Source organism: Flavobacterium humi (assembly GCF_004745595.1).
Taxonomy (GTDB): Bacteria; Bacteroidota; Bacteroidia; order Flavobacteriales; family Flavobacteriaceae; genus Flavobacterium; species Flavobacterium humi.
Genome location: NZ_SRLH01000007.1, coordinates 4769 through 62439 on the forward strand (window position 1 = coordinate 4769; position 57671 = coordinate 62439).

Sequence of the window (57671 nt, forward strand, 5' to 3'; positions counted from 1 at the left end):
CGCTCCGGTTATTGTTGACAAACCGGATTACACTTTAGAAGGTTGTAACCCGGATTGGCCAGCGGTTGTTTCCACCACTTACACCGACAATTGTGATGCTTCAGGCAGTATCGATGGTGTAGCGGGAGATGTTCAAACCAGCCAGGACGGTTGTACGCAATTCCGTGATTACACGTTCAATAAAACAGATAGTTGTTTGAACAATGCGGCACCACAAGTGACTAGAGTAAGCAGACATTACGATGTTACCGCTCCGGTTATTGTTGACAAACCGGATTACACCTTAGAAGGTTGTAACCCGGATTGGCCGGCGGTTGTTTCTACCACTTACACCGACAATTGTGATGCTTCAGGTATTATCGATGGTGTAGCGGGAGATGTTCAAACCAGCCAGGACGGTTGTACGCAATATCGTGATTACACGTTCAATAAAACGGATAGTTGTTTGAACAATGCGGCACCACAAGTGACTAGAGTAAGCAGACATTACGATGTTACCGCACCGGTTATTGTTGACAAACCTGATTACACCTTAGAAGGTTGTAATCCAGATTGGCCAGCGGTTGTTTCTACCACGTACACTGACAATTGTGATGCTTCAGGCAGCATTGATGGTGTGGCAGGAGATGTTCAAACCAGCCAAGACGGTTGTACGCAATACCGTGATTACACGTTCAATAAAACCGATAGTTGTTTGAATAATGCAGCACCACAGGTAACTAGGGTGAGCAGACATTACGATGTAACGGCTCCGGTTATTGTTGACAAACCTGATTACACCTTGGAAGGCTGTAATCCGGATTGGCCAGCGGTTGTTTCTACCACTTACACTGACAATTGTGATGCTTCAGGCAGCATCGATGGTGTAGCGGGAGATGTTCAAACCAGCCAAGACGGTTGTACTCAATACCGCGATTACACGTTCAATAAAACGGATAGTTGTTTGAACAATGCGGCACCACAGGTGACCCGAGTAAGCAGACATTACGATGTTACCGCTCCGGTTATTGTTGACAAACCGGATTATACTTTAGAAGGTTGTAACCCAGATTGGCCAGCGGTTGTTTCTACCACCTACACTGACAATTGTGATGCTTCAGGCAGTATCGATGGTGTAGCGGGAGATGTTCAAACCAGCCAGGACGGTTGTACACAATTCCGTGATTACACGTTCAATAAAACCGATAGTTGTTTGAACAATGCGGCACCACAGGTGACTAGAGTGAGCAGACATTACGATGTTACCGCTCCGGTTATTGTTGACAAACCTGATTACACTTTAGAAGGTTGTAACCCGGATTGGCCAGCGGTTGTTTCCACCACTTACACCGACAATTGTGATGCCTCAGGCAGTATTGATGGTGTAGCGGGAGATGTTCAAACCAGCCAAGACGGCTGTACACAATTCCGTGATTACACGTTCAATAAAACGGATAGTTGTTTGAACAATGCGGCACCACAGGTAACCCGAGTAAGCAGACATTACGATGTTACCGCTCCGGTTATTGTTGACAAACCGGATTATACTTTAGAAGGATGTAACCCTGATTGGCCAGCGGTTGTTTCCACCACTTACACCGACAATTGTGATGCTTCAGGCAGTATCGATGGTGTAGCGGGAGATGTTCAAACCAGTCAAGATGGCTGTACACAATACCGTGATTACACGTTCAATAAAACAGATAGTTGTTTGAACAATGCGGCACCACAAGTGACTAGAGTAAGCAGACATTATGATGTAACGGCTCCGGTTATTGTTGACAAACCGGATTACACTTTAGAAGGTTGTAACCCGGATTGGCCAGCGGTTGTTTCCACCACTTACACCGACAATTGTGATGCTTCAGGCAGTATCGATGGTGTAGCGGGAGATGTTCAAACCAGCCAGGACGGTTGTACACAATTCCGGGATTATACGTTCAATAAAACCGATAGTTGTTTGAACAACGCGGCACCACAAGTGACTAGAGTAAGCAGACATTGGGATAAAACAGCACCGATTATCGCTTGTCCTTCCAATGTTGATACTACAAATTGTGAACCATTACCACCATTTGTAATTCCAACTGCCACTGACAATTGTGAAGGAAATGTAACGGTCGTAGCTGTTCGTTCCGATGATCAGCCGCTCAACGCGCCATTCCCTGTTGGTCAAGTGATAACTGTTACGTATACAGCCACCGATGCTTGTAATAATAATGCCTCTTGTAGTTTTACAGTATTGGTAAGAGACTGTGTAAGAGGTCATATTTACCCAACACAAACGACTTGTTGTAACTATAACACAGGAACTGCCAGTCAATTGCAACAAGTATGTACCAAAGTTGTTGCGAAAAGCAAATTGGTGACCAATGCGATACCAGGTGTGTTCTTCTACTATTCTTATGTAACTGCTCCTGCGGCTAATTTCACACTTGAAGTGAGACAAACGAATGACGGCGACTTAAACAAACTGTTTACAGTTCAAAATGTTCAGAATATCCGTTTCTTCACTAAAGATTGTGACAATAACATTCCATTTGTAGCCAGTACATTTGGTAGTGGAACCCAGGCAAGATATGTCATAAGCGGAGCTATTCCGGGAGTAACTTATATTGTGTCTGTTAAATACGATGTGAAAGCCTTGCGAGACGCTGTTTACTCAGGTGCCGATTTGGTTAGTACCTATACTTTTGCCAGTTATACCAAAGTTGGCGCCGGGCAATTCGTCCTTGCTGACGGTACGACAGGTACTATAGATGCTGTTTCAGGATGTAAAGACGATACGCCTCTACCAGGAGATTGTCAACTTCCTTCTACTCAGCATCCGGTAGCGGAAACCTCAGATACACCATCTGTTTTTGATCCGGCGGCATTTACTGTATTCCCTGTTCCTTTTAAAGATGTCATCAATATCAGATATCAATTTGATTACAAAACAAATGTAACAATCCAGATTTTTGACATTAGAGGTTCATTGTTGCAAACAGTAGATGATAATAATGCTTACCTTGACAAAGAAGTTTCCATCACCCCGAGATTCAATATGGGTGAAGGACAGTTGTTCTTTGTTAAAATAATTACGAATAAAGGAGTTTCTACTCAAAAAATTGTTTCTCAAAACTGATAGGATAGCCTGTCAATAATGGAAAGGCCGATGCAATTGTATCGGCCTTTTTTAGTTTACAGTATTTTTGAAATAGTCACAACAATAATTTACAGGGCATTCGTTGCACTTCGGATTTGTAGGCCTGCAGATTTCCCTTCCCAAGAAAGAAATGGCCATTCCGATTTCTCCCCAAATAGTTTGGGGTAATGCCTGCATAAGTTGTTTTTCGACTTTATTGCCGTCTTTGGATTCCGTAACGATCCCAATTCTTGGAGCAACCCTGATAACATGTAAATCAGCAATGATGCCTTGGGCAGGAGAGCCCGCTTCCCGCATGATGACATTTGCAGATTTTCTTCCGATGCCTTTTAAAGCGGTTAACTCTTCCATGGTGACCGGTATATTGCTGTCTTTTTTTAAGGTTTGGGCAATTTCGATGAGCCATGATGCTTTAGTCCCGAAATTCCTGACTTTGCTGATATGGGAAATCAAGGCTTCGGTATTGGATACGGAAAGGCTTTCCATGGTAGGATATACTTCAAATAACGAAGGGGCAATTTTATTGATGTTTGCATCGGAATCCTGAGCCGATAAAACGACCATTACCAATAACTGATATAAGTTATGGTACTCCAGGGGATGCTTTTTTCCTTTATATTTCGACAAAAGAGGCTTCAGGTCCTCACTCCAGTGATTTGTTGATACCATAAGAATTGTATTTGTATAAAGTTATAAAAAAATCCAGCGAAAAGCCGGATTTGAATATTAAATGATGTCCAAAGTTCTTTCTAAGGCCATGCCTCGTGAACCTTTAATCAGGATTGCTTTATTTTGGGGTTTTGTGTTTTTGAAAACTTCCGCAAATTCTTCAAAGGTTTTGTAGAAATGGATATGGTCGCTGCTGATTTTATTGGCATAAAAATCCTTCCCGACAAAAATAGTTTTGATGCCGATTTCATTGCGTAACAATTCGACTATTTTCTGATGCTCTGCTATGCTTTCCGTTCCAAGTTCAAACATATCTCCTAAAATCGCAATCTTGCCTTCTGCGTCAATTTGGATGAAATTCGCAATAGCGGCCGACATGCTGCTCGGATTGGCATTATAAGCATCCAAAATGATGTCATTGGAGTTTTTCTTCATTAACTGCGAACGGTTGTTGGAAGGAATGTAATTTTCAATTGCGTTTTTGATCTCCGCATCGCTAACATTGAAATACTTGCCGATAGCAATGGCTGCATTGATGTTGTTGGCATTGTAAATTCCTATCAGGTGCGATTGTATTGTTTGATTATTGAATTGGATCTTGACCATCGGATTGGCAGAAGCCGATTCAATGCGTACATTTCCTCCTTCGCTTAATGTGAAAGAAAAATGGTTGATACCTTTGCTTTTTTCTAGCTGTATGGGATCGTCCAGATTGATAAAGGCAGTTTTCGCGTTTTCCCTCAAATAGGCATACAACTCACTTTTGCCTTTTATGACTCCTTCTATACCGCCAAAACCTTCCAGGTGGGCTTTTCCGAAATTAGTTACATAACCGAAATCCGGTTCGGCAATAGAACATAATAATTCTATTTCTTTCTGATGGTTGGCGCCCATTTCAACAATCCCGATATCTGTATCTTCATTGAAAGAGAGCAATGTTAAAGGGACCCCGATATGATTATTTAAGTTGCCGATGGTAGCTTTTGTGTTGTATTTTTCCGAAAGGACCGTATTGATAAGTTCTTTTGTTGTGGTTTTTCCGTTACTGCCGGTCAGGGCAATGATCGGTAATCCCAATTGTTGCCTGTGATGCCTGGCCAGTTCCTGCAGTGCTGTTAGGCTGTCCGGAACCAGGATCATCTTATCCTCATCGGTAAAGTATTGTTTGTTGTCTATGATTACAAACGCGGCGCCTTTGTTTAAAGCTTCCTGGGCAAATGTATTGGCATCAAAATTATCGCCTTTGAGTGCTACAAAAAGGGAGTTGGGTTCGATTTTACGAGTGTCTGTCGATACGGAATCACATTGTAAAAAACATTGGTATAGCTCTTCGATTTTCATCATACGAAAGTAATAAAAAAATAAAAGCCCTAAAAATAGGGCTTTTATATATTTTTCAAAAAAGATTAGTTTCTTGCTTTTTTCTTGAAGTCAGCTTTAGGACCAACTCTTGACATGGCACATCTGAATCCGATGTAGTCAGTTGCGATATCTTGCTGGCAGTATCTTCTTTGAGCAGGATCCAACCAGTAAGCTCTGTCTCTCCAAGAACCTCCTTTGTATACTCTTACGTCATCACCAATAAGTGTTGTTCTTTTTGGAGACTTATCGAATTTTCTATCCAAAGAACCTAAAGTATCTTTTGAAACTTTGTGGATAGGAGAGTCGTACATTCTTTTCTTGTCGCTTAATTTTGCGTCACCTTCTTCAGATCCTCCGAAATCATAGAAACGTGTAGATTGTTTTTCACCATCTCTGTAGTTGATCTCATTACTCTTGTCGAAGTTTTGTCTTAAGTATGTTTCGTTTTCGTCTACAGGAACCTGAGCAATTTGTCCAGGAACGTCTCTAGCGATGATTTTACCATTACTTAAAGTATCGTATTTGATGTTTTCAGAAGTTACGAATTCAATTTTACCTTCTTTGTCGATTTTGTTTTTTGTATAAACGTTACCACGGAAGTAGTTGAAATCATTTGCTTCATCATCTACGATAGGTCTGTAAACGTCTTGAACCCATTCGGCAACGTTACCTGCCATATCATATAATCCGAAATCATTTGGTTGGTATGATTTTACAGCTGCAGTAATATCTGCGTTATCATCAGACCATCCTGCAATTCCGCCGTAATCACCTTTTCCTTGTTTGAAGTTAGCCAATTGATCTCCTCTTGAAGTTCTTTTTCCTGAACGGGTATAAGGGCCTTTCCAAGGGTATTTTTTCTGACCTCTGTAAATGTTGTATTCTCTGTTTCCTACATCAGCAGCTGATGCATATTCCCATTCTGCTTCGGTTGGAAGTCTGTATTCAGGAAGAAGGATTCCAGATGTTTTTTGTGCGTATACGTTTTTAGGACCGTCAGTTCCTGCGTCTGCAGTTGCTGCTGCGTCATCGCCTTCAGCTTTTTTAGCTTTTTTGGCTTTACCTTTAGAACGGCCGGATTTTTGAAGGATGATTTCCTCGTTTCCACCAAATGAAGTAGAAGGAGAAGCTAAATAAGCTTCCGTATCGAAAGTATTTTGAGCATCAACGTCAACAACTTTCGCGCCTTTTTTCATATAACCTTGTCTTTCAAGGATAGATTCGTTCACACGGTTTGTTCTCCATTTTGCAAATTCAGTAGCCTGGATCCAGTTAACACCTACTACAGGATATTGTGAGTAAGCAGGGTGTCTCAAATAGTTGTTGGTCATAGTTTCGTTATAACCTAATCTATTTCTCCATACTAATGTATCAGGAAGAGCCCCTTCATATATATGTTTGTAGTTTTCGTCAGAAGGAGGGAAAACTCTTTTTAACCAATCCAGGTACTCCATGTACATGATGTTAGTTACTTCCGTTTCATCCATATAAAAGGATTGAACGTGTTGTTGGGTTGGCGTGTTGTTCCAATCGTGCATTGGATCATCCTGTACTTTACCCATTGTAAACGTACCACCTTCAACTAATACTAAACCAGGAGCAGTTTCTTGTTTTGTAAAATTTGAGTTGTACTGGAAACCTCCATTAGGGTCGTTGATCTTCCATCCGGTGGCAGATGAAGTGTTTCTTGAACTTGACTTTTTACTACAACTAGTAAAACCGAATAGTACTATTAATGAAAAGAGCACTCTTACAGTCATAATTTTGTTTACTTTCATACTTTCAGTAGGTAATTATTTTGTGGCGCAATATAATAATTAACCATTAAACTGCAACACCTTTTTTACAAATATTTAAAAAAATCTTAAAATTTAGTTTTTTGTTGATATTACTTAACGTATTATGCGTTTTTATATTGTATAAAATATTTATTTTTACTCGCTAAAATAAAACGATGCCTAGGGGCGTTATCTTCTTATATGAGAAAAACTGTCATAATACTATTACTATTTGTCATACAGGTTTCATTCGCTCAGGAAAATAATCAAGTGGTTATTAATTGGTCTGATGATGGATATAGTATAACTGAAAACGTTAAGGTCAACGTGCCGTATTTCAAATCGGATACCTATATATATAATGAAGAAAAAAAGACGGTTCTTTTCACCAAAAAAATAAAAGTCAATTCGTTTGTTGATGGTGAAACGCTCAAGATCTCAAATGTCGTGTTTGAAACCATCGGCAGGGAAAAATTAGGCAACCTCGATGTTTCCTCCATCCCTGCAAGCCTCAAGGCAACATTGGAAAACTCGCAGGCCAGGGATGTCAATTACGGAGTGCTGGCTTTTTCTCCTATTATAAAGGAAGGCGGCCTTTTCAAAAGAGTGAAATCCTTAAGTTATTCTTTTGCCCTGAGCAACACCGATAAAAACATCAGGATAGCCTATACTGTAAATGCTATAGAAAATTCCGTACTGAAAACCGGCAACTGGCGCAGGTTCTATGTTGAAAAATCAGGAGTATATAAAATTACAAAATCGTTCCTTTCGGAGTTGGGCATTGATGTGAATGCTGATCCGAGGACCATAAAGGTTTACGGGAACGGAGGAAGGATGATTCCCCTTACGAATTCAGTCCCGTATCCGAATGACCTGGCTGAAAATGCCATTTATTTCAATGGTGAGCAAGACGGTGTTTTCAATGACGCAGATTACATCCTGTTTTATGCCGAAGGAGTGGACAATTGGAACAAGGATAGTGAGACCCATTTAAATTTGTATGCCGACAGGTCTTATTATTATGTCACGGCTTCGGGTGCAAATGGTAAAAGGATAACGCCAATTGCAGAATCCCCGCAAGCACCGGATATTGTATTTACCGATTATGACGAATACCAGTTCCATGAAGTTGATAAAATCAATATTGTCCGTTTGGGCCGCAAATGGTTCGGCGAGCAATTTAACATAGAAAGCGATCAGAGTTTTTCATTTTCATTCCCTAATATGGACGTTTCAAAACCGGTTACGGTAAGAGTCCAGGCTGCTGCAGCTGCAGTTGTGGCTACATCGTTTAGGGTGAAAGTGAATACGCAAAATTTAGGGGATATCAATTTTCCGGCCATCAATAGCGACGGTCCTGTGTATGCTTTCGAAAATACCCTGGTGGCTCCGCTTACAACTGCCAGTACTACTATTCCGGTTTCCTTGAGTTATAATGATAATGGTGTTCCGAGTGCTATGGGATACTTAGATTATATCAGTTTGCAAGCCAAAAGTTTTTTAAAAGGATACGGGAAGCAATTCCGTTTTGCGGAAGATGCCGTAGCGAATTCAATAGGAACATGTGAATATAGTTTTTCGAATGCGACAGCAATCAGCCAGGTTTGGGACATTACCGATATTTACAACGTAACGGGGAAAGCAAACAATGGGCAGGCTCAATTTTCATTCAAGGCACTCATGGGAGAAGCCAGGAAATATATTGCAATTGATAATGCGGATATTTACACGCCTCAAAAAGATTCCAACGCATTTGTGGGCAACCAGGATTTGAAAGGGACTATTTTTCAGAACAGCCAAGGAGTATTCCAGAATGTGGATTATATTATTGTAACACCCGCGAACTTAAAATCACAAGCAGACAGACTGGCCGATTTCCATAGGTCTTATTCCGCACTGAATGTAAAAGTCGTGACGCTCGAGAATCTATATGTGGAATTTTCATCCGGGAAGCAAGATATCGGAGCTATCAGGAATTTTGTTAAATATGTTTATGAGAACGCCTCAACGCCTGGCCAAAGAATCAAGTACCTGTGTCTTTTCGGAGATGCCTCTTTCGATTTTAAAGACAGGATTCCGAATAACACAAACATTGTCCCTATTTACCAGTCCCTTTATAGTTTTTCGGTAGGGTCTTCCTTTATTTCCGATGATTATTTCGGGCTTATGGATCCAAGCGAAGGGAATATGCTCAGTTACCAGGGATTGGATGTAGCCGTCGGAAGGATACTGGCTTCCAGCCTGGCACAGGCAGAGCAATTGGTTACGAAAGTTATTGATTACCACAACGAAAAATCCTTCGGGAGATGGCGTAACAATTTAGTAATGATTTCCGATGATGTCGATAAAGTCAGTGACGCTTCGTTACAGCAGGATCTGGATGATATCGCCAATACGATTACCGCCCAGAAACCGTTTTTAAATGTGAAGAAAATATACGCCGACGCTTATGTGCAGGAAACCACTTCCGGCGGGCAGAAGTATCCGAAAGTAAGGGAGGAATTCGTCAATTCTTTCGGGCAGGGTGCCTTGGTGTTCGATTATTTCGGACATGGAGGAGAAGATGGTCTTTCTGCGGAGCGTATTTTTGAGAAAAGCGATGCTATCAATTTAAGCAACAGGTACAAATATCCTTTGTTTGTGACGGTTACCTGCGAATTTACCCGTTTCGATAACCCGTACAGGCCAACTGCCGGCGAATATGTTTATTGGAATCCTGCGGGAGGGGCTGTTTCTATGGTTACTACAACAAGGCAGATTGGGCAGTCTACCGGTTCGATTTTTAATTCGAACCTGGCGTCCAACCTGTTTTCATACGGATCCAATAATTATGTGCCCGTATCGGAGGCAGTCAGGCTGACCAAAGTGGCTTCGGCAAGCACGGGTAACAATGTGGTGTTTTATATTGGCGACCCAGCTTTGAAATTAGCAATCCCAAAACCGAAAATTATCTTAACCAAAATCAATAACGTTCCGGTTTCCCAACCTGTAGACACACTCGAAGCGCTTAGTTTCGTAAAACTTTCCGGAGAAGTGGTCGATGAGTTCAATAATCCGTTGCCTACTTATAATGGAGAATTGGCCATTAATGTGTATGATAAGGAAATAAACAGGACGACTTTGGGCAACGACGGGATTATTATTGGCGGCGTGGTCGATAAAATGAATTTCACGACCATGGGAGAAACTATTTTCAGAGGGAACGCTTCGGTAGCCAATGGACAGTTCGAATTCGGATTTGTTGTCCCGCGCGATATTAAAATCCCTGTCGGAAACGGGAAAGTAAGTTTTTATGCCAAAAACAACCTTGCCTTGCAAGACCAAACGGGTTACGATGTGTCTATAAAAGTAGGAGGCCTCAATGAAAATGCAGTAGCGGACAATATTGGCCCGAAAGTAAGGATTTACATGAATGACGAGTCGTTCGTGTCGGGCGGCATTACAAATCAATCACCGCTGTTTCTGGCTTTCCTGGAAGATGCCAACGGAATCAATACCGCGAGTGGGATAGGGCATGATATTATAGCGTACCTTGACGGAGACGAGACCAAACCTTATGTCCTGAATGATTTTTACGAAACGGAGCTGAACGATTATACCAAAGGAAAACTGAAATTCCCGTTCCGGAACCTGGCACTGGGATTGCACACCCTTACTTTTAAGGCATGGGATGTCTACAATAACCTGGTTACTGCCGAACTGCAGTTTATAGTGGTGGGCGATGAAACCTTGACCCTGACTAATGTGTTGAATTATCCAAACCCTTTTGTAAACCATACCGAATTCTGGTTTACGCACAACAAGCCTTTTGAGCCTCTGGAAGTACAGGTGCAGGTGCTTACCGTTACCGGGAAAGTAGTCTGGACAAAGAACCAGATGGTAACCACAGACGGCTTTTTGTCAAGGGATATTACATGGGACGGCCGCGATGATTTTGGGGACAAAATAGGGAAAGGAGTTTATATTTATAAATTGACCGTGAGGTCGACACTCTCAAATAAAAAGACTGAAAAGTTTGAGAAATTAGTGATACTTTAATAAAAGATATATATTTGTTGAATACTTTATAAAATTATATGAAAAAAATAGCTTTTATACTTGCCGGATTTTTATTCGTTCTTACTGTTTCTGCTCAAAATGAAAGGCCAATCACTACTGGGGTGCCCTTTCTCTTGATTACTGCCGATGCCCGGGCTGCCGGTATGGGAGATAATGGAGTAGCCACTTCGGCTGATGCTTTTTCGCAGCAATTCAACCCGGCAAAATATGCTTTCGCCCTTAAAAAACAAGGATTTACGGTGAGTTACACCCCGTATTTGACGGATCTTGTCAATGATATTTCGTTAGGACAGGTTACGTATTATAACAGAATGAACGAAAGATCTGCTTTCGCTACCAGCTTGCGTTATTTCAGTTTGGGTGAAATCCAGCTGACTGATGCCGGCGGAATAGACCAAGGGATTGTTAAGCCGAATGAGCTGGCACTTGATTTGTCTTACTCGCTGCATTTGAGTGATAAATTTGCTATGGCGGTTGCCGGAAGGTATATCCGTTCCAATTTGAAAATAGCATCTGCCAACAATGATGCTTCTGCTGCCAATAGTTTTGCTGTTGACGTTGCCGGATTCTTTCAGTCGGAAGAAATGGCGTTTACCGATTTTAACGGCCGGTACCGTTTAGGGTTCAACTTCCAGAACATGGGGCCTAAAATATCGTATGATGCAGATGTGGAAAGAAGTTCCAATTTCCTTCCTTCGAACCTGAAATTAGGAGGAGGTTTTGATTTTATCTTTGATGATTACAATAAAATAGGACTGAACCTGGAGTTTAACAAATTATTGGTGCCAACGCCGAAAAAAGTAATCGATACCAACGGTAACGGCTTCATTGACGGAAACGAATCACAGGCTGCTGCCGATGAATACAACAGTGTAGGATGGGCTTCGGGGATTTTCAAATCTTTCGGTGATGCTCCGGACGGTTTTAGCGAAGAGCTGAAAGAAGTTACGTACGGAATTGGCGCAGAATACTGGTACCAGGATTCGTTCGCGTTGAGGACCGGTTACTTTAATGAAAGCAAGGATAAAGGAGCACGGAAATTTGCGACGCTTGGTGCAGGTTTCAAATATACAACCATCACATTAGATGTTTCGTACCTTTTTTCCATCTCAAAAGTGAAAAACCCGTTGGAAAATACCCTGCGTTTTTCTTTAACGTTTAACTTTGGCGACGATTACGATCAATATTAAGAGTAACACATTATTCAATATACAATCCAAATTTCTCAATTGAAATTTGGATTTTTTTTCCCTTATAAAGCATGAAAGAAGTAAATATCAATACACAGCTTTTCGTTTTTGAATCGCTTGAAGAACTTACGCCCGAGGTACAAAATCTAATGCAAAAAGCTATCGAGGTGCGGAAAAAAGCCTATGCACCCTATTCTAAATTCCGTGTTGGTGCAGCTTTGCTTCTGGATAACGGGGAAGTGGTTTTGGGATCTAACCAGGAAAATGCCGCCTATCCTTCGGGCCTTTGTGCCGAAAGAGTTGCCATATTTTATGCCGGAGCGAATTTCCCGGACGCAAAAATCGTCAAGATTGCCATTTCGGCCACTTCAGACCTTAACCCGAATACCACACCAATACCGCCCTGTGGAGCATGCCGTCAATCTATCGCGGAATATGAATTCAAACAGGAGCTGCCTATCGAAATGTTTTTCATGGGAGAATCGGGAGCAATTTACAAATCGGAATCGCTTAAAAATTTATTGCCTTTTACTTTTGATAAGAACTTCTTATAAAATTCTTAAAAAGTACGGTTTAAATTTTAGTTCTAACTTTGAAAGTCTTATTTTTGCTTTCGCAAATTTGTGTGAAGCAAATATTGAGTATCAAGCCCAATGATTGCCCACGCAAAACTTTAAGAATAAGGAAGTCCTGCGCAATGCACTCTGGAAACGGCTCTTAAAACAGTCCTTCCGTTGCAATGCCGTGACTGGTGAAATAAAACAAAAATAACTCATGAAAGAAGTTACAAAAGAAGTTTACTTAAAGTGGTATGAAGACATGCTGCTTTGGAGAAAGTTTGAAGACAAACTAGCGGCACTTTATATCCAACAGAAAGTAAGGGGATTTCTTCACTTATACAACGGTCAGGAGGCTGTTTTGGCTGGAGCACTCCACGCTATGGACCTGACAAAAGATAAAATGATCACCGCTTACCGTAACCACGTACAGCCGATCGGGATGGGTGTTGACCCTAAAGCGGTCATGGCTGAACTTTTAGGTAAAGTGACAGGAACTTCAAAAGGTATGGGAGGTTCTATGCATATCTTCTCGAAAGAAAAAGGGTTTTATGGCGGCCACGGTATCGTAGGAGCTCAAATTCCTGTGGGAGCCGGTATTGCATTTGCCGATAAATATTTTAATACAGGTGGTGTAACGCTTACTTATTTCGGGGATGGAGCTGCAAGGCAAGGTTCGCTGCATGAAGCGTTCAACATGGCCATGCTGTGGAAATTGCCGGTTGTTTTTATTGTGGAAAACAATGGTTATGCCATGGGTACTTCCGTAGAAAGAACAGCAAACCATACCGATATATGGAAATTAGGTTTAGGATATGAAATGCCTTGCGGGCCGGTAGACGGAATGAACCCGGTTAAAGTGGCTGAAGCAATGGCTGAAGCAATTGACAGGGCACGCCGTGGCGACGGACCGACTTTCCTTGAAATGAAAACATACCGCTACAGAGGGCATTCTATGTCTGATGCGCAATTATACAGAACAAAAGAAGAAGTTGAAGAGTACAAAAAGATAGACCCGATCACTCAGGTCCTGGATGTAATCAAAGAGAAAAAATACGCTACCGACCAAGAAATCGAAGCGATCGATGAAAAGGTAAAGGATTTAGTGGAAGAGTGCGCGACATTCGCAGACGAATCCCCTTTCCCGGAAGTACAGCAATTGTACGATGTCGTGTACGAACAAGAAAATTATCCATTCATTCCTCATAAACTATAATCAATATGGCAACAGTAATCACAATGCCCCGTTTGAGCGATACTATGACGGAAGGAACGGTAGCCACCTGGCTTAAAAAAGTTGGGGATACCATTAAGGAAGGAGATATCCTTGCTGAAATCGAAACCGATAAAGCGACGATGGAATTTGAATCGTTCAATTCCGGTACCCTTTTGCATATTGGCATTCCGGAAGGCGAATCGGCTCCGGTCGATGCACTTCTGGCCATTATCGGGAAAGAAGGAGAAGATATTTCGGCTCTTTTGAATGGTGGAACTCCGGCTCCAAAAGCTGAAGTTGCCCAGGAAACTGCACCGGCTTCTGAAACAAAAACCGAAGCTCCAGCGCAAAAAACGACTACGGAACTTCCTGCAGGCGTTAAAATAGTTACCATGCCACGTCTGAGCGATACGATGACTGACGGAACGGTAGCCACCTGGCTGAAAAAAGTCGGGGATATTATTAAGGAAGGAGATATCCTTGCCGAGATAGAAACGGACAAAGCAACAATGGAGTTCGAGTCTTTTAATGCCGGAACTCTTTTGTATATAGGAATCAATGAAGGTGAATCTGCTCCGGTAGACAGCATTTTGGCTATTATCGGGCCAGCGGGAACCGATGTTTCAGGCGTAATCTCCGGATTTAAATCAGGAGCTCAAACTACTGAGGCACCTGCTGCCGAAAAACCGGCTGAAACTACAGTTCCGGTAGCTGCTAGTGTACAAGAATCGAATACCGCTACTTCAGGAAGGGTTTTCGCTTCGCCATTGGCAAAAAAAATAGCCCAGGACAAAGGAATCAATTTGTCCCAGGTAAAAGGTTCCGGTGAGAACGGACGTATTGTAAAAAGCGATGTGGAAGGATTTACACCACAAACCGCTGCTGCGCCTCAAGCCACAACAACCGCACCGGCAACTCAGGCTGCTGCTCCGGCAGTTAGGCCATTTGTTCCGGCAGGAGAGAAATTCTCGGAAGAGATCAAGAATTCTCAAATGCGTAAAACCATTGCCAAACGTTTGTCCGAATCTATATTTACGGCTCCTCATTTCTACCTGACCATCGAAATTACGATGGATGAAGCGATGAAATCAAGAGCGACCATCAATACTATCCCGGATACAAAAGTATCTTTTAACGATATGGTAGTCAAAGCATGTGCCATGGCCCTTAAAAAACACCCTCAGGTGAATTCCCAATGGAGAGAGGATGCCATGATCATCAATCATCACATCAATATCGGTGTGGCGGTAGCTGTGGAAGACGGCTTGGTGGTTCCGGTATTGAACTTTGCCGATCAGATGAGCCTTACCCAAATTGGGGCAAGTGTAAAAGACCTGGCCGGAAAAGCGAAAAGCAAAAAATTGACACCGGCGGAAATGGAAGGCAGTACTTTTACGGTTTCCAACCTTGGAATGTTCGGTATTACTGAATTTACCTCGATCATCAACCAACCGAATTCCGCTATTTTATCAGTGGGTGCCATTGTTGAAAAACCAGTGGTAAAAAATGGCCAGATTGTGGTAGGAAATACCATGAAAGTGACCTTGGCCTGCGATCACAGAACGGTAGACGGAGCAACAGGAGCGCAATTCCTGCAAACCTTAAAGCAATTTGTAGAAAACCCGGTGACCATGCTTGCGTAATGGCCTATCGGTTTCAAAATATAAAATCTCATCCGGAATTTCCTGATGGGATTTTTTTTATTCCAGTTAAAATATCAATAGCATGAAAAACATCATCATTACAGGGACATCCCGTGGAATCGGTTACGAGCTGGCGTTGCAGTTTGCCCAAGCTGGGCATGCCGTTCTGGCCATTTCAAGGAAAATACCACAAGCACTCCTGGAAAACACCAATATCACATGCCTTTCGGTAGATTTGTCCCATGAAGCGGATTTGTCCAAAGTAAGCGATTTCCTTTCCCAAACCTGGAAAAAAGTCGATATCATCATTCATAATGCCGGTTCGTTGCTGTTGAAGCCTTTCGGAGAGATTTCCGCTGCCGAATTCGAGGATGTTTATAAAGTGAATGTTTTTGGAGTCGCCAACCTGACCCGCATCTGTATCCCGTTTTTGGTAAAAGGAAGCCATGTGGTTACCATCAGTTCAATGGGTGGTATTCAGGGAAGTATGAAATTTGCCGGGCTTTCGGCATACAGTTCCAGCAAAGGAGCGGTTATTACACTATCAGAATTGTTAGCAGAGGAATACAAAGAAAAAGGGATTTCGTTTAATGTTTTAGCGCTTGGGGCCGTTCAGACGGAAATGCTCAAGGAGGCTTTCCCGGGTTATGAAGCTCCAATCCTGCCACGTGAAATGGCCGATTACATCTTTAATTTCGCCTTGACCGGAAATACGTATTTTAACGGGAAAGTGCTGCAGGTTTCCTCGACGACACCTTAACGCACTTTTTTATAAACAGATAAGCAATACGGTTTGCCATTTTTGGTAGTGGAAACTTCAACGGTACCGTTGGTATGATTCCTGATAAAATCGAGTTGGCTCTCTTCGATTTTTTCCGGGCTCCACAAATGGCAGCTGATGTTGTCTTTTTCAAAAGTAAAAGAAAACCGGATGGGGAAAGGAAAGGTGTTTCTGATCCTTAAATCCTTGTAACCATACACTACCGTAGCATCAGCTCCTAAGGGCGTGAAGCGTTCTTCTTCCCGGTAGATGTCTAAAGAATGGTTGAAGCGCTCGGTAATTTCAAGGTTTGCTTTTACGGCAGTGATGTAAATAATGCTGGAAAGCTGGCACAATCCGCCGCCAATTTCTTCGGAAAGCACGCCATTTACAATATTCCTGCCTTTCCTGAAATGGTTTTTTTCGGTAGGCTCGCCTACGGTTTTCCAAAAAGAGAACAACTGGTTTGGCTGTATGGCCACGGTTTCGATTTTTTGGGAAGCAATGGCAAGGTTGTGCCGTTTGTTTTCAAAAAAAGAACCTTTTTTGATTTCCTGTTCTGTCGAAACAGTATTCTTCAAGTCAAGTTGCCCATCGCTTTTTGTAGCAAATTGCACGTTCCTGTCCGAGAGGAACCGTTTGAAGAGCCGGATCTTTAGCCTGGCCTTTTGGGGAATCAATAATTTCAGCCTCATTTTTTCTCTAATTCTATAATAATATAAGACGCGTATTCTTTGAGGAAAGACCTGCAAAGCAAATTGTCGATTGCCATAAAAAAGCCTCTGGCGAAATGCGGCAAGCGGTGGATCGGTACAAAAAGGATCCCGCTGAATTGCTTTAGGTTCCAGTGGGAAGCAGTCATCTGCTGTATTTCTTCTATGGAAAAAGAATTGGTAGCATGCCAGTTTCCGGGAGCATGCTGGCGGTTTGGCCTTCTTTTTTTGGAAGGGAAATCAAAGATCAGCCGGCCTTTGGCATTCAGTTTTTTATGTGATTCTTTAAGGAAATCTTCCGTAATTTCTTTGTTTAAATGCATGATAACGTGCATCGAAAAGATAACATCGAAAAATCCGTCCTCAAAAGGAATATGGGTAAGAGAACCTTCTTTTATCTCTTTTTCCGGGAATTTGCCTTTGGCTACAGCCACCATATTAGGGCTAAGGTCCACACCAAAGCCAGCCAGATCCAAAAAACGCCCGGTTCCGCAGCCCAAATCCAAAACCCTGTCAGATGAACCTGGCGATAGGAATGAATTGAAAAGCAAACGCTCCTGGTAATCAATGTATTTTCCGTAGGAATTGTCAAAACGGTTGGAATCGTAAGTGTCGGCCAAATCGTTGTAATATTGTTTTATTTCTGGATTCATCGAATAAATATATAGCATTTCTGCCAAAAATAGATAAATTTGTAAAAATGACTGAAGTACTATCTAAATATCTCCCTGAGTATTCTGTACAACCGTGTTTTGAATTGATCAAGACGCATCATGTGCATCTTAAGATCGTGAATGAACGGCTTACACGCCACGGGGATTATCGGAAGGACGCGCAGGGATTTCATCTGATTACGGTAAATGCGAGCCTGAACAAGTATCGTTTTTTAATGACCCTGATCCATGAAATCGCACATTTGGTCGCTTTTGAAAAATACGGGCGGAATATAAAGCCCCATGGAGACGAATGGAAACTGACCTTCCAGCGGATGATGGTTCCCTTTATAAGGCCGGAAATTTTCCCAAGCCAACTCCTTCCTTTATTGGCGAGGCATTTCAGGAACCCGAAAGCCAGCAGTGATACGGACGCAACACTATCGCTTGCCTTAAAACAGTTTGACCCTTTAAACGATAAAAATTATATCTTTGAAATTCCTTACGGAAGCACCTTTAGGATACACAATGGCAAGATTTTTAAAAAAGTAGCGTTGCGATTAAAGAGGTACGAATGCCTGGAAATCAGTTCGGGCCGGATTTACCTGTTTAACCCGAATGCGGAAGTCGAGCTATTGCCAAATTAGAATTAGATACCATGAATAAAAATTATTACGCAATATTAATGGCCGGAGGGGTTGGTTCCCGATTTTGGCCGGTGAGTACAACCGATTTTCCCAAACAGTTCCACGATATGTTAGGGACGGGAGAAACATTGATACAAAAGACTTTCAGCCGTTTGTCACAGCTTATCCCTAAGGAAAATATACTGATCCTTACCAACGAAAGCTATAACGACATTATTTTAGAGCAGTTGCCACAGGTAAAACAGGACCAGATTATTTTGGAGCCGGCCATGCGCAATACCGCGCCATGCATTTTGTATGCTTCCTTGAAAATCAAGAAACAAAACCCGGAAGCGGTAATGGTGGTAGCCCCGAGCGATCACTGGATTGAAGACGAAGTACAGTTTGTGTCGAACCTTCAGAATGCGTTCAATTTCTGTGAAATGCAGGACACTTTAATGACATTGGGTATTTTGCCAACCTTCCCGAATACCGGTTACGGCTATATCGAATTTGACAAATTGGATTCCAGGCCTATAAAAAAAGTGGTGCAGTTCCGTGAAAAACCGGACTATGCTACCGCACGTAAATTTGTGCAAAGCCGGAATTACCTTTGGAATGCCGGGATTTTTATCTGGAGCGTGCAATCCATACTCAAGGCATTTGAAAAATACCAGCCGGAAATGTATGCTCAATTCATGAATGGTTACGATGCGTATAACACGCCATCGGAGAAAGAATACATCAGGGAGAATTACCCAAATGCCGAGAACATTTCCATTGACTATGCCGTGATGGAAAATGCCCAGAACGTATACGTGCAGCCGGCAACCTTCGATTGGAACGACTTGGGGACTTGGGGTTCCCTTTATGATAAATTACCGAAAGACGAACAGGAAAACGCCGTCGTGAATGCTTCGGTTTTCCTGGAGAATGCTTCCAATAACATCATCAGGACCGAAGGCAAAAAACTGGTGGTTATTGACGGTCTGAAGGATTTCATCGTTGTAGATAAAAACGATGTGCTGCTCATTTACCCGAAAAGCAAAGAACAGGATATCAAAGCGGTTGTTGCCAAGTTGAAGAAGGATTAATTCCCTTCTTTCAGGACGGCTTCCCGGACTTTTTTAAATAATTCAGAAGAATAGACAAAATCGGTAACGGCTTCGTTATCGGTTTTGAAAATCTGGGTTTTGTCTCCTTCCCATTCCTTCAATCCGTTTTTCAAAAAGACGATTTTGTCCCCGATTTCCATTACGGAGTTCATGTCATGTGTATTGATCACGGTAGTGATGTTGTATTCGGAAGTGATTTCCTGGATCAGGTTGTCTATGACTATCGCCGTTTTGGGATCCAATCCGGAGTTGGGTTCGTCGCAAAACAAATACTTTGGGTTGTTTACGATGGCGCGGGCAATGGCGACACGTTTCTGCATCCCTCCCGAGATTTCGGAAGGTTTCTTTTTATGGGCATCAATAAGTTTGACCCTGTCAATGACAAAATCTACCCTTTCCTTAATCTGTTTTTGGGTTTTGGACGTAAACATTTTTAGCGGGAAACCGATATTCTCTTCAACGGTCATCGAATCAAACAGGGCGCTTCCCTGGAAAACCATGCCTATTTCAGTACGCAATTCCCTTTTTTCATCGGCATTCAAATCAGAATAAATCCGGCCGTCAAACGAGATCGTCCCGCTGTCCGGAGTATGGATGCCCAATAATGATTTCAGGAAAACCGTTTTCCCCGAACCGCTCTGCCCGATAATCAGGTTTGTTTTCCCGGTGTCAAGAACAGTGGAAACTCCTTTAAGAACCATTTGGTCGCCAAATGATTTTTTGATGTTTTTTACTTCTATCATGGTCTATTTCGTTAAAAGGAGTTGTGTTAGTATGTAATTCACCAAAATAATGACCACCGAGGTCCAAACAAAGGCCACCGTACTGGCTTTTCCCACTTCGAGCGCACCACCTTTCATGTAATAGCCGTGAAAGGAAGGTATCGTCGCTAAAATCAAAGCGAAAACAAACGTTTTAATAAAGGCATACGCAATGTGGAACGGTATGAATTCTACCTGCAATCCGTTGACAAATTCATCTGCGGAAGCGAAACCACCGTAAACGGCCGCCATCCATCCGCCAAGGATTCCCAGGAACATACTGATCCCGATGACAAAAGGATATAACAATAAAGCAATCAATTTTGGGAAAACCAAATAGTTCAGAGAATTTACACCCATTACTTCAAGGGCATCGATTTGTTCGGTAACACGCATGGTTCCAATGCTTGAAGTGATAAAAGAACCCATTTTCCCTGCCATGATAATGGAGATGAAAGTAGGGGCGAATTCCAAAATCACTGACTGCCTGGTGGCAAATCCGATGAGATATTTCGGGATTAGCGGATTCGTTAAATTCAGGGCTGTCTGGATGGAAACCACCCCGCCCACGAAAAACGAAATGAAGGCTACGATCCCTAGTGAATCTATAATCAGGTCATCAACTTCTTTAAAGATCAGGCTTCGCATGACAGACCATTTGGTTGGCTTCTTAAAAATCTCTTTCAGCATTAAAAAATACCTTCCTATCTGCGATAAATATCGGACTAACATCATTGGATTAAAAATATTAGCGAAAATACAAATAAGTTTACAGTTAAAAGAATTTGTAAGAAACAAATACTCAAATCAGCCCATCAGCTTCTCTTTCATCTTCTTCCATCGGTATTTCCGGATGAATTCAGCTTGTTGGCCAGTCACCAGGAGCGGTTTTTTTTCGGACTTCGCCTTCCAGAATCCTTTGATGTAATCTATAAATAAAAGCGGTTTGCCTTTTCGCATGGCCAGCTTTAAAGAAGCTACTGCCGTAATGAAAAAGCCATAACCCAAAGTGTAGAAAGCTTCGCCTTGCTTGTAACGGGAAGCTTTGTTATAATTCGCTCCGGTTGGTTTGAGGTGTTTTACCTTCAGGGTTTGGTCGGTCAGAACTTTCCAGTGGTAAAATTTACACAGGAGTTCGTCTACCGTGTCCCAGCCCATTGCCGGTTTCAATCCGCCAATCTGCTCGAAACAGGCTTTCCTGTAAGCCTTGAAAGCTCCGCGGATGTGGTCTTTGTCGGTCAGGTTTTCCAGGATCCAATCCCCGTTTTTTTCAATATAGGCAAATCCGCCGGCCATGCCTGTTTCCGGATCATTTTCAAAATGCCCGATGATGGTTTCGAAATAATTTTCGGGGAAAATCAGGTCCGCGTCTGCTTTTACGATGATATCATAATGATTGTCAAGAGTTTCCAGTCCTTTGTGGAAAGCCTGTATTACCTTGCTTCCAGGCAAATGCACCGCTTCCGAGGTTTTATTTACCAGGGAAACCCACGGGTATTTTTCGGCGAAAGCCAATACGATCGCTTCAGTGCCATCTGTAGAATTATCATTGACAACAACCGCTTTTCCCGGCAAAATGGTCTGGTTGGCCAAAGATTCAAGCGTTAAGGCAATGAATTTTTCTTCGTTGTGAGCAGGAATTATGATATAATAGTTCATCGTTTCTAATAAGTTGTACAAACGTACATAAAATTTCAATATCAAAAATTTTGCGTAAAGTTCCCTCTTTCTAATGAAAATAAACATTTAGAGCCGAAATATCTTTATTTTTGTGTGATTAGAAAAATCTGTCACTTGAAAAAGAAGAAAATAGCCTTTATTGAATTGGAAACCCATTCGGCGCTTTTGGAGCAATGGTATTTTTTGCTGGCAGCGATGGAATCTGTTGATTTTCATTTTTTTGTAAGCCAAAAGGTCCTGGACAAGCTCTCGGCCATCCCTTCGCACCATCTGACTTTGATTGCCGATGCTACGGAAATTGACGCTTTTTCTTCAGGGTACGACGCGTTTTTAGTGAATACCCTTCATAGGGATTTTAAGGATTTTGAAAAGTTATTGGCCTTAAAACCTGCTTTGGTACTGGTACACAACCTTAATTTCAGCTTGTTTTTCCAATCCGTTTCATGGAAAAATATCTGGACAGAGAAACAGTGGCTGGTTTATTTCCTGAAATTGTATTTCCGGGAAAAAGTAGGCCAAAACCGAAAGGTCATCGGCAACGCTTCCCATTACGGAGTGCTTTCGCAGAGCCTTTTTGAGACCATCCAGGAAAAAGGAAAGGCAATAGCCGGTAAAACCAAAGTGTTGCAGCTCAATTATAATAAGGAATCCCGGTTTGAGGCTTTGGATGAGATCCGGATTGTCATGCCCGGGAATGTTTCCGGGAAAAGAAAAGACATCCGGTTGCTGTTTGGCTTATTGCCCAAGCTTGACCCGAAATCCAGGCTGCATATCATTTTTTTAGGGAAACCGGAATCCAAGCATGTATTGCATCGGATAGAACAACTCAAAAAAACCTGCTCTGAAAAGATAATCCTGACGCATTTCCCAGGGTTTATCCCTTGGGAAGAATATAGCACCGTGATTTCCAAGGCCCATTTACTTTTGTGCCCCATAAAAATAAAGACTTCTTTTTACTGGGTTACAGAATGGTACGGGCAAACCAAAGTGAGCGGGAGCGAAACCGATTGCATTTACAACGGAAAAATAGGCGTGTTCCCATCGGCTTACCCTAAAATGGACTGGCACAACCTGTATTACGATAACGAAAAAGAACTGGCCGGGATACTCAATGGCCTTGATTTGGAAAACCTGGAAAAAGAATATGGAAAATTACAGCCGTACCTGGAAAAATATACGTTCCAATCGGTGAAAGAACAAGTAGAAAATCAGTTGCTGCAACTGGCAAACACATAATAAGATGCTGAAAATATTAATAAAATTGGCCTATACATTTTGGCCTTCGCTGTATAAAAAACGTTTTTTCAAATCGCTGGATTCCTTGCCTACTGGCCATTTCAAATGTGAACCGGAATTGCTGTACCTCAACCAGGTGCTAAAGGATGATTCTGTTTTTATCGATATCGGGACCAATAAAGGGATTTACCTCTACCAAGCTGAAAAAATAATCACAAGAGGTGCCATCATAGGATTTGAACCGAATAAAAAACTGGTGGCATTTGTTTCGAAATTGTTCAAAACTGCCAAAGTATATCCTTTTGCCGTGTCTTCAAAATCAGGGGTTTCGGTGTTGAACATTCCCAAAAAAGGGAACGGTTTGCAAGATACGCGCGCTTCGCTGGAATCGTTGGGCGATGAGGTTGAAAAAATAGAAATAGAAACTGTCCGCCTTGATGATTGGGCAGCAAAACAGGGCATCACAAAAATCGATTTGATAAAAATTGATGTGGAAGGGCATGAATTTGATTCGATAAAAGGATGTGAGGTTATTTTAAAAACCATCCGTCCGGTTTTTATCATTGAAATCGAATTGCGCCATGCGACTTATCCGATTGAGGCCATTTTCAGTTTTATTGCAAATTTTGGTTATGATGTCTTTTATTTCGACAGGAAAAAATTGATGCCTGTCTCGTTTGACGTTTCCCAAATGGCCGATTTCCAGAAAGACGAATACCTGAACGATTTTAATTTGTATATCAATAATTTTATTTTTGTCCCGAAGCAATCTAATTTATAACTCATAACTAAAAATGTCACTAGTAGCCAGGCAAAGCATAAAATACAGTTTCGTTGGATATTTCAGCGTGCTGATCGGTGTTTTTTCCACGTTGTTCATTTATCCCAACGACCTGGAGTTTGCCGGTAAGTTGCAATTTATCCTGCCAACTGCTTTGTTGATTTTGCCAGTGGTGACCCTTGGGATCCTGCATGCCAATATCCGGTTTTTCCCACGGATGTCCCAAAGCGATGACCAGCATAACCTGCTGAAATTCTCCGCATTGTTCATTGTTTCCAATTTTGTCCTGGTCAGTGTATTATTTGTGGCGGCCTCTTTTGTATTCCCGAAAGTAAGGCAGACGGATTTATGGGAAATGGCGCAATATGTGTTCCCTGTTTTGCTTCTGTTGTCCTTAATCCAGTTGCTGTCCAAATATATTTCCATTAAGAAACGCATCGTTGTTCCCAATATTTTCGAAAACGTATTCCCTAAAATCGGGATGATTTGTGCCTTTGTGGCCTGTTTTTATTGGAAAGCAGCAGAAAGCACGGCTGTCTGGATCCTGGTCTTTTCCTTTTTGCTGGCTTTACTAGGAATGATCATCTATCTGCGGAAGCTGGACCCTATGCCTGTCAAAACTTCCTTTCAATTCCTTAAGGAAAACAACTTTCAGAAAGAACTGATGACCTATTCTTTTTACACCTTTTTAGGAAGTATGGGTTCGGTGGTTGCCCTTAATATAGATGCTTATATGATTGGTGAATTCCTGAGTTTTTCCGATGTGGCCATTTACAATACCTCGCTTAACCTGGTCAGGATGATTACTGTTCCGGCTTTGGGTGTGTACACGATTTCGGCCCCAATTATCGCCGGGTATGTAGAGGACAATAATATGGCAGCCCTGAAGGAGTTGCATCACAAAACCTCCTTGTATCTGTTTACCATCGGTGCAGTCCTCTTTGGGTTGGTGGCTGTCGGGATTGAAGATTTGTTCCTGCTGATGAAAAACGGGGATAAACTCGCCAAAGGCCTTAATGTCGTTTATATTACGGGTTTTGCTTTCCTGTTTGACCTGGCGACGGGTTTCAACGGGTATATCATTACGAATTCCAAATATTACAAATTCAATAATACGACAACGGTGGCTTTGGCTTTGCTAACGGTAGTAACCAACCTGTTCTTCCTTTTTTACCTGAAACTGGGAATTGTAGGGGTTTCCATTGCGTTTGCCATTTCGCTTACGGTGTATAACCTAATCAAGATTTGGTTCAACTACAGGAAATTCGGCGTGCATCCGTTCAGTACAAAATACCTGTACGTTTTAGGATTATTGATCCTGGCGTTGGTTGTTGGGAAATTACTGCCCGACTTCGATGCTAAATTGGTAACGCTTTGCTACAAACCGGCTGTTGCTTTTGTGGTTTTTGCCCTGGGTAACCGGCTTTTTAATATTATTCCGCTTAAGGAAGTGATGCCCAAATCGTTGTTCGGGAAGAAATAAGAAACATGCGTATAGGGTTGCATGCGATTTTTCTCATGGAAATTATGCAACAACCACACTTTCCCCTATAACATTAAATAGCAACCGTTTTATAATTTTACCCTGTTAAATGTACCGGAAAATGACTAGTACCAAACTATCAGATTATGGAAACATTAAGGAAAAATACCGCCCTGCTGTTACTGTGTTTAGGAATGATGGGAACAGTGCAGCACACCACAACAGCGCAGACTGCTGTGAGTTTTCAATTGTTTTATGATAATTTAAGTGTGCACGGCAGCTGGATCGATGATCCGCATTACGGCTACGTATGGTCTCCGCGATTAGGCCGTGACTTTGCCCCTTACCGTACAAACGGGTACTGGGCCTATACAGATATGGGCTGGACCTGGGTTTCCGATTACTCTTGGGGATGGGCACCTTTCCATTACGGGCGCTGGTTTTACGACTCCTATTACGGATGGTTGTGGGTTCCCGATACCCAATGGGGGCCTGCATGGGTAACCTGGAGGTATTATGACGGCTATTACGGCTGGGCAGCTATTGGCCCGGGCATCAGTATTGATGTTGCTTTTGGCAGCAGTTATTCCGTACCGTACAACCAATGGGTATTTGTCAGGGACAGGGATTTCTGCAGAAGGGATGTGAGCCATTACTACGTACGAGCTTCCAATAACGGGACTTATATCAAAAAAGCGGTAGTAATCAACAACATCCACAACGGAAATAACGGAAGGTACAATGCCGGACCGGACCGGGGCCATGTGCAAAAAAGGATCGGTACTGCCATTACACAGGTGCACCTGAAAGATCGTGACAAGCCCGGACAGCATATGACCAAGAGCGAATTGCAGCTTTACAAACCCCGTGTCGAAAAAGGCAATGCTAAAAAATCGATGCCTGAAAAATTCGTTACCCGGAAAGAACGTGGCATATTAAATAACAAAATGGAACAGCCCAAAAAAGAAGCGGCCCGCTTGCCCAGCCTCAATCAAAATACCGAACGGAAAGAGCCGCAAAGAGGGATCATCCGCGGGCAGGAAAAACCGGCTCAAAGAGAACAACGGGCCCCGCTTCCAGACCTGAGACAGGAGCAACCTGCGCCAAGGCCGGTGTTACCCCGCATGAATACGGAACAGCCCCGGAACAATCCAGGGAACCAACCGCTTCCGGACCTTCGGGGAACCAGGCAGGAAAAGCCTCATCATGAAAACAAAGGCAGGAGAGGGTAATAACCGTTTTTGCAGCGTTGCTATTCCATCCAATGGAGAAACCAAGCGTGTAATTTTCCATAACAAATTTTGTAAAGTATAGTTTTTGAAATACTTTTAAGCGATGGAACAGCACTACTTATTACTCCGAAAGCACATAGCGGAGATTTGCGAACTTACCGATGCCGAATGGGACATCGTTTCCCGGGTTTTCACTTATAAATCCTTAAAAAAACACCAATTCCTCATACAGAAAGAACAGTTGGTTCCTTGTGAATATTGGATTATCAAAGGATTGACAAAAGCATATGCCATAGACGGCAATGGGAAGGAGCACATCCTGCAGTTTGCCATGGAACAGTATTGGACCAGTGATTTCAACGCTTTCCAGAACAAAGTACCTGCGGCGATTTTTATTGATTGTATAGAAGATTCCGAATTTTTCTGCCTCAAATGGGAAGACCGGGAATACCTGTGCCATGAAATCCCGAAGATGGGGCATTTCTTCCGGATAAAGTCCCACCACGGTTATATTGCCCTGCAGCAAAGAATCCTTTCCTTGCTTATAGAAACCGCTGAAGAACGCTACAACAACCTTGTCAAAAAACTGCCAAAACTCATCCAGAGAGTTCCTAAAAAGTTGTTGGCCGCCTATTTAGGGGTTACCCGAGAAACCCTTAGCCGTTTTTAAAAAGCTATAAAGTGTGATCTACATCACTCCAAAACATTGACCTACCTCATCGTCTGTGAATGGCAACTAACGGAACTTTGTACCGTTAATTTTTAGCAACACAGATATGAAATCAACAATGTATACCGTTACTGCAGCCCAAAGCAGTGTTACCAAGAAAATACCGGCCGCTTTGTGGGCCCTGACTATCAGTGCCTTCGGGATAGGCACAACAGAATTCGTTATTGTAGGCCTGTTGCCGACCGTTTCGGCAGACCTTGCCATCAGTATTCCATCGGCCGGAATGCTGGTAAGCCTGTATGCCTTGGGCGTAGCTGTCGGAGCACCCATCCTTACCGCACTAACCAGTAGTATCCCCCGGAAAAAACTACTCATTTACCTCATGCTGTTGTTTATTGCCGGGAACGGATTGGCTTCTGTGGCACCTAGTTTTACTACCTTGGTCATTGCCAGGATTATTACCGGTTTTGCCCATGGGGTTTTCTTCTCCATCGGTTCCACTATTGCCGCGGCTTTGGTTCCGGCCCATAAGAGGGCATCGGCCATATCCATTATGTTTACCGGACTGACCGTAGCTATTGTAACAGGGGTTCCTTTCGGGACATTCATCGGGCAGCAGTTTGGGTGGAGGGCCACTTTTATCGGTGTAGCCTTATTGGGAGTGATCGGATTAATTTCCAGTTGGATCCTGGTTCCGGACGATATTAAAAGCGAAGGGAAAGTGGCTGCAAAGGACCAGTTCAAAGTCATTACCAATGGCCGCCTGGTTTTAGCCTTCCTGATGACCGCTTTGGGATACGGAGGGACCTTCGTGGCTTTTACTTACTTGTCCCCGATCCTTCAGGAAATTACCGGTTTTTCAGAATCGATGGTAAGCATGGTCCTGGTTTTGTATGGAGTAGCCATTGCTTTAGGTAATTTGGCAGGAGGGAAAGTGGCCAATAAAAAACCGTTGAAAGCCTTACTGTGGATGTTCGTCCTGCAAGCCATAGCCTTAGTGGTTTTTACTTTCACGGCGAGCGATCCGGTATGGGGCATCATCACGTTGTTCTTCATGGGAGCACTTTCGTTTTCCAATGTTCCTGGATTGCAATTGTATGTAGTGCAGCTTTCGGAAAAACATTTACCTGGAACCGAAGATGTAGCTTCTGCTTTTAATATTGCCGCCTTTAATGTAGGAATCGCTATTGGGGCTTATATTGGAGGAGTTGTGGTCGAATCTTCTTTAGGGTTGCCCGCCACTCCCTGGATTGGGGCCATACTCGTAACTGCCGCAATTGTTGTAACTTTAATAAGCTCAAAAAGAGCAAAATAATAACTTTGGTATCCATCCAAGATAATAGTAACAATCTTTTAAAATACATAACATGAAAACAACCACCCGCTTTTTGAAAACAATTGTAATGGTCGTCGCGGCAGGCATTTTTACATATCCTATGACCGATGCCACGGCGCAAACTAAAAAAAACAAAAATATGAAAAAGAAAATTTTATTTGTAGTCACCAGTCATGACAAAAAAGGAGCTACGGGAGAAGCTACCGGTTTTTACCTAAGCGAAGTGACCCATCCCTGGGATGTGTTGCAGCAAGCTGGTTATGAAATCGATTTTGTGAGCCCAAAAGGAGGTAAGGCACCCATTGACGGCTTTGATCTGACCGATCCCGTAAACAAAAAGTTCTGGGACAATGCCCAATACAGAAGCAAAGTGGAAAACACCATGAAGCCATCAGATGTAAACCCTAACGATTACATAGCCATCCATTATGCCGGTGGCCACGGAGCGATGTGGGATTTTGCCGATAACAAGGAACTGGCAAGCCTGGCCGCAAAAATATATGAGAACAATGGTGTTGTAAGTGCAGTATGCCATGGGCCGGCTGGCTTGGTCAATATCAAATTAAGCAACGGGAACTATCTGGTAGACGGCAAAAAAGTAAACGGTTTTACCAATGAGGAAGAAGTAGCGGTACAATTAGACAAAGTAGTGCCTTTTGCCCTGGAAACCCAACTGATTGCGCGCGGTGCCAAATTCGAGAAATCAGGCCTGTGGCAAGAGCACGTAACTGTTGATGAGCGTTTGGTAACGGGACAGAACCCACAATCAGCGCATGCCGTTGGCGTAGCGGTACTGAAAGAATTGGAATAGAATATGTGGCTTCGGCTTCGCTCAGCCACCGGAAAAGGTTCGTTCAGCCACCGGAGAAGCTTCGCTCGGCCGCTATGGTTTCGGAGATTGAGCGGAACGGAGATTGAGCGGAGCCGAAATCGGAGTGTGGCTTCGGCTTCGCTCAGCCACCGGAGAAGCTTCGCTCAGCCACCGGAGAAATTTCGCTCAGCCACCGGAAAAGGTTCGCTCAGTGACCGGAGAAGCTTCGCTCAACCATCGGTGGTTCGGAGATTGAGCGGAACGGAGATTGAGCGGAGCCGAAATCGGAGTATGTGGCTTCGGCTCCGCTCAGCCACCGGAGAAGTTTCCTAAAGAAACGCTGTGCTTATATTTTATTTTTCAAAAAATAAACACGCTTTTTGTGTTTAAAAAATATTTTTTAAAAAAAAAAGCACCATATTTGTGTTCGATTTTATTTATTTTTAAAATAAACACAAATGAAAGATACTACTATAAAAGACCATTTGGGCTTAACGCAAGAAGAAATGGCAATGCTTTTAAGGATAACCGTAAGTCAATGGTCTATGTATAAATCAGGAAAACGAAATATTCCTGCGGATGCTAAAAAGCAATTGGGCTTCTTATTAAAAGGTGTTCAAGAAAAAAAACAGGATTCAAAAATCACAGAACAGTTTTTAAGAACCGAAAAGGAAATAACAAAACAAAAGCTGAAGCAGGATTATTTGAAAGCTCAAATTAAAATATATCGTTTGGAAAAAGAAATCGAAACCGTCGAAAAACAACGATTGGAGTCCTTTGCCGCCCTTGAAGCAGTTCATTACCTGGAAACCCAACCTCAGGAAAAATATGTTCTTGATTTGCTAAAGATCATACAAAATAGAGCTGACAAGGCGCTTATCAAACATAGTTTATATAAATTGGAACAAATGCATTTGCAAAAAGAAGCTATCGAAATAGTGAAAGATAAAATCGGGAAGAAATTGTAGTATGTGGCTTCGGCTTCGCTCAGCCACCGGAAAAGCTTCGCTCAGCCACCGGAAAAGCTTCGCTCAGCCACCGGAAAAGCTTCGCTCAGCCACCGGAAAAGCTTCGCTCAGCCATCGGAGAAGCTTCGCCCAACCGCCATGGTTTCGGAGATTGAGCGGAACGGAGATTGAGCGGAGCCGAAATCGGAGTAATCGAAATGTAGTATGTGGCTTCGGCTTCGCTCAGCCACCGAAAAGCTTCGCTCAGCCACCGGAGAAACTTCGCTCAGCCACCATGTTTTAGGAGATTAAGCGGTACGGAGATTGAGCGGAGCCGAAATCGTAGTTGAACCTTCGATCCTACCTGTAAAAGAAAATAATAACATAAAAACAAAAAAAATATACCTTATTTAAACTCTAAATTTGCCTCCCTTAAAACAAAATAAAATGAGCACAATCTGGTACGAATGCAAAGTAAAATACAGAAAAACCGATGAAACAGGAATACAAAAAGTGACAACAGAACCTTATTTGGTAGATGCTTTATCGTATACCGAAGCCGAAACCAGGATAACCCAGGAGATGATGGCTTACATAAGCGAAGAGTTCAAGATTACCAATATAAAAATGGCAGGTTATGCAGAAATACATCCTTTTGAGAATACGGACCGTTGGTTCCGTTCGAAAGTATCCCTGACTGCTTATGACGAAGAAAGCGGTAAGGAACGCAAAACAAACCTCTATTTGTTAATACAGGCTAACGATGTCAAGGAAGCCTATGATAACACTGTTACAGCCATGAAAAACACGATGGGGGATTATACGATCCCGGCCATTTCCGAATCTCCGATTATGGATGTTTTTCCTTATTTCAGTGGAGAAGAAGACGGATTGGCGCAACTTGAAAAGTTCAACAGCCTAAAAGCTTCCAGGCCCGCAATGCCGGAAGAAACGGAAGACCACATGGAGTTTGACCCTGAAGTTGTAGCGTCATTTGAGGAATAGCTGGCTTCGACTTCGCTCAGCCACCGTGAATTACGGAGATTGAGCGGAGCCGAAATCGTAGTATGTGGCTTCGGCTACGCTCAGCCACCGGAGAACCTTCGCTCAGCCACCGTGGATTACGGAGATTGAGCGGAGCCGGAATCGTTCATTCTTCTGTTTGACGAATGTGATGTATTGGTGGTTGAGCGGAGTCGAAACCACCATTGTGATTATTAAAATGGGTATCATTCATGCATTGTGCAGCTTCTTTTAATGATTTTTCACAACCATCAATTAACGCTTCTTTCTTTTTTCTGCTCCAGCCCTGTATTTGTTTTTCTCTATAAAAAGCCGCGTCAATACGATCGTACTCTTCATAATAAACTAAATTTACGGGTAATCTTTTCTTAGTATGATTAGCTCCTTCGCCATTTTGATGTTGTTCTAACCGTCTTTCCAGATCAATTGTGCTTCCGGTATAATAGCTTTCGTCTGAACATTTTAAAATGTACATATATCCTTTCATAGATATTTTTTTTATCTAATATAAGAAAAGTTTTGGCTTCGGTGGCTTCGGCTCCGCTCAGCCACCGTTGATTGCGGAGATTGAGCGGAGTCGAAATCGTAGTGTGGCTTCGGCTTCGCTCAGCCACCGGAGAGGTTTCGCTCAGCCACCGGAGAGGCTTCGTTCAGCCGCCGAGGGTTACGGAGATTGAGCGGAGTCGAAATCGTAGTAATTGAAATGGAGTATGTGGCTTCGACTTCGCTCAGCCACCGTGGATTGTGGAGATTGAGCGGAGCCGAAGCCACCTATAGCGGAGCCGAAGCTAACAACGATATAAAACCGCATTGATATTCATACCGGCGCCAACAGAAGCAAAAAGTACGACATCTCCTTTGTAGAGCCCTTGGTTTTCTATTTGGCCCCTCATCAGCAGGTCATAAAGTGTAGGCACTGTCGCTACGCTGCTGTTCCCTAGTTTATGGATGCTCATTGGCATTACCCCTTCAGGAGGGCACTCTTTGTACAATCGGTAAAAACGCTGTATGATGGCTTCGTCCATTTTCTCGTTCGCTTGGTGTATGAGCACCTTTTTTACCTGACCGATAGTGATGCCGCTTTTGTCCAGGCAAGCCGCCATGGCTTTAGGAACCTGGTTTAGTGCAAACTCGTAGATCTTGCGCCCGTGCATCTTGATATACCGTACATCCGGATCATGGTCCTTATTAAAAGAATTCCCGAAGAATAAATAATATGCCTCATCGTAAGTGAAAGAAGCGCTTTCGTGTGCGAGGATACCGCCTTCCTCTTCCGTTGCTTCAATAATAGTAGCACCCGCACCATCGGAATAAATCATGCTATCCCTGTCATGGAGGTCTACCACACGTGATAAGGTTTCGGCACCAATTACCAGGCATTTTTTGGCCATGCCCGCCTTGATGAAAGCCTGCGCCTGGATAACACCTTCTATCCAGCCCGGACAGCCGAAAAGCATGTCATAGGCCACACATTTAGGGTTCCTGATCTTCAGGTCAAATTTCACACGGGTTGCCAGGCTTGGCAGGATGTCCGTTTGGATCGCTCCTTTTTTAACATTCCCAAAATTGTGGGCAAAAATGATATAATCGAGGGTTTCAGGGTCTATTCCTGCATTTTCAATGGCCTTTTTGGCTGCGATGGTGGCAATGTCTGATGTTAGCAGGTCATCCGAAACATAACGGCGTTCTTCAATACCGGTAATGTCATGGAATTTCTCGGTAATGGTTTCGTTTGGTAATGGAAAAGGAGAACCGTCATCATTTAGGAAAACATGTTTGGCAAAATCATGATTGGTTACGATTTCCGTAGGAATATAGCTACCTGAGCCGGTTATTCTGATGTTCATCTTTCGGGGGTTTATGGTACGAAAGTATCAATTAAATTATAAAAACCTGCTAAAAACTTAAAAACCCAAAGAATATTACAAAATATTCAGTTAACCTTCGCTTAATTTAGTGATAATATAAAAATTATCCCTTTTGATTTATAATCTTAATTTGCATAATGGTTGCAATACTCAGGGCCTGTGTCTTGATCTGTTCTGCTTTATGGCCTTTAAAATGCTCATCGACAGTTGTGTAAAAATGATTTAGCCATATTTGGAACAGTTCGGGGGTCAGGTGTTCTTTCTTGTTAATATCCAGATGAATCTGCGTTAGGTTACGGTCATAACCGCCGGTGCCCAAAATCCCCTGTGACCAGAAAGTGACCAATACCGGCAAATGCTCCAGTATCTTGATCTTGACAACATCTGTAAAAATATAACTAATGGCAGGATCCGCTAAAAGTTTCTTGTAAAATTCATCTACGAGCAAATAGAGGTCGTCCTGGTTCTGAATGTCTTTCATCGAAAAAAATGTAAACCCTTTCAGCGTCAAGCCAAAGCTTTTTTGTGCCGAAAGGATTTACAAAGGTAATCAAAACTGAAATGTATTAAGAGTTTACAAGCTTAAAAACAGCAATAGGATTTGTTAATTTACCTACAAACTGAAGGCTTTTGACGGGTTCTGCCAAATCAAGCATTTGTTTGTTGTTTTTCAGTTGCAGGCGGTTGAGGCAACAGCAATCGAATTCAGGCATAAACAGGTCGTATTTCCGGAAACGGTTCGCCAGTTGCGGGTTTTGTGCCTGGTAATCGTTAATGCAATCTGCTACCCATTTCCAGAAATAATGCTCTGGCACACCAGCCTGTTCATAAAGGATGTGTGCCAGGAAACGGAAATAAAAATCAAAGACATCATTAAAAATACACAGGATTTTCAGTTCTTCCGGTATATCTACATAGATGCGCTTTGCCTTTTCCGGCAATGGTATTTCAGGGTTGAAGACCATGACTTCTTCGGTAATATCCTTCATAATGGTTTTTACTGGTGTGTGGTTTTCCATGACCAAAATCAGGTTTTCCCCATGTGGCATAAAAACCATTTCATGATGGTAGAAACAATGGATCAGGGGCGAAAGATAGGCCTCAAGATATTTCTTGACCCATTGCCCGGCTGTCAGCCCTGATTTTTGTATCAGGTACGGAACAAGCGCTTTCCCTGACTGGTCCACATGCAATAAGGCGGCCATAGTCATGAGGTTTTGCCCTTTGTTGAGTTTAGGGATAGGGCTTTCGCGCCAGAGCGTGGCAAGCATCTTGTTGTGCGGGATGGACCGGCCCAGTTTTTCATACAAAAAATTACGGTACCCGAGGGTTGCTACTTCTCCGAGCAGTGTGAATCCTTTTTGTTGTAGGTACGGATCGTTTTCGACCAAGCCTGCAATCCATTCGGTAATGACCGGTGTGCTTTCCATATAATAAGGAGAAAGGCCTCTCATAAACCCCATATTCAGGATCGAAAGCGCGGTCTTGGCATAAAATTTCTCCGGATGGCTGGTATTGAAAAAAGTCCTGATAGATTGCTGTGCCGCATACGAGTCGCTTCCGTAACCCAGGTAAACCAAAAGGTTTTCGGCTATATCAGCGGCAAAAACCAGTGCAAGTTTGTTGTGCCATTGCCATGGATGGACGGGGAAATAGTAATACTCCGAGCTATCCAGGCCTTTTCCTGCCAACACCGAATCAAAGCCATCCACATCCTTCTGGTCCAGTTCCTGTTGGATCAAAAAAGAATAATCGACGGTTTTGGTCCCTGAAAAAACAGCCCTGCTTTTATGTCCTGCCAGCCAGAGCAGCTGGATAGGCTTAAACGCTTCGGGAGCATAGGTGTCATAATCGATGGCATTAAAACCAATCCGCCCGGAATTTGCGACAAAGCAGGGATGGCCTTCAGTCATAGCGTGTTCAATGGTTTGGTAGTCCTGGTCTGCCAGGGCTTCGGATGTAAAACCCTCCGATGCGATCATATACGCTTTGCTGTAAATCGTGCTGGTAATTTCCTCCAGGTATGTAGGCAGTAGTTCGGCGGCAATACCCAAGTTTTCCTGGAATTCGAGGATAAAATCAGGCAGGCTTACTTTGGCTTGTTGGCCGCTAACGTATTTTTGGATGGAATTGGTTTTTATATTCCAGTGGTTCAGGTTCAGGATTTGAGATTGGAAACGGTATTCGATTGTTTTGTCCACATTCCGGATTTTGTAATTCCCCCAGGAACCTTCCCGGCTTGTCAGTTCGGGCAGGAGCAGGAATTCGTGCGCAAATTCGCTAATGGTTTTCCGCAGCAGCAGCAGTGTAGCTTTGTCCCAGTTTTCGGTCGTGAGGTGCCGGATGCTTTCCGACGGCATATAATTGTTATGAGCAGTCATAGTTATGATTTTTGAAGCGCGTTATGGTAGTGTTCCTGTGTGCAAAAAGCCAAATGGGCTGTTTTGTGTGGGAGTTCGATGATTTTTTGGTATTCGAAACCTGCTTTTTGGTTGAGCAGGTGGATCTTGTCGTTCCTCACATCGGGTTCTACCACTATCCGTTTCACATCAGCATGGCTGAAAAGAAAATCCATAATGACCGTAAAAACATTCCAGGTAAAATTTTTGATAGGTGTTTTGGCAGGAGCAACAAGTATGTGCATGCCTTTATCGCCTTTGTCAACGGTATAATAATTCCCGATCAGGTCTTCCGACGGATTATAGCATTCCAGCAAAAAAGCAGTTTCCGAATTGAACAATCCCATATATACTTTTGAATGTTTGAGTATATTTTGGTAAGCGGTTTTTACTTCTTCCAAAGAAAATCCGGTCATGCCCCAGTATACGGCATAATCAAGGTTTACCCATTGGTGTACCAGTTCCAGGTCGGTTTCGGGATCTATCGGGCGCAGCTCGAAAAGACCTGTTTGCAGCACTTCCTTCTGAAAAACCACCGTTTGAGCAGTCGGGTTGGTATTTGTTGTCATGGTCATTTTTTGCTATACGGTTATTTTTTTAAAACTCGCTATCGGGTTTTGCAGTTTCCCCTGGAATTGCAAAAGGGCCACAGGGTCATCCAGGTCAATCATGGTCTTGTTGTTGTTTAGTTGAAGGCGGTTCAGGCACGACAGCTGGAATTCAGCAGTAAAAAGGTCGTAACGCTCGAATTTGCTTTCCAAATGCGGATGTTCCTCCTGGTATTCATGAATGCAATCTGCTACACCTTGCCAGAAATCCTCTTCGTTGTACGCAGCATGTTCCACTAAAATAGCTGACATAAAACGGAAGAAACCATCAAAGATATCAATGAAAACAGATAGCAATTTTACCTCTTCAGGCACTTCGGCATACATCCTGCTGAGGTTCTCCGGCAATGCAATGTCCGGGTTGAGGATTACGGCTTCTTCTGTAATGTCTTTCATAAAGGATCTCACAGGAATATTGTTTTCAAATCCTAAAATGATGTTTTCCCCATGCGGCATAAAGACGAGGTCATATTGGAAAAAACAGTGCAGTAATGGGCTTAAATAGGTCCTGAAATACTCCTGCAGCCAATCATAGGTATTCAGCCCGGCAGCTTTGATGATCTCCGGCAGCAAAGCATTTCCTTGCGTATCGACATGCAATAACGAAGCCATGGTCATGAGCCGCTCGTTTTGGTTTAGGAAAGGCACTGGGCTCTCCCGCCATAAGGAAGCCAGCATTTTATTGTACGGATTGTGTTTCCCGAATGCTTCAAAATAAGGATTGATGTAACTCACCGAAGCCACTTCGCCTAACATCGCAAAGCCTGTTTTGGTAAGGTAGGTATCTTTGGAAAGCAGGTTTTCGAGCCACTCGGCCATTTGCGGTGCAGAACCCAGGTAATATACCGGAAGGCCCCTCATAAAACCCATGTTCAGGATGGATACCGATGTTTTGGTATAATGTTTTCCCGGATTGCTGGTATTGAAGAGCGTCCGGATGGATTGCTGCGCCTGGTACAGGTCCGGGCCATAACCCAGGCAGACGAGTTTGCTGGAAGCCAGTTCGGGAGAAAAAAGATTAGCCAGTTTGTTGAACCATTGCCATGGATGTACCGGGATAAAATAGTAGTCGTTTGGCGAGAGGCCCCTTTCCAGCAATACGGTATTGAAAAGGGCAATAGTATCCTGGTCCAGTTCCTGGCGGATCAAAGTGTCGTACGGAAGGGCTTCTGTACCTGCATAAACTGTTCTGTCCCGATGGCCCGCGAGCCACAATATCCGGAACGGATTCCCGGTTTCGGGCGTATAAGCCACATAATCCATCGTGTTGAAACCGATTCGGCCGTTGTTGGCCACAAATCCGGGATGGCCTTCCGTCATGGCTTGTTCTATCGTCTGGAAATCGGCGGTGGCCAATTCTTTTGCCGTAGGGCTGGCCTTTAGGAGCTTGTAAGCACTGCCATACAAAGTGCTGGTGATTTCTTCAATATAAGAAGGCAGGATTTCTTTTGAAATGCCCAGGCTTTCCTGGAATTCGGTTATAAAAAGAACGGCATCTAAAGGAAGAACCGCATTGTTTTTTGTTTTGGTTATTGAAAGCGGCTCAATATGCCAATGGTTCAGCGCGAGCAGTTGTGCCTTAAACCGGTATTCTGCAGATTGGTCATTGGACAGTAAGGAATAATGGCTCCATTTGCCGTCCTGGTTTTCTTTTTTGGGCTGTACCAACAGTTCGTGCGAAAACTCGCAAAGGGCTTTGCGTACCAGCAAACGGTTTGCTTTTTCCCAAACTTCCGGCTGGATATGTGCAATGGCTTGGTGTGGGTGCTGTATTTGATTCTCAAGGTTCATAGTAGTGTTGCTAAGGATGTAATGATTTATTTTTTGGATAAATTGTTCTCGGGTGCAAAAGGCCAGTTTCGCGGTTTTATGGGGGAGCGATACTATGGCTCCGTCTTCGAACCCGACACGGTGGCAAATGGCAAACATCTTTTTGTTCCGGATATCCGGTTCCACGACGATGCGCTGTACGGTAAAATCACTAAAGACGAACTTCAGGATGGTGCTGAAAATATGCCAGGTAAACTGGTGTACAGGTTGTTCGGCCGGAGCCACAATCACATGGATGCCGCAATCGTATTTTTTTACAGTATAATAATTGCCAATCAAGTCCTGCTGAGGATTGTAGCGTTCCAGAAGGAAAGAAACCGTCCCGTTTATGGTTCCGGTAAAAACATCGGAATGGGTTATTATCTTTTGGTATTCGGCCCGGACTTCTTCCAGGCTTTTGCCCAACATTCCCCAATATTGCGCATATTCCTGATTGACCCAGTGATGCAGTATCGGGATGTCTTTTTCCATATCGAACGGGCGAAGTTCTATGGAGCCGAAACCGGCAATGGTAGCAGAGAAAACTACTTTCGTATTCATAGCTTTTTGTTTTAATATAGTGAAGAGGCCAGGGGTTCTTTTTTCAGGGATTTTTTCACTTGTTTCTTTATTTTGTTGTATAGGACCTGGATGCTGATTGAAAGGCTTATAATCACCGGAATCAGCAAAAGGATGGTCGTTTGCGTATGGCTCCAGAACCCGATGAGGTACATGCCCCAATTGATGGCCGTCCATTGTATGACATACAAACTGGTTACATGCTTGCTGCAGAAAATGAGCGAACGGAATATTTTATTCGGCTTGACCGAGGTTACCATAAGGTTCGTCAGCCAAAGGAAAATTAGGTTGAGCCCCATCAGTAAAATACTTCCGCCAGGACCCAAATGGTAATAATCCCCGAAATGGTAATCATAATTAAGAAAGTTGCATATGATTCCGATACTTAGGAAAACACTGCCCACGAGCAGCATTTTTTTGAAGAACAGCGGTTGGTTTCCTTCTAGTTCTTTATACCATCTTCCAAAAAACATGCCTAGCAGGATGAATGAAGCCCATGGGAAAACAGGGAAATAAACATTGAACTGGTTGCTGAAAAACAGGTCGCAGAGGTAATGCAAGCCTTCAACCCCAAACCTGAAACCGCTCAGTTCTTTCGAAATCGACGCGATAAGCAATGCGATGGCCAGCGGCACATATTTGTTTTGGCTGAAATGATTGATCAGTCCCATCAAAAAGAGCGTCAGTCCCGCCAATTGCAAGATATCGCCCAACAGCAAAAAGAAGACACCGGTCCTGAACGTCCCTGAAGCCAGGCCGTACGCTTGTACAAAAGCATCGGGCAGCCCTCCAAAGAAAAGCTCCGGAACCAGGAACTTTAAAGCATTCATCCCATAACCGACACCCAAAATATAAAGCCCCCGTTTGCATACTGATTGAAGGGATTGCCGTCTTGACAATACAAACGAAATGCCCATGGTCACCAGGAACATCGGTGTCCCTTTCCCGACAAGGAGGATGAATTTTCCCAGCAGGGATTCTGTTTGCGTTGGGATGTCCCCGTAAATTAGCATGGTATGGATCATCATCATCAGGATGACGCTCAAGCCCCTGGCTATGTCAATGGCTAAAATCCTATTGTTGTTGTATTCTTTTTCCATGGTTATGAAAGTGTTTCGATTGGTTCTTCGATTAATTCATGGTCAGCGATGCCAAATTGCTGGAAAGCGATTCGGGTTTCAATCGGATAATGCTCCACTCCGGTAAGTTCCCGGATGATATAGGAATTCCTGTAGCAGGCCATTCCCAGGTCCGGGGTTACAAAACCATGGGTATGCAATTCGGCGTTTTGTACAAAAATCTCATTCCCGGCCGTATCGATGGCATAGTTGCGATGGGCATCAAAACGTCCTTTTTCGTCCCAGCGGATGCGGGAAGCGATTCCTTTTATAAATCCCGGAAGCTGGTAATGGTAACCCGAAGCCAATACTAAAGCATTGGTGGTATGGCGATAACGCTTGTGTAGCTCATCATGGTAAAATTCCAGTTTAAAAGCTTCGGAAGTGGGATCATAAATAGCTTTGGTACATTCCGAATTGGTTTTTAGGCTGATTTTGATGTCATGGCTGATTTTTTTGGTATAAATCGAAGTGAAGATCCCGTCAATAAGGTCTTTGTTAATCCCTTTGTACAGATGCTTTTGCCTGGCCAGCAGATCTTCTCTTTTCTGCGAAGGCAATTGGTAAAAATAATCCACATACTCAGGAGAAGTCATTTCCAGCGTCAGTTTGCTGTAATCCATCGGGAAGAAACGTGGAGATCGCGTAATCCAATGGAGTTTGTAACCATGGATTTCTATTTCCTGCAACAGGTCATTGAAGATTTCGGCGGCACTCTGCCCACTGCCCATAATGGTGATTTCTTTTTGGCTTTGAAGATGTTCTTTGTGTTGCAGGTATTCGGATGAATGAATGGCTTTGCCTTTCAATCCTTGACATGATTTAGGGATATAAGGTACGGTTCCGGTCCCAAGCACTAGTTTTTTGGCCGTATAAATGGTGGCTGCTTTGGTTTGGGTGCACTGGGTTGTCACGATATAAAGTTTATGGATAGCATCATAGTCAATATGCGTTACTTCCGTATTAAAATGGATGTTAGGCAATTTGGCCGCAGCCCATTGGCAGTACTGGTTGTATTCATTGCGCAGCAAAAGGAAATCTTCCCGGATGTAAAACGAATACATTTTCCCTTTTTCCTTGGCATAATTCAAAAAACTGAAAGGGTTTGTCGGGTCGGCCAAAGTAACCAGGTCGGCAAGGAAAGGAATCTGGAGGGTGGTATCCTGCAAAAGCATTCCCGGATGCCAGTTGAAAGAGTCGTTTTTATCAAAAAACAATCCGTTGAGGTTTGCTATAGGTGCGGTAAGGCAGGCTAATCCAAGATTGAACGGGCCCACGCCAATGGCAATAAAATCGTATGCGGTATTTTTCATTGTAAATTAATTGTTTGAGGAATAATGCTGGCCGTGGTGTACAATCATTTCGATGATTTCTTCAATATCTGTTGCAGTAGTCAGCGGGTTTAAGAATGTAAACTTGAGGTATACGGTTTGGTTTACTTTGGTACTTGTAATAATGGCTTTCCCTTCATTGAAAATGGCTTTCCGGATGTAGCTGTTCAGGTTGCAGTACGAAGAATCATTGCCGTTATAAGGCGTGTACCTAAAAACAACGGCACTTATTTCGGGTTGGTTCAAAACTTCGAAATCGCTCCTGTTTTGAAGCAGCTGCGCCGTAAACTGTGCATTTTCAATAACCGAATCCATAAACTGGCCCAAGGTATCGGCACCCATCACCCGGAGTGTCATCCAGAGTTTCAGGGCGTCAAACCTGCGGGTTGTTTGTATGGATTTTTTGACCATGTTCGGGATACCTTCGTCTTCCTGTTCTTTCGAATTAAGATAATCCGCATGGTATTTGATATAATCCACGAACGATTTGTCCCTCATGAAAAAACCGCTGGAACTTACCGGCTGGAAAAATGTTTTGTGGTAATCAATCGTTACCGAATCCGAAAGGCCGATGCCCATAAGTTTCTGTTTGTGCTTTTTACTCAGCAGAAGCCCGCCGCCGTAAGCCGCATCCACATGGAACCATAAGCTGTTTTCTTTAGCAATAGGAGAAATGTCCGTTAGCGGATCAATCGAACCGAAATCTGTAGTGCCGGCTGTTCCTACAATGGCTATAGGGATATTGCCCAGTTCTTTTTGTTGTTGTATTGTTTTTTTAAGCGCGTTTACATCCATTTTGTAATTTTTATCCACCGCTACAGGAACCACTGCATTTTGCCCCAGACCTAATAAACTTAGGTTTTTCTTGAGGCTGAAATGACTGATTTCCGAACACAATACCTTAAATTTATTGGCCTCAGAAGGCAATCCGTCCATTTTAGGATCCATGTTGTAATGGGTTTTTATATAATGGTCCCTGGCCAAAAGCAGCCCCATTAAGTTGGATTGTGTCCCGCCGCTGGTAAATATCCCGTCGCCATTGGTAGGATATTGCAATTTCCGAAGGGTCCATTCGATAAGTTTCAATTCGATAAAAGTGCCGCCGGTGCTTTGGTCCCAGGTATCCATCGAGGAATTTAAAGAAGAGATAAAAGCTTCTGCCACAAGGGTTGGAGTCAGGATCGGGCAATTCAGGTGTGCAATATATTTGGGATGATGGAAATTGATGACATCGTTTACATACAGCTCTTTTAGTTCTTCCAATACATAATCGATTGAATGTTGCTGGTCGTCGTACAAGGAAACGGCATCGCATTTTTCCTTTAGGGAAGATAAGGAAGCGCCACTGAACGGTTTTTCATTTTCCAGAAGATGATTGCTGATCATCCTGACTGCTTTTGCCATACTTTCCTGGTAAGCAGCCACAGATTTTTTATTGTTTGAAAAGAGGTATGTGTGGGTTTTGTTTTCCCTGATAGACTTCTCCAAATCAATACTTAAAGGCTCTTGTAAGTTCATTGTTTCGTTTTATTTAGATTGATTCTAAAATATTAATGAAGCAAAATTACTGTCGGCCTCGACTATAGGCAATACTATAATTGTAGGAAAATACCTAATTTATATAAGGTACTCCACCTACTATAAATAGGGTAGGGGTATTATTTAATTTTGTTTTTTAGCGCATAAAGTATGATCTCTGAGGTAGAATTCACCCCGATTTTCTTCATAATGTTTTTTCTGTGTGTCCTAAAAGTATGAATGCTGATAAACAATTCGTTGGCGATGGAATTGCCTTTGTTTCCTTTGGCAATCTGCCTGACAATTTCAAGTTCACGGGGCGTTAAGTGCAAGCCTTTGCCGTTATCCATTTCAAAAAACCGATCCACCATGAGGCTGTACACTTCCGGGCAGACATAACGGCCGCCTTTTTCGATTTTGGCCAGGGCGTCAATAATAAATTGCTCTTCGCAGTTTTTGCTTACATACGCATTGATCCCGCTTTGCAGCAACAATGATATGTTTTGCTGGTTTTGACAATCCGTAATAATGATCACGCAGCACTCCGGATGTGTATTTTTGATCAGGCTGATATCAGAAGTTTGGAAACCGTGCACTTTTTGCGGATCGATAACCAATAAATCAACGGGTTGTTTTTTAAGCTGCCGGAACACAGTGGCCCGGTCATGCAATTCTTGAATTTGTGAGTGTTGGAGGTGCTTTTGCAGTACATGTTTCAAACCAATCCTATGGAGGCATTCCTTATCAGCTATGACGATATTCTTGAAGAACATTTGTATTAATTTAGACTGGATAAAAATAACAAATATTTGCCACCCGCTATATTATTTTTGGAAGTATTTTTCTTCAAATGTAAGATGGCGATAGATTACGGTTCCGGTTGAAGCATTGACCAAAAAAATAGCCCTGACGTTTCCGAAAGGGCTATTTTGAATGGTATGGGCTACAGATTAATGTTCCATGTAAGCCTCAATTGGCGCACAAGAACAAATCAAATTCCTGTCACCAAAAGCATCGTCTACACGGCGCACTGATGGCCAGAATTTGTTTTCCGCGATATAATCCAAAGGATAAGCCGCTTTTTCTCTTGAATAAGGTAAATCCCAGGTTTCGGCCGTTAACATGGCCAAAGTATGAGGTGCATTTTTTAATGGATTGTTCACATCTTCCGCAGAAGCCTGTGCGATTTCTTTTCTGATGGAAATCAAAGCGTCGCAAAACCTGTCCAGTTCTCCCAAATCTTCAGATTCGGTAGGCTCGATCATTAAGGTGCCCGCTACCGGGAAAGAAACCGTCGGGGCATGGAAACCGTAGTCCATCAAACGTTTGGCAATATCGGTAACTTCTATTCCGTTTTGTTTGAATTCGCGGCAATCCACAATCATTTCGTGAGCGGCACGCCCGCATTCTCCGGTATACAAAATCGGGAAATGCTCTTCTAAACGTGCTTTCATGTAATTGGCGTTTAAAATGGCATGTTCGGTAGCGCTTCGCAAACCTTCCGCGCCCAGCATTGAAATATATCCGTAGGAAATCAGGCAAACCAAGGCCGAACCATAAGGCGCTGCAGAAACAGCTGTAATTGCCTTATCTCCGCCTGTCGCCACAATAGGATTTGTTGGTAAGAAAGGCACTAATTTTTCGTTGACACAAATTGGCCCTACACCAGGTCCGCCGCCGCCGTGAGGGATGGCAAATGTTTTGTGCAGGTTCAGGTGGCAAACGTCTGCACCAATGGTAGCCGGATTTGTCAAACCAACCTGTGCATTCATATTCGCACCATCCATATAAACCAAACCGCCGTTGTCGTGGATCAGTTTGGTAATTTCAATGATTGAAGATTCGTAAACCCCGTGTGTAGACGGATAGGTTACCATCAAACAAGATAAATCATCTTTGTGCTCAATAGCCCTTGCTCTTAAATCTTCAACATCGATATTTCCTTCCGGAGTGGTTTTGGTCACGATGATTTTCATTCCCGCCATTGCTGCTGAAGCCGGATTGGTCCCGTGTGCCGATGATGGGATCAAACATACGTTCCTGTGGCCTTCGTTTCTTGAAATATGGTACGCACGGATAGCCATCAAACCGGCATATTCTCCCTGTGCACCAGAGTTTGGCTGTAATGAAGTACCTGCAAAACCGGTCACGACATTCAGTTGTTGCTCCAGTTTTTTAAGCATGGTCAAGTAACCTTGGGCCTGGTCTGCAGGAGCAAACGGGTGGATACTGTTCCAGTTCGGCATACTCAACGGCAGCATTTCTGCGGCAGCATTCAGTTTCATGGTACAGGAACCTAAAGAAATCATCGAATGGTTCAAGGATAAATCTTTACGTTCTAATTTTTTGATATAACGCATCAACTGGCTTTCGGAATGATGGCTGTTGAACACATCATGCTGTAAGAATGTTGAGGTTCTGATGGATTGTTCCGATAAGTGTACTTCTGTAGATGCATCCGAAACGTTTACGCTTTCTTTTCCTGTAGCTTCCGCAAAAATGGCAATAATCAGGTTGATATCGGCAATTGAAGTGGTTTCGTTGAAGGAAATGGAAACAGATTTGTTGTCCGGGTAGAAGAAATTCACTTCGTTTTTCTCAGCAATAGTTCTTACTTTGGCAGCATCGGCATGTACCAAAATGGTATCGAAGAATGCTGTATTTGCCTGGTTGATACCTATCGAAGACAGTGCTTTTGCTGTCGTAACCGCTGAAGCATGTACTTTATCGGCAATATATTGCAAACCTTTCGGCCCGTGGTAAACGGCATACATTCCGGCCATTACCGCTAATAAAACCTGCGCCGTACAAATATTGGAAGTTGCTTTTTCACGTTTGATGTGCTGCTCACGGGTTTGCAAAGCCATACGCAACGCACGGTTTCCGTTAACATCCTGTGAAACACCAATGATACGTCCCGGCATAGAACGCTTGTATTCTTCTTTGGTAGCGAAGAAAGCCGCATGAGGCCCGCCATAACCCATCGGGATACCAAAACGCTGTGAAGTCCCTACAACCACATCAGCCCCCATTTCGCCAGGAGAGGTCAATTTTACCAAAGATAAAATGTCAGCCGCTACGGCTACTTTGATTTCTTTTGATTTTGCAGTGCTGATAAAGCCCGCATAATCATAAACTTGTCCGTATTTGCCCGGATATTGCAGGATGGCTCCGAAAAAGTCTTCTGAAAAATCGAAAGTTTCATGGTTTCCTACCACCAATTCAATACCGATAGGTGTGGAACGTGTTTCCAAAACAGAAAGCGTTTGCGGCAATATTTCTTCGGAAACAAAGAATTTATTAGCGTTGTTTTTCTTTTGGTCGCGAGTCCTAACGTCAAATAATAAAGCCATGGCTTCTGCTGCAGCTGTCCCTTCGTCAAGAAGCGAAGCATTGGCTATTTCCATTCCGGATAATTCGATTACCGTGGTTTGGTAGTTTAACAAAGCTTCCAGACGGCCTTGCGCGATTTCTGCCTGATAAGGCGTATAGGCGGTATACCAGCCCGGGTTCTCAAAAATATTTCTTTGGATAACCGGAGGCACGATCGCCGGATGGTAACCCAAACCGATATAGGATTTGAATACTTTATTTTTTGCGCCTAACTGCGAGATGTGGGTTAAATACTCATATTCAGTCATGGCAGGATCCAATTGCAGGTCGTTTTTCAAACGGATTCCATCTGGAAAAGTTTCATAAAGCAATTGTGTCATGTCTGTAACGCCAATGGTTTTGAACATGTGTTGTTGATCCGATTCTCTCGGGCCAATGTGTCTTAAAGCAAATGCATCTGTTTTCATCAGTTTGTGTACTGTTTGTTATGTGTTTGAGGAAATTCCGAATTACCGCAAACGAAATTTTGTGTTGTGTTTTAAAGCGAACAAAAATAATTATTAATATCCTAATATTCTTGTTTTTTAACGCCAATTTTTGGCAGATTTTTTAACTGGAAATGGAACTTGTTAACAGATTGATTACTTTTGTAAGGATGCAACTACTTAAGAAAACCCTCGACATTTATATCAACGGAAGTATTCACGTGGCCCTGGCGGTTTATGCCCTGGTCCGGATGACTTTTTATTTCTTCCATATTTCATATGATGCCCCGATGGCCTGTTTTGCTTTTTTTGGCACTATCGTCGGGTACAATTTTGTAAAATACGATGCTTTGGCACGGGCCAAAAAGCTAAGGATGAGCAGCCAGTTAAAAGTTATCGTGGCGTTGAGCGTTGTCTCTTTCCTGGCGGCCGGTTATAGTTTTTTCCTGCTGGAAACCGCAACAAAAGGGGTTGCCATAGGATTTTTGGCACTGACCATGCTTTACACGTTGCCTTTTTTTCCGAAAATTGGCAATGCCCGGAATTGGGCCGGTGTAAAAATTTATATCGTGGCGTTCTGCTGGGCGGGAATTACGTTGTTTTTGCCGGTAATCAATGCGGGGCTGCCGCTCTCGGGCGATGTCTGGCTTAAGTTTTGCCAACGTTTTTTACTGGTTATCATCCTGATACTTATTTTTGAGATTATCGATTTGAAAAACGACGATCTTTCGCTTCAAACCGTTCCGCAACGCCTGGGAGTCCAGAAAACCAAGATGCTGAACCTGCTTTTACTGCTTCCTTTTTATGGACTGGAATTTTTTAAAAGCGATTTTCAGGTGCACCAGCTCTGGATCAATTTGATTTTAATAAGTGTTCTCGCGCTTTTTACGCTTTTCTCCAATCCCAAACGATCGGATTATTATACTTCCTTTTGGGTGGAAAGCGTTCCGGTTTTTTGGTGGTTACTGGTCATCCTGTTCCAATAGATCTGACATTTTGCTTGTTTTCCGGTTAACGGCGGGTCTTTTTACCTTCTATAAAAATAAAACCCGGGGCGTTTTGGCCAAAGGGCAAATAATTCCTACAAAACAATCGATATTTTAAATAAAAAAATTACTTTTAACTTCGAGTATTTTCCTTACAAACAGGACATTTATTAACCGCTAAAATTGAAATACCATGAATAATACTACTACAAATGAAACAACTGTTCTGCCTCCTTTAAAACTTGTCCAGATTTCCCGGATGAACGAGCAGGCCATCACTATTGAAGGCTTGATAAACCCGGAATGGCTTTTGTCACCATTGGTGTCTGCAGAGGTAGTAACCCAGGGAGATGTGCCATACATGAATGTTAAGATAATGGCTTTTTTGCCGGACGAACTGGAAAACGATTCTTTTGAGCTTTTTGAGCTTTCGCCAGAAGAAGCCCCTAATTTGGAACTTCTTTTGAAATATAAAAAGATACTGCCTAATGCTAAAAGTTATTTTGCCTGGTACATCTGTTACGAATACCAATTGTCGAAAGATATAATAGACGTTACCGTGATTATTCAAAATAACGATCCGGACAATGGGAACCCAAGGACATCAAGAGGTACGGTAACACAGATCATACAGAGTTACTGATGCAAATGGATATTTTTTGCTAAAACAAAAAAGCTGGATGAAATTCAAAATTACGTTTCTTATTATTTTGCTCCATCTGTTTTTTCCTTTTTCTCTTTTCCCCCAAGGGAAACCCAACAGTACAATGCTGCTGGAGGCCATCAGGAAAAAAGGAATTCAATATAAGGCGGAAGTAAATTTTTACAAGGCCCAGTCCTTTTTTTTGGAAAAAAACTGGGATTCTACTTTAGTGTATTCCATGAAGCAGCTTAGCCTGAAGGACAACAAGGAAGAGATTCGGGATTTTTGCCATTATTTCAGGGCTTTCGGTTTTAAGAATAAAAAGCTCCATGTGGAAGCCAGGAAGGAATTTAACCGGATTTCCGATAGGTTTCCCTTTCATTATAAAGTCAGGTTGTATTTGGGTGAAATTGCATTGGAATTGAATGAGTATCAAAATGCCATACGCTATTTTGAAGAAATCGAAAAATTGCCCGAAAACCGGATATATGATTTTAACAAAGGCGCATTATACCATAATTTAGGGATTTCGTATTTGCTCCTCAATAAATTTGATAAAGCGGAAAGCTATTTTTCTAAAGGAACGCAACTATTTCAAAAAGAGAAAGATACGGCTTCGATAATTGGTTCCTATATTAATATTGCCAATTTGTATTACGAACAATATAAAGATGACCTGGCCATTCCTTATTTTGAAAAAGCCTATCAGCTGTCACAAAAAACAAAGAATTTCGAGCTGAAACAAAACGCCGCCATGAACATGGCCGTAGTGGAAGAAAACCGGAAAAAACTGCCTTTGGCCTTGCAGTACCGTAAAGAATACGAAACCTGGAAAGATTCGTTAAACGACCAGAATAAGGTTTGGGCCATTGCCGAATTGGAAAAGAAATTTACCGTAAAGCAAAAACAAAAGGAAATAGATATCCTTGCCGCCGAAAACAAGTTGAAAATAGCCGAAAGGAACGGTTTTTTCTTTTCTTCGGTTTTATTGTTCATACTGTTTGGGACAGGGATTTATTTTTACAGGCAGAAGATAAAAAGCAATGCGATCATTCTTTCCCAGAAAAACGAACTCGACGAACTGAACGCCACAAAAGACCAGCTGTTCTCTATTGTAAGCCATGATTTGAGGTCTTCGGTAAGTGCCTTGAAAACCAGCAACGCCAAATTATTGGAAAACCTGGAAAACAAGAATTTTACGGAACTCGACAAACTGCTCCACAATAACAAAGCCGTGGCGAACGGGGCTTATAATTTGCTCGATAATTTGCTCAATTGGGCGTTGCACCAAACCCGTCAGATGTATTTCCATAAGGAATCGTTGCACTTGTTTTCCATCATCAGGCAAATAGAATACAATTACAAACCCCTGATGCTCGATAAAAACATCAGTTTTAAAAATGAAGTGCCCACTACCGTTTTCGTGTATGCTGACCAGGGTTCTTTAAAAATAATACTCAGGAATTTAATTGACAACGCCATTAAATTTTCGGAAGAAAACGGCATGATTTCCATTTATACCCGGCCGACAGAAGATGATTCCTGTACGTTGGTCATAGAAGATTCCGGATTGGGGATTAGTGAGAAAATGAAAGAGGAGCTGCTGAGCGAAAGTGTTTTGCTTTCGAAAAAAAGGAACGGCGAAAAAATAGGTACCGGATTGGGCATGCAGCTCTGTAAATCAATGATACGGAAAAATGACGGGAAATTAATGATTGAAAGCGAAGAAGGTATTGGAACCAAAATGATTGTACAATTGCAAAAAAACAAAAACAATGGATAATGTCAGTGTGCTTATTATCGAAGATACTCCGGCGGAAAGCGAGTCTCTGGTAAAAGTACTTACAGAAAACAATTATACGGTAGCCGGCGTGGCCACGAGCTACAGCGATGCCCTGGCCCAATTTTACAAAAAGCCTGTAGATATTGTGGTTATCGATGTTTTTTTGAACGGAATCCCGGATGGCATTGCTTTTGCCGAAACGATCAATATCACGCCCAATATTTCCAAACCTTTTGTTTTCCTGACCAGTTCCAATGACCGCCAGATTTTTGAAAGAGCCAAACTGACGCATCCTTTCAGCTTTTTGCTCAAACCGTTTAACGAACTGGAAATCCTGTATGCCATCGAAATGGCCGTGGAGAAATTTTATGCCCAGACGGATGTTTTTTTCAGCCCCGACCAGGATACTGTCATCAGTAACGACTGCCTTTTTATCAAAAAGAAGAATTCCCTCAAAAAAGTATTCATCACCGATATTTTATACATTGAAGTAGAAGAACGATACTGCAATATCATCACCGAAACTGAAAAATTCGTCATTATGATTTCCCTGACCAAAATAAGCGAGCTTCTGGAGAAAGACAAATTCGTCAGGACCCACAGGAATTTTATCGTAAACATCGATAAGATCGAAGAAATAATGATGCATGACAACCTGGTCATCTTAAAAGGAAACCACAAAGTGACCCTTAGCGAAAAACACAAGGACTTCATCAAGAAGTTTAACATACTCAAATAATTATACGACCTCTTTTGGCCAACCCTTCTCTTGCACGTGAAGGGTTTTTTGTTTTGCGCTCAATCTTCCATGGGTGCCTTTGATGCTATTCATGACAAGAATTCCATCCCTGATGACATTTTTTATGTAGCAGCTTGAAAATCACTATAATTTCACTTCATAAAACAAAAGAAGCTAGCACCATTTGTTTTTTGCGCTTTTATCGAAAAGATACATTTTCCATATAGAAAACCGACATGTGCTTACATGATTATATCAAGTGCTACAGGAATAATCTACCTCAAAAATAAAAGCGGAACACAACCGAAACTACTAATCATCAATGCAGGAAAAGCAAAGATGGAAACCTGGAAAAGTTTCGTCTTCAAAGGGAGTAAACCGAAAAACCCTAAAAAAGAGTAGGTGAAATAAATCTAAATATCATGTCAAATTCAGCTTTTTTAGAAACAGAAGAAAGAAAAGCGTATTCTCAGAATACGAAAAACCATGTGCCTGTTGAAGAAATTGAGGTTAAAACAACCCCAATGAGCCTGACAGTAGGAATCAGCCCGGATTCATTAGCGATCCCAAGACCGGACTTGGCGGGATTACGCCTCACTTCCCTAAAAGGAGGCCCGGTATATTTGGTAAATCCTGAAGGATACCTTCAAATGATCCCTAATCCGCAAACGTACAACAGTCTTTTCAGGGATTGGAGCAATATCATCAAGGCAGACTTGTTGAACATCGCTACGGGAAGCCCTATAACGGATGGTGCGGTTTTGGCTAAAGCCGATAACTCTGCTGCCGTATATATTGTTTCCAACGGAGTCAAAAGATGGATCAACAGTGCCGCTGCCATGGATAAGTATTACTTCAACTGGGATGCTATCCTAACAGTTCCTCACGTATTGGTTGATTTTATTCCATCAGGGCAAACCTGGTCATAAAATGCCGATTCGTCAATTGCTTGTAATGCAATTATCATAACTGTCTTTTTCAGACCAAAACAAATTGCGATTTAAAAAGAAAAGGCAACTCGCCAAAGAGTTGCTTTTTCGTGAACAGGTAGTTCTACTTGTATTGAAAATCAGGGGTTTATGCTCTATTTAATTCTAGTTTATCGTAATAGGTTTGTTATGTAATATTACAAAAACCACAGGGAAGAAAGCCGAAAAACCCTAAAAAAGAGTAGGCAAAATAAACAAAACAACAATCATGTCAAAATTATTAAACGTAGAAAATGGGGCAGTATACGAAGGATATGACAATTTAGCAGCTGCGGAATGGTGTTCACCAACCTTCCTGGGCTGTGGAGTGTGTGTATCTGCTAGTGCTGTTAAAGGTCAAGTAACAATTACCATCGGATTGAAAACGCCTTTTGGAAATGTGACCAAGAGCTTTAATTTCAATGCTAATGTAAGTTTCACTTGGCAGCCATTCAGTAAATTCAAAATCACGCTAAGCATCACTAATTTTAACGAAGCAGGTGGTGTCTTCAGTTTTGATTTAGGAGTAAACCCTTGTGTTGACATTCCTTTCTTAGGATGGAAATGCTTTAACTATAGCCATCATTTTGTGGTGCCTATAGCGCTTCCTGGTATTCAAAGTGATATAGACGATAGCCAATTTGCAAGTATCCTGGCATTGCATGCAGGAGGATCCCTAGGTGGTTCTTGCAAAGATTGCAATGATCAGGGAGGTTCTTCTTTATTGCAAGGAGATATTTACAACAACTACCTGAACAACCAGGCGGCTTTCCCAACTATTCCAATCACACAATGTTTGCCAATCCCAACAGTTCAGTGCGTTCCTACCATCACTTCATGTGTAACGGGAATTTCTCCGATTTGCGCGGCACAACAAGGTGGTGCTAATGCAAATGCTGCCGCTGTTCCGACATTGCCGGTTAACCAATGTGTGCCTACCGTACAATGTGTTCCTACATTATCTTGCATTCCTACAGTAAGCTGTACCGGAATTCCTTTTGTTTGTAGTGCAGAACACGGAGTTGGCGGAGCTGCGAATAATGCCGCTGCTTTCCCAACCATTCCAATCACGCAATGTTTGCCAATTCCAACAGTTCAGTGTGTTCCTACGATCACTTCATGTGTAACAGGAATTTCGCCAATCTGTTTGGCTCAACAAGGTGGTGCTGCGAATAATGCTGCTGCTTTTCCAACGATTCCAATCACGCAATGTTTGCCAATCCCAACAGTTCAGTGTGTTCCTACGATCACGTCATGTGTAACGGGAATTTCTCCAATCTGTTTGGCTCAGCAAGGTGGTGCTGCGAATAATGCTGCTGCTTTCCCAACCATTCCAATCACGCAATGTTTGCCAATCCCGACAGTTCAGTGTGTTCCTACAATCACTTCATGTGTAACAGGAATTTCGCCAATCTGTTTGGCTCAGCAAGGTGGTGCTGCGAATAACGCTGCTGCTTTTCCAACCATTCCAATCACACAATGTTTGCCAATCCCGACAGTTCAGTGTGTTCCTACAATCACTTCATGTGTAACGGGAATTTCGCCAATCTGTTTGGCTCAGCAAGGTGGTGCTGCGAATAACGCTGCTGCTTTTCCAACCATTCCAATCACACAATGTTTGCCAATCCCGACAGTTCAGTGTGTTCCTACAATTACTTCATGTGTAACGGGAATTTCTCCAATCTGTTTGGCTCAACAAGGCGGTGGCGCCCATGCCAATGCTAATGTAGCAGCTTTGCCAACATTGCCAATCAATCAATGTTTGCCAACAGGCCAGTGTGTTCCTACGATCACATCATGTGTGACAGGAATTTCACCTATTTGTGCATCACAACACGGTGGAGGTAGTGCACCGGCAGTTCCGACATTGCCGGTTAACCAATGTGTGCCTACTGTACAGTGTGTGCCTACATTGAGCTGTATTCCTACAGTAAGTTGTACGGGAATCCCTTTTATCTGTTAAGATAAATTGTATTGAGGTTATTTAATAGATCGCAGGGGCTTAAAATCCTGCGATCTATCTTTAAAAATTTTAAATGCTTTAGTTATGCAATTAGCACCAGATACGGTTTATCAATACTTACAAAAACGACAGCTTATAAATGAGGAAGCAGTTGTTAAAGGAAATTTTATGGTACATCCCGTAAAAACCAGGAATACTATTATGAAGATATTGGTACAGCCTGAAAATTCTCTTTTTGTAAAACAAATGGGGACTGATTTGGTTTCCGGGAATTTGTTCCGAAGAGAAATAAGCGCTCATCATTTGTTTAAAAACAGCAAGGAATTTTCGCCTATAGCAGCAATCGTTCCCTCGCTTTTGGATTATGATGACGAGCATAATATAATGGTTACGGAATTATTGCACGATGCAAAAAACTTATACGAGCATTATATGCTCACTAAAAATTTTGACTTAAACCTTGCCAAAGAGCAAGCCTCTATATTATTCACCTATCATATCGTTCCCGACGTAAAAACGAACACGACAATGTTCCCTAAACTACTGCCATGGGTACTGCAACTGGACAAATACAAAGCACATGAGTTTTTCGTAGGGAATGAATTCAGTGCGGAAATCATCAATCTCATACAGCAAAACCAGTTATTGCAAAACGAATTGATTAACCTGGCGAAATCCTGGCAGTTTACACACCTCATACATGGGGACATCAAATGGATCAATTTCCTGGCTGTAGAAAAAGAAAACGGTTTTTCCCAAAAACTGATTGATTGGGAATTGGCCGATATCGGGGATCCGGTTTGGGACGTAGCCGGGCTGATGCAATCTTATGTTACAACTTGGCTTTTGGGATTTGATAATAACAAACCACATAGCCAGGCGCTGCCGGAATACATGCAGCCGTATGATATTAAAAACATGCAGCCTTCGGCACAGGCTTTTTTATACGAATATATCCGGTTGCAGCAGTATCCTGAATCAGAACACGCTGCTTTTTTGACCAAAGTGATGCAGTTTACAGCGGCACGCATTATCCAGACCAGTGTAGAAGGAATCACTTTCAATTCTAAGATCGAAGCCAATAATATGCGTTGCATCCAGCTTGCTTTCAATGTTTTGAAAGATCCTTTGGCGGCATTGTATGAATTATTCAATATTAAATTATAACCTATGTTTCAGGATAAATCCATTCTTGAGGAGCTTACGCAGCTTATTGAGCAATTGCAGCTCTCTGACTCCACTATTACCTTTAGAGGAGAACAGTATGCCATTATGCCTGAAAAAGCGAAAGAAAGCCTGGTCAATATACTTTATTCCGAATGTTATGCCTTGAAAGATTCCTATCAGAAAGGAATTTTTTCAAGAAGGAAAGAGGCAATGGCTGCAACTTCGGATGAATTTGTCCGCCTGCTTTCCGAAAGCAACCACAGTAAGGATAAAGAAGAACAGGGCTGGCAAATAAAAAACAATTATTCCAATGGGTTTCTTGAAGTGCAAAAAAACGGGCAAACCAAAACAGTACGTTACTCCGAACTGCGAAACCTGCCGGCAGGCTTCGTTCCTGTTGTAGGGCAAACCGTAACGGTGTGCTTCCCGAAAGAAGACAAGCAGAGACAACCTTCCTTTTATTATGTGTTCAGCAATTGGCCGCTTGACCTTACCGGTAAACTGACCCGCATTTATTGGAACATCACCAGTAATGGTGCGGCTGTACTGATAGACAATATCACCAGGAAATTGAATCATTATAACATTCCTTTTCTTTTTAAATGCCTTAACCATCCGGATTATTATTTTAGGCGGGACGCGGCGGTATTGTACATCGAAGACAATATGATGCCTATGGTCAATTTGCTGTTGCCCGAAATCTGCACCATAATGAGCGGATACCTAGAGGATGACGTGCCGCTTTTTACCTATCAGTACGGCAAAGGTGTCGGTATTGCAGAAAGCCCTAACACACAGGAAAGTTTCGGGATGAACAGAGTAGGGATAGTAGCCGAAACACTAATCGGTTCCATGCCTGGAGAGCAAAGGCCTGGAGTACTTATTCAACAAATCGGGGCAGCATTCCTTACAAAAGGAATACAGCCTTCTACGCCTTTTTTAAATAAAGGATCACGGATTTTATTCAATAAAAATTAATACATATGGATCAGATAAATAGAAATAATTTCCTTGAAGCCGCCTGGAATATTGGCTGCCAGTTAATGAAATCCAGCATTTGGCATGGCGATTCATGCAATTGGCAAGGTTATTCCATCGAACCTTTGGATGGACAATTCCAGCCTGTCATAAGGACTTTCGGGCCTGATGTGTATTCCGGTACTTCCGGCATTGCCCTTTTTCTTTCGGCCTTATATGCTGAAACCAAAGACCCTATTCTGCTCAAAACCATTGAAGGAAGCATCCAGCAAGTAAAAGATACGATGCATGATGCTCCTGATCACGGGTTTTATGCCGGAAAGCCCGGTATTGCCGCGGCATTGATTACTGTCGGAAAAGAAGTAGGCAGGACAGATTGGGTAGAAGAAGGGATCCGTCTTTTGGACAGTATTGCTACCGCTGCCCTTCAATCGCACCAAATCGATGTGATTAGTGGTGTGGCCGGGACAATACCAGTTCTTATCGATGCTCATAAAGAATTCAAAAAACAGGAATTCTTGGACAAAGCCATTGTATTAGGCAATTTGTTATGTGATGCCGCCGTCAAAAATAATGAAGTATGGTCTTGGGCTACAGTCCCTTCCCAAAAAAACCTGACGGGATTTTCCCACGGATCTTCAGGAATGGCCCTTGCCTTGCTGCAATTGTATGGCGTGACCGGAAATACTACATATCTTGAGGGAGCCACCGGCGGATTTAATTACGAAAGACATTCTTTTGATGCGACACAGCAAAACTGGCCCGATTTCAGGGATGGGGTTAGCCAGCCATCGGCAAATGTATGCGGATTGGCATGGTGCCATGGAGCGCCGGGCATTACCATATCGAGGCTAAAAGCGAATCAGATTAAAGCCGAAGACGTTTTTGTACAGGAAATGAATACTGCTTTGATTACGACGGCTAAAAATATTTACCATACGGTCATGGATAACCTGAACAATACCAATTATTCTTTGTGCCACGGTATTGCAGGAAATGCCGAAGTCCTGCTCGACTGCGGAGGTCCGGAATACCAAAAACTGGCCGAAACGGTAGGAACTGCCGGAATTGCAAAATACCAAAACAATGCTGTTTCCTGGCCTACGGGTTTGAATACCAACCAATATACACCGGGACTGATGGTCGGTATTGCCGGAACCGGTTATTTTTACCTGCGGTTGCTCAATAAGGACAAATATAAAACCTTATTGGCGCCGGGTTTATAAAATGCAGAATAGAAACTGCTTTGGATAAAAAATCAAAAGCGGTTTCTTTTTATTGCTGTTGCTGGCATTTCTCGGAGAGGTCTTTCAGGACCGAATTCCTTTCGGTAATAAAACGGCGCATATGTTTTTCCAGGAATAAAAGATCGAATAATTTTCCCGCAATCCCAAAAGGAGTTTTATACGCCAACTTGTCGGTCATAAGGGTAATTCCGTTTTCTTCCGAAAAAAAATGTTCGTGCCTGAAATACGAAAAAGCCCCTTCTTCCATTTCATCTGTAAAATAATCATAAAGCGACATGGCCGTAATCCGGCTTTTATGAGTCAGGTAGATGCCAAAATGTTTGCCTTTCCAAGTGACAGTTTCATCATAATTAATTACTCCGGAGGTTACACCGCCTATGGCTTTTTCATTTGATTGGCCTGCAGATTGCTGATGGATGTCAATATTCCTGGAAATATCGAAAACAATTTGTTTTGAGGCTTTTATGGTGGTGTGTATTTCGATTTTAGTCATTTTTCAAAAGATTTCGGAAGGTTTTTTGTAGCGTATCAAACGTAAATTCAAACCCGTTTTCCTGCAACCGTTTTGGGATCACATTCCTGCTTTTCAGGACCAATTCGGTTTCAGTCCCGATAATTTTAGCCCCGAATTCCAGCATTGATTTGGTAATCACTGTCCCGAAAGGCATTTTCATTTCTTTTCTCAATAACCTCATGAAATCTTTATTCCGGACAGGTTCCG

Annotated in this window: 49 protein-coding genes (1 of these 49 cut by a window edge); 28 read left to right on the top strand and 21 right to left on the bottom strand. The window is 42.6% G+C overall.

What is annotated here, in order from left to right:
• Positions 1–3106, top strand: a 3106-nt coding sequence (locus tag E4635_RS12535; protein WP_169630265.1) for an HYR domain-containing protein, incomplete at its 5' end; no start/stop codon positions are given.
• A 51-nt stretch (positions 3107–3157) separates the two neighbouring features.
• Here the strand turns inward: E4635_RS12535 and E4635_RS12540 are convergent.
• From E4635_RS12540 to gldJ, 3 genes are all read right to left on the bottom strand, one after another.
• Positions 3158–3796 (bottom strand): endonuclease III domain-containing protein, encoded by a 639-nt coding sequence (locus E4635_RS12540; RefSeq protein WP_135527050.1) that lies wholly within the window; start codon positions 3794–3796, stop codon positions 3158–3160.
• A gap of 57 nt (positions 3797–3853) precedes the next feature.
• Entirely contained in the window at positions 3854–5137 is a 1284-nt protein-coding gene (locus E4635_RS12545) for a UDP-N-acetylmuramoyl-tripeptide--D-alanyl-D-alanine ligase (RefSeq protein ID WP_135527245.1), read from the bottom strand.
• 65 nt (positions 5138–5202) lie between these two features.
• Positions 5203–6936, bottom strand: coding sequence for a gliding motility lipoprotein GldJ (gldJ, locus tag E4635_RS12550; protein WP_135527051.1), 1734 nt, complete (start codon positions 6934–6936; stop codon positions 5203–5205).
• Between the two features lie 201 nt (positions 6937–7137).
• Here gldJ and porU point away from each other — a divergent pair, with 201 nt between their 5' ends.
• The 6 genes from porU (at position 7138) to E4635_RS12580 (ending at position 16361) form a co-directional block, all read left to right on the top strand.
• Entirely contained in the window at positions 7138–10974 is a 3837-nt protein-coding gene (gene porU / locus E4635_RS12555; protein ID WP_135527052.1) for a type IX secretion system sortase PorU, read from the top strand.
• 38 nt (positions 10975–11012) lie between these two features.
• Complete coding sequence (gene porV / locus E4635_RS12560) at positions 11013–12185, top strand: type IX secretion system outer membrane channel protein PorV (protein WP_135527053.1); 1173 nt, start codon at positions 11013–11015, stop codon at positions 12183–12185.
• A 71-nt stretch (positions 12186–12256) separates the two neighbouring features.
• On the top strand, positions 12257–12739 hold the full coding sequence (gene cdd, locus E4635_RS12565) for a cytidine deaminase (RefSeq protein ID WP_135527054.1): 483 nt from the start codon (positions 12257–12259) through the stop codon (positions 12737–12739).
• A gap of 220 nt (positions 12740–12959) precedes the next feature.
• Positions 12960–13958 (top strand): pyruvate dehydrogenase (acetyl-transferring) E1 component subunit alpha, encoded by a 999-nt coding sequence (pdhA, locus tag E4635_RS12570; RefSeq protein ID WP_135527055.1) that lies wholly within the window; start codon positions 12960–12962, stop codon positions 13956–13958.
• A 5-nt stretch (positions 13959–13963) separates the two neighbouring features.
• The gene (locus tag E4635_RS12575; RefSeq protein ID WP_135527056.1) at positions 13964–15601 is read left to right on the top strand and encodes a pyruvate dehydrogenase complex dihydrolipoamide acetyltransferase; all 1638 of its coding nucleotides are present in this window, start codon (positions 13964–13966) and stop codon (positions 15599–15601) included.
• An 82-nt stretch (positions 15602–15683) separates the two neighbouring features.
• Complete coding sequence (locus tag E4635_RS12580; protein WP_135527057.1) at positions 15684–16361, top strand: SDR family NAD(P)-dependent oxidoreductase; 678 nt, start codon at positions 15684–15686, stop codon at positions 16359–16361.
• Here E4635_RS12580 and E4635_RS12585 read toward each other — a convergent pair.
• Both E4635_RS12585 and E4635_RS12590 read right to left on the bottom strand, forming a co-directional pair.
• The gene (locus E4635_RS12585; protein WP_135527058.1) at positions 16358–17056 is read right to left on the bottom strand and encodes a VanW family protein; all 699 of its coding nucleotides are present in this window, start codon (positions 17054–17056) and stop codon (positions 16358–16360) included. The genes E4635_RS12580 and E4635_RS12585 overlap by 4 nt on opposite strands.
• Complete coding sequence (locus E4635_RS12590; protein ID WP_135527059.1) at positions 17053–17727, bottom strand: class I SAM-dependent methyltransferase; 675 nt, start codon at positions 17725–17727, stop codon at positions 17053–17055. Before E4635_RS12590 ends, E4635_RS12585 begins: the two co-directional genes overlap by 4 nt.
• A gap of 47 nt (positions 17728–17774) precedes the next feature.
• Here E4635_RS12590 and E4635_RS12595 point away from each other — a divergent pair, with 47 nt between their 5' ends.
• Together E4635_RS12595 and E4635_RS12600 are read left to right on the top strand one after the other, a co-directional pair.
• The gene (locus tag E4635_RS12595; RefSeq protein WP_135527060.1) at positions 17775–18374 is read left to right on the top strand and encodes a SprT-like domain-containing protein; all 600 of its coding nucleotides are present in this window, start codon (positions 17775–17777) and stop codon (positions 18372–18374) included.
• 11 nt (positions 18375–18385) lie between these two features.
• Positions 18386–19447 carry a mannose-1-phosphate guanylyltransferase gene (locus tag E4635_RS12600; protein ID WP_135527061.1) on the top strand — a complete coding sequence of 354 codons (1062 nt, stop codon included), beginning with the start codon at positions 18386–18388 and terminating at the stop codon, positions 19445–19447.
• Here E4635_RS12600 and E4635_RS12605 read toward each other — a convergent pair.
• From E4635_RS12605 to E4635_RS12615, 3 genes are all read right to left on the bottom strand, one after another.
• Entirely contained in the window at positions 19444–20211 is a 768-nt protein-coding gene (locus tag E4635_RS12605) for an ABC transporter ATP-binding protein (protein WP_135527062.1), read from the bottom strand. The two genes, E4635_RS12600 and E4635_RS12605, sit on opposite strands and share 4 nt — an antisense overlap.
• A 3-nt stretch (positions 20212–20214) precedes the next feature.
• A complete protein-coding gene (locus E4635_RS12610; protein ID WP_135527063.1) occupies positions 20215–20964 on the bottom strand; it encodes an MlaE family ABC transporter permease in 750 nt (249 codons plus the stop codon).
• Positions 20965–21036: 72 nt separating this feature from the next.
• Positions 21037–21888 carry a glycosyltransferase gene (locus tag E4635_RS12615; RefSeq protein WP_135527246.1) on the bottom strand — a complete coding sequence of 284 codons (852 nt, stop codon included), beginning with the start codon at positions 21886–21888 and terminating at the stop codon, positions 21037–21039.
• 135 nt (positions 21889–22023) lie between these two features.
• On the opposite strand from E4635_RS12615, the gene E4635_RS12620 reads away from it, so the two are divergent.
• From E4635_RS12620 to E4635_RS12660, 9 genes are all read left to right on the top strand, one after another.
• A complete protein-coding gene (locus tag E4635_RS12620; RefSeq protein WP_135527064.1) occupies positions 22024–23145 on the top strand; it encodes a glycosyltransferase family protein in 1122 nt (373 codons plus the stop codon).
• Between the two features lie 4 nt (positions 23146–23149).
• Positions 23150–23926, top strand: a complete 777-nt coding sequence (locus tag E4635_RS12625) for an FkbM family methyltransferase (protein WP_246020780.1) — start codon at positions 23150–23152, stop codon at positions 23924–23926.
• A 13-nt stretch (positions 23927–23939) separates the two neighbouring features.
• Positions 23940–25409 (top strand): lipopolysaccharide biosynthesis protein, encoded by a 1470-nt coding sequence (locus tag E4635_RS12630; RefSeq protein ID WP_135527065.1) that lies wholly within the window; start codon positions 23940–23942, stop codon positions 25407–25409.
• Between the two features lie 146 nt (positions 25410–25555).
• The gene (locus E4635_RS12635) at positions 25556–26641 is read left to right on the top strand and encodes a DUF6600 domain-containing protein (RefSeq protein WP_135527066.1); all 1086 of its coding nucleotides are present in this window, start codon (positions 25556–25558) and stop codon (positions 26639–26641) included.
• Between the two features lie 103 nt (positions 26642–26744).
• Positions 26745–27311: a Crp/Fnr family transcriptional regulator gene (locus tag E4635_RS12640; RefSeq protein ID WP_135527067.1), complete on the top strand. Its 567-nt coding sequence runs from the start codon at positions 26745–26747 to the stop codon at positions 27309–27311.
• A 106-nt stretch (positions 27312–27417) separates the two neighbouring features.
• Positions 27418–28626, top strand: coding sequence for an MFS transporter (locus E4635_RS12645; RefSeq protein ID WP_246020784.1), 1209 nt, complete (start codon positions 27418–27420; stop codon positions 28624–28626).
• A gap of 52 nt (positions 28627–28678) precedes the next feature.
• Positions 28679–29458 carry a type 1 glutamine amidotransferase domain-containing protein gene (locus tag E4635_RS12650; protein WP_246020786.1) on the top strand — a complete coding sequence of 260 codons (780 nt, stop codon included), beginning with the start codon at positions 28679–28681 and terminating at the stop codon, positions 29456–29458.
• A gap of 458 nt (positions 29459–29916) precedes the next feature.
• Positions 29917–30426 carry an XRE family transcriptional regulator gene (locus tag E4635_RS12655; RefSeq protein WP_135527068.1) on the top strand — a complete coding sequence of 170 codons (510 nt, stop codon included), beginning with the start codon at positions 29917–29919 and terminating at the stop codon, positions 30424–30426.
• 426 nt (positions 30427–30852) lie between these two features.
• A complete protein-coding gene (locus E4635_RS12660) occupies positions 30853–31410 on the top strand; it encodes a DUF4494 domain-containing protein (protein WP_135527069.1) in 558 nt (185 codons plus the stop codon).
• Positions 31411–31555: 145 nt separating this feature from the next.
• Here the strand turns inward: E4635_RS12660 and E4635_RS12665 are convergent, their stop codons facing one another.
• From E4635_RS12665 to gcvP, 11 genes are all read right to left on the bottom strand, one after another.
• Complete coding sequence (locus E4635_RS12665) at positions 31556–31915, bottom strand: GIY-YIG nuclease family protein (RefSeq protein ID WP_135527070.1); 360 nt, start codon at positions 31913–31915, stop codon at positions 31556–31558.
• Positions 31916–32216: 301 nt separating this feature from the next.
• Positions 32217–33275: a 3-oxoacyl-ACP synthase III family protein gene (locus E4635_RS12670; RefSeq protein WP_135527071.1), complete on the bottom strand. Its 1059-nt coding sequence runs from the start codon at positions 33273–33275 to the stop codon at positions 32217–32219.
• 124 nt (positions 33276–33399) lie between these two features.
• A complete protein-coding gene (locus E4635_RS12675) occupies positions 33400–33777 on the bottom strand; it encodes a group III truncated hemoglobin (protein ID WP_135527072.1) in 378 nt (125 codons plus the stop codon).
• Positions 33778–33862: 85 nt separating this feature from the next.
• A complete protein-coding gene (locus E4635_RS12680; RefSeq protein WP_135527073.1) occupies positions 33863–35677 on the bottom strand; it encodes an IucA/IucC family protein in 1815 nt (604 codons plus the stop codon).
• Positions 35678–35679: 2 nt separating this feature from the next.
• Positions 35680–36264, bottom strand: coding sequence for a GNAT family N-acetyltransferase (locus E4635_RS12685; protein WP_135527074.1), 585 nt, complete (start codon positions 36262–36264; stop codon positions 35680–35682).
• 12 nt (positions 36265–36276) lie between these two features.
• Positions 36277–38673, bottom strand: a complete 2397-nt coding sequence (locus E4635_RS12690) for a GNAT family N-acetyltransferase (protein ID WP_135527075.1) — start codon at positions 38671–38673, stop codon at positions 36277–36279.
• Between the two features lie 11 nt (positions 38674–38684).
• Positions 38685–39791 (bottom strand): heparan-alpha-glucosaminide N-acetyltransferase domain-containing protein, encoded by a 1107-nt coding sequence (locus E4635_RS12695; RefSeq protein ID WP_135527076.1) that lies wholly within the window; start codon positions 39789–39791, stop codon positions 38685–38687.
• Between the two features lie 2 nt (positions 39792–39793).
• On the bottom strand, positions 39794–41122 hold the full coding sequence (locus E4635_RS12700; protein ID WP_135527077.1) for a lysine N(6)-hydroxylase/L-ornithine N(5)-oxygenase family protein: 1329 nt from the start codon (positions 41120–41122) through the stop codon (positions 39794–39796).
• A 6-nt stretch (positions 41123–41128) separates the two neighbouring features.
• Positions 41129–42658 (bottom strand): pyridoxal phosphate-dependent decarboxylase family protein, encoded by a 1530-nt coding sequence (locus tag E4635_RS12705; RefSeq protein WP_135527078.1) that lies wholly within the window; start codon positions 42656–42658, stop codon positions 41129–41131.
• A 140-nt stretch (positions 42659–42798) separates the two neighbouring features.
• The gene (locus E4635_RS12710; protein ID WP_135527079.1) at positions 42799–43431 is read right to left on the bottom strand and encodes a LuxR C-terminal-related transcriptional regulator; all 633 of its coding nucleotides are present in this window, start codon (positions 43429–43431) and stop codon (positions 42799–42801) included.
• A 177-nt stretch (positions 43432–43608) separates the two neighbouring features.
• Positions 43609–46458, bottom strand: coding sequence for an aminomethyl-transferring glycine dehydrogenase (gene gcvP, locus E4635_RS12715; RefSeq protein ID WP_135527080.1), 2850 nt, complete (start codon positions 46456–46458; stop codon positions 43609–43611).
• Positions 46459–46610: 152 nt separating this feature from the next.
• Between gcvP and E4635_RS12720 the strand changes: the two genes are divergently transcribed.
• The 10 genes from E4635_RS12720 (at position 46611) to E4635_RS12760 (ending at position 56929) form a co-directional block, all read left to right on the top strand.
• Complete coding sequence (locus tag E4635_RS12720; protein WP_317133528.1) at positions 46611–47462, top strand: UbiA prenyltransferase family protein; 852 nt, start codon at positions 46611–46613, stop codon at positions 47460–47462.
• Between the two features lie 193 nt (positions 47463–47655).
• Entirely contained in the window at positions 47656–48105 is a 450-nt protein-coding gene (locus E4635_RS12725) for a hypothetical protein (RefSeq protein ID WP_135527081.1), read from the top strand.
• Between the two features lie 37 nt (positions 48106–48142).
• Positions 48143–49888 (top strand): tetratricopeptide repeat-containing sensor histidine kinase, encoded by a 1746-nt coding sequence (locus E4635_RS12730; protein WP_135527082.1) that lies wholly within the window; start codon positions 48143–48145, stop codon positions 49886–49888.
• On the top strand, positions 49881–50627 hold the full coding sequence (locus E4635_RS12735; RefSeq protein WP_135527083.1) for a LytR/AlgR family response regulator transcription factor: 747 nt from the start codon (positions 49881–49883) through the stop codon (positions 50625–50627). The genes E4635_RS12730 and E4635_RS12735 overlap by 8 nt, the downstream gene beginning before the upstream one ends.
• A 246-nt stretch (positions 50628–50873) precedes the next feature.
• Positions 50874–51029, top strand: a complete 156-nt coding sequence (locus E4635_RS15770) for a hypothetical protein (RefSeq protein ID WP_169630266.1) — start codon at positions 50874–50876, stop codon at positions 51027–51029.
• A 20-nt stretch (positions 51030–51049) separates the two neighbouring features.
• Complete coding sequence (locus E4635_RS12740) at positions 51050–51556, top strand: hypothetical protein (RefSeq protein ID WP_135527084.1); 507 nt, start codon at positions 51050–51052, stop codon at positions 51554–51556.
• Positions 51557–51824: 268 nt separating this feature from the next.
• Complete coding sequence (locus E4635_RS12745) at positions 51825–53558, top strand: hypothetical protein (protein WP_135527085.1); 1734 nt, start codon at positions 51825–51827, stop codon at positions 53556–53558.
• An 84-nt stretch (positions 53559–53642) separates the two neighbouring features.
• On the top strand, positions 53643–54725 hold the full coding sequence (locus E4635_RS12750; protein ID WP_135527086.1) for a phosphotransferase: 1083 nt from the start codon (positions 53643–53645) through the stop codon (positions 54723–54725).
• 3 nt (positions 54726–54728) lie between these two features.
• Complete coding sequence (locus tag E4635_RS12755; RefSeq protein WP_135527087.1) at positions 54729–55703, top strand: T3SS effector HopA1 family protein; 975 nt, start codon at positions 54729–54731, stop codon at positions 55701–55703.
• A 5-nt stretch (positions 55704–55708) separates the two neighbouring features.
• Positions 55709–56929 carry a lanthionine synthetase LanC family protein gene (locus E4635_RS12760; RefSeq protein WP_135527088.1) on the top strand — a complete coding sequence of 407 codons (1221 nt, stop codon included), beginning with the start codon at positions 55709–55711 and terminating at the stop codon, positions 56927–56929.
• A 49-nt stretch (positions 56930–56978) separates the two neighbouring features.
• Here E4635_RS12760 and E4635_RS12765 read toward each other — a convergent pair whose 3' ends face one another.
• Both E4635_RS12765 and E4635_RS12770 read right to left on the bottom strand, forming a co-directional pair.
• A complete protein-coding gene (locus tag E4635_RS12765; RefSeq protein ID WP_135527089.1) occupies positions 56979–57443 on the bottom strand; it encodes an SRPBCC family protein in 465 nt (154 codons plus the stop codon).
• On the bottom strand, positions 57436–57671 hold the end of the coding sequence (locus E4635_RS12770) for a TIGR01777 family oxidoreductase (RefSeq protein WP_135527090.1). 679 nt of this gene lie beyond the right edge of the window; only the last 236 of its 915 coding nucleotides appear in the window; its start codon lies beyond the right edge, outside the window — the gene reads right to left on this strand; the stop codon is at positions 57436–57438. The genes E4635_RS12765 and E4635_RS12770 overlap by 8 nt, the downstream gene beginning before the upstream one ends.

Coding starts and splice junctions, on each gene's coding strand:
- E4635_RS12540 (WP_135527050.1), bottom strand. CDS start 3,796: ATGGTATCAACAAATCACTGGAGTGAGGACCTGAAGCCTCTTTTGTCG.
- E4635_RS12545 (WP_135527245.1), bottom strand. CDS start 5,137: ATGAAAATCGAAGAGCTATACCAATGTTTTTTACAATGTGATTCCGTA.
- gldJ (WP_135527051.1), bottom strand. CDS start 6,936: ATGAAAGTAAACAAAATTATGACTGTAAGAGTGCTCTTTTCATTAATA.
- porU (WP_135527052.1), top strand. CDS start 7,138: ATGAGAAAAACTGTCATAATACTATTACTATTTGTCATACAGGTTTCA.
- porV (WP_135527053.1), top strand. CDS start 11,013: ATGAAAAAAATAGCTTTTATACTTGCCGGATTTTTATTCGTTCTTACT.
- cdd (WP_135527054.1), top strand. CDS start 12,257: ATGAAAGAAGTAAATATCAATACACAGCTTTTCGTTTTTGAATCGCTT.
- pdhA (WP_135527055.1), top strand. CDS start 12,960: ATGAAAGAAGTTACAAAAGAAGTTTACTTAAAGTGGTATGAAGACATG.
- E4635_RS12575 (WP_135527056.1), top strand. CDS start 13,964: ATGGCAACAGTAATCACAATGCCCCGTTTGAGCGATACTATGACGGAA.
- E4635_RS12580 (WP_135527057.1), top strand. CDS start 15,684: ATGAAAAACATCATCATTACAGGGACATCCCGTGGAATCGGTTACGAG.
- E4635_RS12585 (WP_135527058.1), bottom strand. CDS start 17,056: ATGAGGCTGAAATTATTGATTCCCCAAAAGGCCAGGCTAAAGATCCGG.
- E4635_RS12590 (WP_135527059.1), bottom strand. CDS start 17,727: ATGAATCCAGAAATAAAACAATATTACAACGATTTGGCCGACACTTAC.
- E4635_RS12595 (WP_135527060.1), top strand. CDS start 17,775: ATGACTGAAGTACTATCTAAATATCTCCCTGAGTATTCTGTACAACCG.
- E4635_RS12600 (WP_135527061.1), top strand. CDS start 18,386: ATGAATAAAAATTATTACGCAATATTAATGGCCGGAGGGGTTGGTTCC.
- E4635_RS12605 (WP_135527062.1), bottom strand. CDS start 20,211: ATGATAGAAGTAAAAAACATCAAAAAATCATTTGGCGACCAAATGGTT.
- E4635_RS12610 (WP_135527063.1), bottom strand. CDS start 20,964: ATGATGTTAGTCCGATATTTATCGCAGATAGGAAGGTATTTTTTAATG.
- E4635_RS12615 (WP_135527246.1), bottom strand. CDS start 21,888: ATGAACTATTATATCATAATTCCTGCTCACAACGAAGAAAAATTCATT.
- E4635_RS12625 (WP_246020780.1), top strand. CDS start 23,150: ATGCTGAAAATATTAATAAAATTGGCCTATACATTTTGGCCTTCGCTG.
- E4635_RS12630 (WP_135527065.1), top strand. CDS start 23,940: ATGTCACTAGTAGCCAGGCAAAGCATAAAATACAGTTTCGTTGGATAT.
- E4635_RS12635 (WP_135527066.1), top strand. CDS start 25,556: ATGGAAACATTAAGGAAAAATACCGCCCTGCTGTTACTGTGTTTAGGA.
- E4635_RS12640 (WP_135527067.1), top strand. CDS start 26,745: ATGGAACAGCACTACTTATTACTCCGAAAGCACATAGCGGAGATTTGC.
- E4635_RS12645 (WP_246020784.1), top strand. CDS start 27,418: ATGAAATCAACAATGTATACCGTTACTGCAGCCCAAAGCAGTGTTACC.
- E4635_RS12650 (WP_246020786.1), top strand. CDS start 28,679: ATGAAAACAACCACCCGCTTTTTGAAAACAATTGTAATGGTCGTCGCG.
- E4635_RS12655 (WP_135527068.1), top strand. CDS start 29,917: ATGAAAGATACTACTATAAAAGACCATTTGGGCTTAACGCAAGAAGAA.
- E4635_RS12660 (WP_135527069.1), top strand. CDS start 30,853: ATGAGCACAATCTGGTACGAATGCAAAGTAAAATACAGAAAAACCGAT.
- E4635_RS12665 (WP_135527070.1), bottom strand. CDS start 31,915: ATGAAAGGATATATGTACATTTTAAAATGTTCAGACGAAAGCTATTAT.
- E4635_RS12670 (WP_135527071.1), bottom strand. CDS start 33,275: ATGAACATCAGAATAACCGGCTCAGGTAGCTATATTCCTACGGAAATC.
- E4635_RS12675 (WP_135527072.1), bottom strand. CDS start 33,777: ATGAAAGACATTCAGAACCAGGACGACCTCTATTTGCTCGTAGATGAA.
- E4635_RS12680 (WP_135527073.1), bottom strand. CDS start 35,677: ATGACTGCTCATAACAATTATATGCCGTCGGAAAGCATCCGGCACCTC.
- E4635_RS12685 (WP_135527074.1), bottom strand. CDS start 36,264: ATGACAACAAATACCAACCCGACTGCTCAAACGGTGGTTTTTCAGAAG.
- E4635_RS12690 (WP_135527075.1), bottom strand. CDS start 38,673: ATGAATACGAAAGTAGTTTTCTCTGCTACCATTGCCGGTTTCGGCTCC.
- E4635_RS12695 (WP_135527076.1), bottom strand. CDS start 39,791: ATGGAAAAAGAATACAACAACAATAGGATTTTAGCCATTGACATAGCC.
- E4635_RS12700 (WP_135527077.1), bottom strand. CDS start 41,122: ATGAAAAATACCGCATACGATTTTATTGCCATTGGCGTGGGCCCGTTC.
- E4635_RS12705 (WP_135527078.1), bottom strand. CDS start 42,658: ATGAACTTACAAGAGCCTTTAAGTATTGATTTGGAGAAGTCTATCAGG.
- E4635_RS12710 (WP_135527079.1), bottom strand. CDS start 43,431: ATGTTCTTCAAGAATATCGTCATAGCTGATAAGGAATGCCTCCATAGG.
- gcvP (WP_135527080.1), bottom strand. CDS start 46,458: ATGAAAACAGATGCATTTGCTTTAAGACACATTGGCCCGAGAGAATCG.
- E4635_RS12720 (WP_317133528.1), top strand. CDS start 46,611: ATGGAACTTGTTAACAGATTGATTACTTTTGTAAGGATGCAACTACTT.
- E4635_RS12725 (WP_135527081.1), top strand. CDS start 47,656: ATGAATAATACTACTACAAATGAAACAACTGTTCTGCCTCCTTTAAAA.
- E4635_RS12730 (WP_135527082.1), top strand. CDS start 48,143: ATGAAATTCAAAATTACGTTTCTTATTATTTTGCTCCATCTGTTTTTT.
- E4635_RS12735 (WP_135527083.1), top strand. CDS start 49,881: ATGGATAATGTCAGTGTGCTTATTATCGAAGATACTCCGGCGGAAAGC.
- E4635_RS15770 (WP_169630266.1), top strand. CDS start 50,874: ATGATTATATCAAGTGCTACAGGAATAATCTACCTCAAAAATAAAAGC.
- E4635_RS12740 (WP_135527084.1), top strand. CDS start 51,050: ATGTCAAATTCAGCTTTTTTAGAAACAGAAGAAAGAAAAGCGTATTCT.
- E4635_RS12745 (WP_135527085.1), top strand. CDS start 51,825: ATGTCAAAATTATTAAACGTAGAAAATGGGGCAGTATACGAAGGATAT.
- E4635_RS12750 (WP_135527086.1), top strand. CDS start 53,643: ATGCAATTAGCACCAGATACGGTTTATCAATACTTACAAAAACGACAG.
- E4635_RS12755 (WP_135527087.1), top strand. CDS start 54,729: ATGTTTCAGGATAAATCCATTCTTGAGGAGCTTACGCAGCTTATTGAG.
- E4635_RS12760 (WP_135527088.1), top strand. CDS start 55,709: ATGGATCAGATAAATAGAAATAATTTCCTTGAAGCCGCCTGGAATATT.
- E4635_RS12765 (WP_135527089.1), bottom strand. CDS start 57,443: ATGACTAAAATCGAAATACACACCACCATAAAAGCCTCAAAACAAATT.